44 protein-coding genes (1 of these 44 only partly in view) are annotated in these 57671 nt (G+C 64.4%); 14 read left to right on the top strand and 30 right to left on the bottom strand.

Annotation, left to right across the window (positions count from 1 at the left end; all coding sequences use genetic code 11):
• Positions 1–748 precede the first annotated feature (748 nt).
• Genes AAF481_14485 through AAF481_14475 form a run of 3 tightly spaced genes read right to left on the bottom strand, consistent with a single transcriptional unit; the run spans position 749 to position 1952 of the window.
• Complete coding sequence (locus tag AAF481_14485) at positions 749–1165, bottom strand: hypothetical protein (protein ID MEM7482381.1); 417 nt, start codon at positions 1163–1165, stop codon at positions 749–751.
• Between the two features lie 59 nt (positions 1166–1224).
• A complete protein-coding gene (locus AAF481_14480; protein ID MEM7482380.1) occupies positions 1225–1581 on the bottom strand; it encodes a hypothetical protein in 357 nt (118 codons plus the stop codon).
• 20 nt (positions 1582–1601) lie between these two features.
• The gene (locus tag AAF481_14475) at positions 1602–1952 is read right to left on the bottom strand and encodes a polymorphic toxin type 44 domain-containing protein (GenBank protein ID MEM7482379.1); all 351 of its coding nucleotides are present in this window, start codon (positions 1950–1952) and stop codon (positions 1602–1604) included.
• Between the two features lie 298 nt (positions 1953–2250).
• Between AAF481_14475 and AAF481_14470 the strand changes: the two genes are divergently transcribed.
• The gene (locus AAF481_14470) at positions 2251–2523 is read left to right on the top strand and encodes a hypothetical protein (GenBank protein MEM7482378.1); all 273 of its coding nucleotides are present in this window, start codon (positions 2251–2253) and stop codon (positions 2521–2523) included.
• A 125-nt stretch (positions 2524–2648) separates the two neighbouring features.
• Entirely contained in the window at positions 2649–4223 is a 1575-nt protein-coding gene (locus AAF481_14465; protein ID MEM7482377.1) for a hypothetical protein, read from the top strand.
• Here AAF481_14465 and AAF481_14460 read toward each other — a convergent pair.
• From AAF481_14460 to AAF481_14450, 3 genes are all read right to left on the bottom strand, one after another.
• Positions 4165–4617 (bottom strand): helix-turn-helix transcriptional regulator, encoded by a 453-nt coding sequence (locus AAF481_14460; protein MEM7482376.1) that lies wholly within the window; start codon positions 4615–4617, stop codon positions 4165–4167. The two genes, AAF481_14465 and AAF481_14460, sit on opposite strands and share 59 nt — an antisense overlap.
• Positions 4618–4626: 9 nt before the next feature.
• Positions 4627–4851 (bottom strand): hypothetical protein, encoded by a 225-nt coding sequence (locus AAF481_14455; protein MEM7482375.1) that lies wholly within the window; start codon positions 4849–4851, stop codon positions 4627–4629.
• A 292-nt stretch (positions 4852–5143) separates the two neighbouring features.
• The gene (locus tag AAF481_14450) at positions 5144–5452 is read right to left on the bottom strand and encodes a hypothetical protein (GenBank protein MEM7482374.1); all 309 of its coding nucleotides are present in this window, start codon (positions 5450–5452) and stop codon (positions 5144–5146) included.
• A 201-nt stretch (positions 5453–5653) separates the two neighbouring features.
• On the opposite strand from AAF481_14450, the gene AAF481_14445 reads away from it, so the two are divergent.
• From AAF481_14445 to AAF481_14415, 7 genes are all read left to right on the top strand, one after another.
• Positions 5654–6859: an ABC transporter substrate-binding protein gene (locus tag AAF481_14445; protein ID MEM7482373.1), complete on the top strand. Its 1206-nt coding sequence runs from the start codon at positions 5654–5656 to the stop codon at positions 6857–6859.
• A 277-nt stretch (positions 6860–7136) separates the two neighbouring features.
• The gene (locus AAF481_14440) at positions 7137–7940 is read left to right on the top strand and encodes an ABC transporter permease (GenBank protein ID MEM7482372.1); all 804 of its coding nucleotides are present in this window, start codon (positions 7137–7139) and stop codon (positions 7938–7940) included.
• On the top strand, positions 7937–9235 hold the full coding sequence (locus AAF481_14435) for an ABC transporter ATP-binding protein (GenBank protein MEM7482371.1): 1299 nt from the start codon (positions 7937–7939) through the stop codon (positions 9233–9235). The genes AAF481_14440 and AAF481_14435 overlap by 4 nt, the downstream gene beginning before the upstream one ends.
• Positions 9236–9305: 70 nt before the next feature.
• A complete protein-coding gene (locus AAF481_14430) occupies positions 9306–9584 on the top strand; it encodes a DUF3467 domain-containing protein (protein MEM7482370.1) in 279 nt (92 codons plus the stop codon).
• A gap of 79 nt (positions 9585–9663) precedes the next feature.
• Positions 9664–10287 carry a GWxTD domain-containing protein gene (locus tag AAF481_14425; GenBank protein MEM7482369.1) on the top strand — a complete coding sequence of 208 codons (624 nt, stop codon included), beginning with the start codon at positions 9664–9666 and terminating at the stop codon, positions 10285–10287.
• Positions 10288–10486: 199 nt separating this feature from the next.
• Positions 10487–12592, top strand: a complete 2106-nt coding sequence (locus tag AAF481_14420; protein MEM7482368.1) for a M1 family aminopeptidase — start codon at positions 10487–10489, stop codon at positions 12590–12592.
• Between the two features lie 107 nt (positions 12593–12699).
• A complete protein-coding gene (locus tag AAF481_14415; GenBank protein MEM7482367.1) occupies positions 12700–13401 on the top strand; it encodes an SDR family NAD(P)-dependent oxidoreductase in 702 nt (233 codons plus the stop codon).
• 60 nt (positions 13402–13461) lie between these two features.
• On the opposite strand, the gene AAF481_14410 is transcribed toward AAF481_14415, so the two are convergent.
• The 6 genes from AAF481_14410 to AAF481_14385 form a co-directional block, all read right to left on the bottom strand.
• Positions 13462–13656: a molecular chaperone DnaJ gene (locus AAF481_14410; protein ID MEM7482366.1), complete on the bottom strand. Its 195-nt coding sequence runs from the start codon at positions 13654–13656 to the stop codon at positions 13462–13464.
• 101 nt (positions 13657–13757) lie between these two features.
• The gene (ettA, locus tag AAF481_14405; GenBank protein MEM7482365.1) at positions 13758–15443 is read right to left on the bottom strand and encodes an energy-dependent translational throttle protein EttA; all 1686 of its coding nucleotides are present in this window, start codon (positions 15441–15443) and stop codon (positions 13758–13760) included.
• A 119-nt stretch (positions 15444–15562) separates the two neighbouring features.
• Positions 15563–17272 carry a hypothetical protein gene (locus AAF481_14400; protein ID MEM7482364.1) on the bottom strand — a complete coding sequence of 570 codons (1710 nt, stop codon included), beginning with the start codon at positions 17270–17272 and terminating at the stop codon, positions 15563–15565.
• A 304-nt stretch (positions 17273–17576) separates the two neighbouring features.
• Positions 17577–19019 (bottom strand): PQQ-binding-like beta-propeller repeat protein, encoded by a 1443-nt coding sequence (locus AAF481_14395; GenBank protein ID MEM7482363.1) that lies wholly within the window; start codon positions 19017–19019, stop codon positions 17577–17579.
• 309 nt (positions 19020–19328) lie between these two features.
• On the bottom strand, positions 19329–19583 hold the full coding sequence (locus AAF481_14390; GenBank protein MEM7482362.1) for a hypothetical protein: 255 nt from the start codon (positions 19581–19583) through the stop codon (positions 19329–19331).
• 65 nt (positions 19584–19648) lie between these two features.
• A complete protein-coding gene (locus tag AAF481_14385) occupies positions 19649–20587 on the bottom strand; it encodes a hypothetical protein (GenBank protein MEM7482361.1) in 939 nt (312 codons plus the stop codon).
• A gap of 260 nt (positions 20588–20847) precedes the next feature.
• On the opposite strand from AAF481_14385, the gene AAF481_14380 reads away from it, so the two are divergent.
• Positions 20848–21561, top strand: a complete 714-nt coding sequence (locus tag AAF481_14380; GenBank protein MEM7482360.1) for a hypothetical protein — start codon at positions 20848–20850, stop codon at positions 21559–21561.
• Between the two features lie 3 nt (positions 21562–21564).
• Here the strand turns inward: AAF481_14380 and AAF481_14375 are convergent, their stop codons facing one another.
• From AAF481_14375 to AAF481_14325, 11 genes are all read right to left on the bottom strand, one after another.
• The gene (locus AAF481_14375) at positions 21565–21924 is read right to left on the bottom strand and encodes a response regulator (GenBank protein MEM7482359.1); all 360 of its coding nucleotides are present in this window, start codon (positions 21922–21924) and stop codon (positions 21565–21567) included.
• 216 nt (positions 21925–22140) lie between these two features.
• Positions 22141–24573: a response regulator gene (locus AAF481_14370; protein MEM7482358.1), complete on the bottom strand. Its 2433-nt coding sequence runs from the start codon at positions 24571–24573 to the stop codon at positions 22141–22143.
• On the bottom strand, positions 24573–26033 hold the full coding sequence (locus AAF481_14365) for a protein kinase (protein ID MEM7482357.1): 1461 nt from the start codon (positions 26031–26033) through the stop codon (positions 24573–24575). Before AAF481_14365 ends, AAF481_14370 begins: the two co-directional genes overlap by 1 nt.
• A 213-nt stretch (positions 26034–26246) precedes the next feature.
• Positions 26247–28523 (bottom strand): FAD-dependent oxidoreductase, encoded by a 2277-nt coding sequence (locus AAF481_14360; GenBank protein MEM7482356.1) that lies wholly within the window; start codon positions 28521–28523, stop codon positions 26247–26249.
• Positions 28524–28530: 7 nt separating this feature from the next.
• A complete protein-coding gene (locus tag AAF481_14355; GenBank protein ID MEM7482355.1) occupies positions 28531–29379 on the bottom strand; it encodes an FHA domain-containing protein in 849 nt (282 codons plus the stop codon).
• Positions 29369–30976 carry a cytochrome c3 family protein gene (locus AAF481_14350; protein MEM7482354.1) on the bottom strand — a complete coding sequence of 536 codons (1608 nt, stop codon included), beginning with the start codon at positions 30974–30976 and terminating at the stop codon, positions 29369–29371. The genes AAF481_14355 and AAF481_14350 overlap by 11 nt, the downstream gene beginning before the upstream one ends.
• A 25-nt stretch (positions 30977–31001) precedes the next feature.
• A complete protein-coding gene (locus tag AAF481_14345; protein ID MEM7482353.1) occupies positions 31002–31850 on the bottom strand; it encodes a hypothetical protein in 849 nt (282 codons plus the stop codon).
• On the bottom strand, positions 31847–33529 hold the full coding sequence (locus AAF481_14340; protein ID MEM7482352.1) for a cyclic nucleotide-binding domain-containing protein: 1683 nt from the start codon (positions 33527–33529) through the stop codon (positions 31847–31849). Before AAF481_14340 ends, AAF481_14345 begins: the two co-directional genes overlap by 4 nt.
• A gap of 60 nt (positions 33530–33589) precedes the next feature.
• Positions 33590–35656, bottom strand: a complete 2067-nt coding sequence (locus AAF481_14335) for a multiheme c-type cytochrome (protein MEM7482351.1) — start codon at positions 35654–35656, stop codon at positions 33590–33592.
• Between the two features lie 62 nt (positions 35657–35718).
• Entirely contained in the window at positions 35719–37314 is a 1596-nt protein-coding gene (locus tag AAF481_14330) for a hypothetical protein (protein MEM7482350.1), read from the bottom strand.
• Between the two features lie 5 nt (positions 37315–37319).
• Positions 37320–39167 carry a multiheme c-type cytochrome gene (locus tag AAF481_14325; protein ID MEM7482349.1) on the bottom strand — a complete coding sequence of 616 codons (1848 nt, stop codon included), beginning with the start codon at positions 39165–39167 and terminating at the stop codon, positions 37320–37322.
• A 738-nt stretch (positions 39168–39905) separates the two neighbouring features.
• Between AAF481_14325 and AAF481_14320 the strand changes: the two genes are divergently transcribed.
• Positions 39906–43850 carry an NB-ARC domain-containing protein gene (locus AAF481_14320; GenBank protein MEM7482348.1) on the top strand — a complete coding sequence of 1315 codons (3945 nt, stop codon included), beginning with the start codon at positions 39906–39908 and terminating at the stop codon, positions 43848–43850.
• A 1-nt stretch (position 43851) separates the two neighbouring features.
• Here AAF481_14320 and AAF481_14315 read toward each other — a convergent pair whose 3' ends face one another.
• From AAF481_14315 to AAF481_14290, 6 genes are all read right to left on the bottom strand, one after another.
• A complete protein-coding gene (locus AAF481_14315; GenBank protein ID MEM7482347.1) occupies positions 43852–44817 on the bottom strand; it encodes a TauD/TfdA family dioxygenase in 966 nt (321 codons plus the stop codon).
• A 1-nt stretch (position 44818) separates the two neighbouring features.
• Positions 44819–45646 (bottom strand): methyltransferase domain-containing protein, encoded by an 828-nt coding sequence (locus AAF481_14310; GenBank protein MEM7482346.1) that lies wholly within the window; start codon positions 45644–45646, stop codon positions 44819–44821.
• An 80-nt stretch (positions 45647–45726) separates the two neighbouring features.
• Positions 45727–46689: a tyrosine-type recombinase/integrase gene (locus tag AAF481_14305; protein MEM7482345.1), complete on the bottom strand. Its 963-nt coding sequence runs from the start codon at positions 46687–46689 to the stop codon at positions 45727–45729.
• Between the two features lie 323 nt (positions 46690–47012).
• The gene (asnB, locus tag AAF481_14300) at positions 47013–48701 is read right to left on the bottom strand and encodes an asparagine synthase B (protein ID MEM7482344.1); all 1689 of its coding nucleotides are present in this window, start codon (positions 48699–48701) and stop codon (positions 47013–47015) included.
• 256 nt (positions 48702–48957) lie between these two features.
• Positions 48958–50232: an amidohydrolase family protein gene (locus AAF481_14295; GenBank protein ID MEM7482343.1), complete on the bottom strand. Its 1275-nt coding sequence runs from the start codon at positions 50230–50232 to the stop codon at positions 48958–48960.
• Between the two features lie 52 nt (positions 50233–50284).
• The gene (locus AAF481_14290; GenBank protein MEM7482342.1) at positions 50285–51355 is read right to left on the bottom strand and encodes an AraC family transcriptional regulator; all 1071 of its coding nucleotides are present in this window, start codon (positions 51353–51355) and stop codon (positions 50285–50287) included.
• A gap of 223 nt (positions 51356–51578) precedes the next feature.
• Here AAF481_14290 and AAF481_14285 point away from each other — a divergent pair, with 223 nt between their 5' ends.
• From AAF481_14285 to AAF481_14275, 3 genes are all read left to right on the top strand, one after another.
• Complete coding sequence (locus tag AAF481_14285) at positions 51579–53522, top strand: DUF1800 domain-containing protein (protein MEM7482341.1); 1944 nt, start codon at positions 51579–51581, stop codon at positions 53520–53522.
• A 6-nt stretch (positions 53523–53528) separates the two neighbouring features.
• Entirely contained in the window at positions 53529–54833 is a 1305-nt protein-coding gene (locus tag AAF481_14280; GenBank protein ID MEM7482340.1) for a DUF1501 domain-containing protein, read from the top strand.
• 1120 nt (positions 54834–55953) lie between these two features.
• On the top strand, positions 55954–56544 hold the full coding sequence (locus AAF481_14275) for a hypothetical protein (GenBank protein MEM7482339.1): 591 nt from the start codon (positions 55954–55956) through the stop codon (positions 56542–56544).
• Positions 56545–56886: 342 nt separating this feature from the next.
• On the opposite strand, the gene AAF481_14270 is transcribed toward AAF481_14275, so the two are convergent.
• Positions 56887–57671 carry the 3' portion of a cyclase family protein gene (locus AAF481_14270; GenBank protein MEM7482338.1) on the bottom strand. Its footprint extends 4 nt past the window's final position, so 785 of the gene's 789 nt are visible here — the last part of the coding sequence; its start codon lies beyond the right edge, outside the window — the gene reads right to left on this strand; it ends in the stop codon at positions 56887–56889.

Here is a 57671-nt window from a genome sequence, read left to right as displayed (position 1 = left end):
ATGAAAGGACAGGGTGAGCACACCTGTGAACTTGCCCTCTGGCGCCTCCGCTGAGAGCGTGGCGCCTCCAACATCGCCGGAACCTACGACCAGCTCCCCGGGAGAAGGATCAATCGCAGCGCTACGGCTGGAAGCCCTGGCGAGTTGCACATATTCATCTACCGCTCCCTTGCTGAGGTGACGGTCTAGCGTGAATAAGTCACCGTTCAACAGCAGACCACTTCCTCCCTCACGAACAACGCGAGCTGAGATCTCGGTAGGAGGTTTCGGGGGAGCATTAGGTGGCAGGGAGCGGTAGACTTCGCGAAAAGTCACATCCAAGTTGCCCCTCGCAGTCAATTTCCATCGCCCTAGATACACAACCTGACCATCCCCGCGGCTGATCGCTTGCTTGTCCTTCACCTCCAAAATCTGGCAAGCCAGGATTGCAAGCTCACCATTCGGGTCGAATGAGAGTAGGCGCGCGTAGGCTGATCGGTAGTTCTCATCCAGTTCACTCGGTCCTGGAATCGACTCAGAGTCCCAATGTACCCAGAGTTTCTCTGTGAACGATTCAGGGGCTTCCTGTTTGGCGGTTAGGCAGCCGCCGGCCGCGAAGAGTAGAAGCAGGCTTATCCGCAAGTGGTTCATTCTAGGGCGCCTCGGTGGCAGTGCCGATTGCTACAGGTACACGTTTTCCTAGCGACTGTAGGTGTGGAAGGTGCCGCACCCCCTGGGAGGGCGGCCCAGATGAGGTTTTTTCGCAGGGCTACTCCGGTGCCTGGGGCAGCTCCAGTTCCAGGTGGCCACTGGCTGAGATTTCGGACGCCGGCGCCGGCGCCGAGTAAGGTTTGAGGTCACCCGTCGCATCGAATTCGATGGACAGCGCCTCACTCTGGATCTGGAAGGAGGACCACCCGTGGCCGTGTCTCCAATAGCTTGAAAGGAAGTACCCGGCTTCTTCCTCGACTGGAGGAAGTCTCCAGCCTCGGACGCACTGCCACACCGCGTCATCGTCCACAAATTTTGAGCGCACCTTCTCGACGGCCAAAGGCACCCCCTGGCTATCCACGCGGACTCGATAGACGAGGTGAAAACTGGCGTTCATCGTCTTTTCCTGAGGCGACAGTTCGAAGGCGCAGTAGGTCAACCGCCAGCTCGCCTTGCTCTCTTCTGCATCAGTCATGCTCGAAACGCCGAGAGCGACCGCGACAAAGAGAGCGAACCGCTCCGCTGTACGCTTCATCATTGCTCTTTGACGCTGACCTGCACATCCCTCCACCTGCCGTTGTGACGAACAACTTCGCTATCGCCAGGATCGATCCAGAGCGATCGGCGGGATGTCCATTGCATTTGAATGTCAGATCGACCGTCTATAGCCACCACGATCTCGACGTCTTCCGTATCGAAATCTTTGTTCGATTCGCGCAGGCTAATGAGTGAGCTGTAGTCTGTTGTGGCGCCGCAGTCGCGCTCGAAGAAGGTCGCCGAATACTGGCCGTCAGGGGACTTCGACTCCGCGATGACGGTGTTTGAACAGCCGCCGGTAATGGAAGGTTGACAGGCCAGGAACATCAGTGCAGCCAAGAGAAGTTTGTACATCGATTCCCTTTCTTTTTCTTCTAAGGCCCAGCGAGACGCCATCCCTGTCGGCGTGCATACTCGTAGCCCAAACGAATCCAATGGTAGTCCTTCGGATCGTCACCAAAGAATCCCGAGCCCCCGAAAGGATTGACGCGCAGTCCTGGCTCGCCCCAATCTTGCAGTGAGGTTCCGGCAGCTTGCTGCGCCCTGCCGGCCTCCCTGAGAAGGAGCCGTTCCGGGAGACCGAGTGCCCTTCCTGTGGCTCCATAGTTGAAGTTTCCGAAGTCTTCGTACTGACGCCCTTGCTGCTTGTAGTCCCAAGGACCCTTGTTGCGCACTTGATCGCGAAACCAGAATACGTTGAGGCGATGAAGTGCAGCTTGCTCCATATTCTCAAAAACATCTACCCCAGGCGGCACAAAGATAGCCGTTTCACCCGGTGGGATCGGGCCCACGAAATCACCGGGGCCGTTTTCTCTGGGCGGCGGGGGGTGAGCCCTGCCAGCGAACGCCTAGCGGAAACGGACAAGCGCTAGACTTTGGAGTCCTCCGAACTAGACGCTGGCGTCTAGTCGACCCGTCGCGAAAAGGGACCCCTCGGGGCACTCTTCCTGATGTGAAGGACCGGGCGGCCCGGCGCTCGGCATGCAGCCGGATGCGGTGGCCACCCGCTGAAAGGAGTCCACCATGCATCGTGTCTGTTTCGGTCATCGAATGGTAATCGCCGCTGTGCTGGCCCTGGCGCTGGCCTGGTGTTCTGCTGGCATCTCCCTCGCCGAGCCGGTGCGCGAAGCCGAGACCCCCGCCGCTTCCTGGAGCCTCGAAACTCTTTGGGACAACGTGCGTGCCTTGTGGTGCGAAGGTAGCTGCTCCACTGACCCCAACGGCGCCACGGCGCCGGCGTCGCCTAGTTCGGACGACGACGCCGGGGCCGGTGCCTCCATCGACCCCAACGGCTAGAGGCGACGGCCGCCGGCGTTTTCTACTTATCGAAACAGCGTCGGCGGCCGCTCCATGTCTCGCAATCCAGTGTATGCTACAAAAGCGCAATAAAACACTCTCTTGTTAGTAGAATTGTGCCTGTGATGAGACATCTGACCCCGCAACAACTCGACGACCTCCTCGATCCTCGAACCATCAAGGGGCAGGTCAAGGGACTCTTGGTCCACCTTCGGGAGGTTTGCCCGCAATGCGCTCACGGCTATCGCGCCTGGGCGGCGCATCGCGAGGCCCTCGGGCTGAGCCTGGAACCCGGCCTGGGCGTTCTCCTGGCGCTGTCTGGGGTCCCGGCTGCGGGAGCCCTTGAGGAACCCGACTCTGGGAGCGTGCCCTCCCGGGTGGACGACCACCTCACGCCGGAGCTGCTGGATCGGCTCGCCGGCGTCCAAAGCACCGGCACCACCCTGCCGCGGCTCGTGACGCACCTGATGAAGCACTGCGCCACCTGCGAAATGGTCTATGACGCTTGGAACGACAAGCGCATCGCGGAGCCCGCGGCGAGCTACCGGGAAGCCGTCGAGCGCGCTGTCGCCGCGGCCGATGCAATGACCGACCGGGTGAAAGCCCAGGAAGCCGCCGCCGCGGACCGGCTCCGGGTGCTGCTCGCCCTGCCACCCCGCCGCCGCCTGGCGGCCGTGCGCGACGTGCGCTCCGGCTTCGCCGGGCCGGCCCTGGCGGATCTCTTGATCGCCAAGAGCCGCGAGTGCCTGCCGGGCCAGCCGCAGGAGTCGTTCGACTTCGCCTGCCTGGCCGCCGCGGCGCTTCGCCACGCGGAGCCCTCGTCTCATGCGGTCGACCTCTATGCCCTGGCCAACGCCCGGATTGCCAACGCCATCCGCGTCCAGGGACGGCTCCCGGAAGCGGCGGAGATCTTTTCCCCCTCCCGCTACCTGCTCGATCTCGGCGGCTCCGGCGACCCACTCCTCGCCGCCGAGCTGGACGAACTCGAAGGTTCTCTGTTCCGCGATCAGAGACGCTTCGAAGAAGCCGAGGAGAGGTTTCGCTGTGCAGAGCGGGCCTACCAGAAAGAGCAGAGCCGTGAGGCGGCTGCCCGCGTTCTCGTGACGCTGGAAAGCGTCTACCGCGAGCTGGGCGAATTTGACCGTGCGATTCGTTCGTGTACTAGCGCGCTCCATCTCCTTGAGGACGAAGAGGCGCCCCACCTCGCGTTCTATGCCCGCCACAACCTCGCCCATGCTTTGTGCGCTGGGGGCCGATACTCGGAAGCGCAGGATCTCCTCGCCGAGAATCGAGACCTGGCGCAGCGATACGGAGATGCGCTCACCCAACTGCGCATCACCTGGGCCGAGGGAAAAGTCGCCCGCGGCCTCGGCGACCTGGAGACGGCGGAGGCTTTGTTCTCAACCGCACAGCAGGGTTTCCGTAGGCGCGAAGTCCCTTATGACACGGCTCTGGTTACGCTGGAGCTCGCCGACCTCTACCTCCAACAAGGGCGCACCCGCGAGGTGCGTCCGCTGGCGGCCGAGCTGGTCCAGGTCTTCGAGGAACAGCAGGTAAATCGCGAGGCGATGGCGGCCTTGCTCCTGTTCCGCGATGCGGTGGAGCTGGAGCGCGTCAGTACGGTCCTGGTGCGCCAGATGGCTACTTACCTGCGTCGCGTCCAGCGGGATCCTTCTTACGCATTCCAGGATGCCTCCTGAGGGCTACTTCTTGCGACGGCTCCTCGGGTCGCGAGGAGCGGATCAGCTTGCGCAGCACCACCGCCGTTGTCCGCAGCGCTTCGACCTCTGCGGCCGGCAGCTCCGCCGACAGCCGCAGCGGCTCGTTCTCCCCCGGCTCCCCGCGTACCACCCGGAGGGCGTGGCCCAGCAAGATCAACGAAGCCTCCATGCCTTCGAGCAACCGGCCGAGGGTAGCGAGCTGCGGCATGGCTTCGCCGCGCTCGTACCGGCTCACCATCGCGGCGTCGATTCCCGCCGACCGGGCGACCTCGCCCTGCGTTAGCCCTTGACAACGACGCAGCCAGCGCAGCGCCGCCGGCAACCCTTCGAAGGCCGACCGGCGGTCCTCTCCTATCCCGTCCTTGACGCTCACGCTCCGCCCTCAGTCACGCAAAGTCTCGACCGCCGTCGCGAAACGCTCCACCGCCTCTCGCTTCTTGCCATCCAGATCACGTTCCCACCAGCACCAGAAGGCGCGCTCCAGGATCGCGTAGGCCGTCTCGCCCTCGAGCTGTGAGATCGCCATCAGCCGCTCTTTGGCGGCCGGCGTCAGCCGCATCGTGAACTGCTCCAGCTTCGGGCCGTCACTCTTCTTGCGTGCCGCCATTCTTTGCTCCTTCGTCCGTTTTCAGCGGCCCCTCGGGCGAGTCGTCCAGCCGCATCACCAACTCCTCCGCGTCGCTCGGTTTTCGTCCCCGCCGCCGTAGGCGAACGCTGCCGCCGCATCTGTCACCAATCATAGATTTTAGAATTATAGAATCTATGAGTCAAGAAACTCTTCTGTCTTGTAGTTGGTGGCTGGACCTAGTGGCTTACCCCTGGGGGGGCAGTCAAAATCGAAGGGGCTCTTCGGGGACGCTGCCGCTCCCCTTTCGACTGCTGCGCGAATCTAGGGGGGTTCAGTCGAAATCGAAGGGGCTCTTCGGGGGGGTGTCGTCGGGGTCTTCTTCGGCCCGCTTGAGGGCTTCTTTGAACTTCTCTTCCAGCAGCCGGTCGCGGTCCTTCATCGCCGCTTGTTCGCGCTCGAAGACCTGTTCGGCCCGCTCCTTGCCCTTGTCGATGCCGGCCAGTAGATCGTCGAAGGAGGCGCCGCCGGCGATCGGTTTGGCGGCGGATCGGTGGGAGAGGATCTCTCCGGTGGCGGCGTCGATCACCAGGTCACATCCACATTCGGGGCAGGACACGGAGAGTTTTTTCGTTTCGCCCATGGGCACTATTCTAGAGGTGAGCGGGTCTAATCCGTCAGCAGACGGGTCCGATTGCGGTGGATTTGCCGCCGCCGAGACCGGTTTCGGCGCCGATTTGGAGGCCGTTCAGTAGACTAGGGCTTCCTTGACACTCGTCGGAGGCCTGGGTTAGAACTCCGGGGCGTCCGATCACGAACTCGAGAGACTGGGGTGTATCGAGCTATGACTCGCAATTACAAGGCTTTTCTCGCAGTGGGCATCCTCGCACTGGCCGCCGGCGCGTGCGATCCGGATCGGCCGGTGCAGGTGGGCGTCGTCCTGCCGTTGACCGGCCAGTGGGACGTCTACGGTGTTCCCATCAAACAGGGCATCGAATTGGCGGCGACCCATCTGGCGGAAGACTCCGACCGGCGGTTCGACATCGCTCTCGACATCCGCGATTCCGAGAGCAATGCCGAGCGCGCCGCCGAGCTGCTGGAGGCGACCTACGATGAAGGCTCCCTCGTCGCCATCGGCGGCGTCACCTCTGCCGAGGCAGAGGAGATGGTTCCGGTGCTCGATCGGGAAGACCGCATCATGATCTCGCCGTCGGCCACCAGTCCACGGCTGACCGGCATTTCCTCGAACTTCTTCCGGGTCGCGCCGTCGGACTTCCGCGAGGGGGCGAAGATGGGCAACTACGCGGCCCAGGGGCTCGAGCTCGGAACCGTGGTGATCTTGGCGGCGGAATCCCCCTATGCGAACGGCATTCAGGACGTCTTCAAGACCGAATTCGAGCGCTATGGCGGCGAGGTTCTGGGAGTGATCGAGTACCCCACCGGTACGACGGACTTCGAGCCCTTCATCGACCAGGTGCTGGAGCTGGAGCCGAACGGGGTCTACGTGGCGGACTACGCCTTCGAGATCGCCGGCATCATCGATACCCTGCGCGAACGCGACTACGATGGCCGCATTCTGACCACCCATGCCTTCAACGCCGCCGACGTCATCGAGCGTCTCGGCGAGAATGCCGAGGGCGTGCTGTTGACCCAGAGTTTGTTCGATCCGAACAGCGACGATCCCCACGTCAAGAAGTTCGTCGAGGCCTACCGGGAAACCTATGGCGAGGAGCCCAATCTCTTCGCGGCCCAGGCCTATGACGCCTTCGGTGTGATCGGCGTCGCCCTCAAGGAGGCGGACAGCCGCTTGCCGAACGATTTCCGCAAAGGAATTCGAGCCTTCCAGGACTACATCGGGGCGAGCGGCCCGATCCAGTTCGACGAGAAGGGCGACGTGGGCAAGTTCCCGCGGGTCTACGGCGTCGAGGAAGGCGTCATGGTGGACTTCGAGAAGCGCATGGAGGAGAAGAAGAAGGAGCTGATGGAGCGGATGGAAGAACTCAAACGTCGTCAGCGCGAAGCGGCCCGCGCCGCCGCTCAGGGCGGCTGACGGCCCTTCTTTCCCGCCCACCGACCGATCCCGGCCCGCGATTTTCATCGCGGGCCTTTCCTTTGCTTGCCATCGCCTCGAATCCCGAGCCTGCCTTTCTCACCGTCCACCTACTGCGAGTCCGTATGCCACTGAATCTGCTGCGTTATCCGCGGAACCTGCTTCTCGACGTACCGAAAGGACGCCTTCGGCGCAGAACCCACAGATGCCTTGCATCTCCAGCGACCTACGGCCTCTCGCTACGGTCGCCGGTGAGAAATCCAGGCTAGCCCCCTAAATGTTGCGCCCGGCCCTCCAGCTTTTTCGCCATCGCAGCCTCCTCGGCACCCTGACGGTGCGTGATCTCAAGGCCCGCTACCGGGGTTCCCTGCTGGGATTCTTCTGGTCGCTGGTCAACCCGCTCCTGTTGCTGGCGGTCTACAGCTTCGTTTTCGGCTACGTTTTCCGGCGGCCCCTCGGCAGCAGCATCGAGCCCTATGCGCTGTTCCTGGTGACCGGCCTGTTTCCCTGGATCTGGGCCTCCGGTTCCATGCTCGAAGGCACCCTGTCGCTGGCCTCGAACTCCGGTCTGTTGCGCAAGGCGGTCTTTCCGATCGAGATCCTGCCGATGGTCTCGGTGTTCGCTAACCTCGCTCACTTCCTTTTCGCTCTCCCCATTCTGCTGGGCGCCCTGGCCGTCGGGGTGGCGATGGGCTACCCGATCGGTGGCTGGAGCATGCTGCTGGCGCCGCTGGTGATCCTGCTGCAGATTCCGATGGTGGCCGGCCTGGCGCTGGCGTTGGCGTCCCTCAATGTGCACTTCAAGGACGTCCGGGACCTGCTCTCCAATCTGCTGACGCTCCTGTTCTTCCTGGCGCCGATCCTCTATCCCCTGGAAGCGGTGACCATCCGCCCGCTCGCCTGGGTGGTGTGGGCGAACCCCTTTTCGCCCTTCACCCTCGCCTACCAGCAGACCTTGTTCGCCGGCACCGTGCCGGGCTGGAGCCTGTGGTTGCACATGGCGGTGATCAGTTGGCTCTGCTGGGTGGTCGGCGCCTGGATCTTCGATCGTCTGCGCAACACCCTGGTGGAGGCGGTGTGAGCGACGCGATCCGAGTCGAAGGGCTCTCCAAGCTCTATCGCCGGGTGGCCCCCGGCGCCCAGTTCAAGACCCTGAAAAGCGCCCTGTTGGACGGCAGCTTGATCGGCGGGCTGCGGCCGGAGGAAGCCATCGCCGCCCTCGACGAGGTGTCCTTTTCGGTGCCCAAGGGCCAGGCCTTCGGCATCATCGGCGGCAACGGCTCCGGTAAGTCCACCTTACTCAAGATCGTCGCCGGCATCCTCCAGCCGTCCGCCGGCAACGTCGAGGTGAACGGCCGCGTCGCCGCCCTGATCGAGCTGGGCGCCGGTTTCCATCCGGAGATCTCGGGGCGCGAAAACATCTACATCAACGGCGCCGTACTCGGTCTCTCGCGGCGGCAGATCGAGGAGCGTTTCGACGACATCGTCGAGTTCTCCGGCCTGGCGAACTTCATCGAAGAGCCGGTCAAGAACTACTCGTCGGGCATGTATGTGCGGCTGGGGTTCGCCGTCGCCATCCACACGGATCCGGAGATCCTGCTGGTGGACGAAGTGCTGTCCGTTGGCGACGAGGCCTTCTCCCACCGCTGCTTGCGGCGGATCGAAGAGTTCCTGGCGGAGGGCCGCACGCTGCTCTTCGTCAGCCACTCGCTGGACCTGATGGAGCAGCTCTGCGACCGCATCCTGTGGCTCGATGGCGGCCGGCCGCGGGGCACCGGCGAACCGCGCCGGATGATCGATGCCTATCGTCAGTCCGTCGCCGAGGGAGAGGCGGAGGAGCACCGCCGTGAACAGCAGGAGCAGGAAGATGAGGCCTCGGAAGCGTCGGAGGTGGAGGGCACCGAACGGTCGGCCGACAGCCCGCGACGCTGGGGCTCCCGGGAGGCGGAGATCCCACGGGTACGGTTGCGCAACGCGAGCGGCGAGGAGACCCACCTTCTCCGCTCCGGCGAGGCGGCGGCCTTCGAGCTGGAAGTGCACGCGCCCAAGGCCTTGGACGACTTTGCTTTCGGCATCGCCATCTCCACTCCGCGAGGAGTGGAAGTGTGGGGCACTAACACCGATCTCGCCGGCTTCGAGGCGGACCGGCTGGAGGGCGACGGGGTGGTGCGCATCGCCTGCCCGGCGCTCTCCCTGGCGCCCGGCGAATATCTGGTCGACGTTGCCCTCCACACCCGCGACGGCGTGCCCTACGACTACCGCCGCCGGGTGTTGGCGTTCACCGTGACCGCCGGCGAACGCGGCGTCGGGGTGTATTTTCCCGAACACCGTTGGGAGTTTCCGCCTGCCGTTTCCTGGGACAAGGGGCCGGAGTAGCGAGCTACATCGGTGCGATAGCATGCATCTCGGCTCACCCGCCACGACAGCGAGATCAGAAGGAGGTCGGATGGCCAAGCCCGCCGCCGGAGTCAACGTCAAGATCGACGATGAGGAGCTCAAAGGACGCTACTCGAATCTGCTCCGCATCACCCACACGCGCGAAGAGTTCTACCTGGACTTCATCAATCTGGTGCCGCCTCAGGGCATCGTCACCGCTCGGGTGGTGGCGAATCCCGGCCACGTCAAGCGCATTCTGAGTGCCATCCAGAAGAACCTGGAGCTGTACGAAGAGAAGCACGGCCCCATCCGCGAGGCTCCGGCGCCGGACGACGGGAGCGTCAACTGAGTGCCCCGCAGCGCATCTTCCCTGGCCTGCCGCTGGTGTTGCGATGGGTACCGACAGGGCTACGCGAGGTCCGTGGATGATGAGACGTTCGCCCGTCTGGATCGCCGTCGCGCTGCTGGTCGGGGGGAGCCTCTCGCTCCCCGCCAGCTCGTCGGCCAATCCCCGGAAGACCCTCCGCGAGTGGGCCCGGGGCCCGGCACACTGGCTGATGCTGCCGGAGGAGAAGCGCGCCCTGCGGGCGGTGCGAACGGACGAGGAGGCGGCGCAATTTCTGATCGACTTCTGGCAGCGTCGGGATCCCGATCCGTCGGATTCCATCAACCCCGCCCAGGAGCAGTTCTGGGAACGCCTCGAGGCGGCCGACCGGCTCTACGGGCAGGGTAGGAAGCGCGGCAGCATGACCCCCCGTGGGGGTGCTCTGATCCTCTTCGGCGCTGCCTCGGTTCTGCGCTTGAGCCAACATACGGCGCCCTCCTGGTCGCCCCGCTCCCCGGCCCGCTCGCCGACCTTCGACGTCACCCAGGTGACGGTCGAAGAATGGGAATACCCGGCCGATGAACTGCACCCCCGGTTGGCGACTCTCATTCGCCACGAAGGCTACGAGCGCGCGGTGCTCAAGTTCCTGATCGAAGCCGACCGCACCACCTTCATGGAGGGAGAACGGCTGCTCGAACTGGCGGCCCAGGCGGCGGTCGAGAGGTAGCCGTCCCGGCGGGTTGGGGAATCTTCGGGCACTCCGGGGCGTACCCACGGCCTGACGCTTCCGGTGAAGGATTTTGCCGGGGCGTGATAGAAATCCACGGATCCAGCAAGCTGGCAGGGTTGAATGGAAGGTTGGATTTTCCATGAGGCGCCGCCGACGAGCATTCGGCTCGACATTCATTCACCACGGAGAAGAACGTATGCCCCGACCCCAGCGGGTACCGTCCGCAGCCCTTTCCTTTCTCTGCGCCATCTTCGTTGTCGCCGGCTTCTGCCTGGGCGCAGCTTCGGCACAGGGCGCGACCTTGAGGGCTTCGCTGCGGGCCTTCGAAGCGCCGCTGGTGGGCGAGGCGATGCCGTTGGAGGCACCGCTCGCTATCGGCCGCGGTGTGCTGCAACCGTCCTCCGGTGGTTCGGCCCACCTACTGTGGGCGAACGGTCAACCGGCGGGCTTGTGGGTGCGGGGCGGCGCGACCTTCAGCTATCGGGTGGACGATCCGATCAGCCGACCCGTCGCCGAGCGCAACTTCAAGACCGCCTCGTCGGTCAAGCTCACCGCCGGACCGAACGGCGCCACCGCCAGCCAGCGGGTGACCTCGGCGGTGATCTGGGCGCGGGACTTGGCGGCGGCGAAGGCCGCCGAAATCGGCGCCACCGGGCCGCCGGAGGGCGCGGCGGCGCTCTCCTCGGATTGGTTCACCGAACTCCTCGACCGAGCGCTCTTCTCGTCGCCGGGCCTGCGCGCCTTGACCTTCGACCTCATGAAGCTGGACGGCACTCGGGTCGCCCTGCTGGAGGGCGACGAGAAGTGGTTCCTGGACGTTGATCCGGAGGTCTTGCGGGAGGAGACCCTGCTGCGTCTCGACGACCTGAGCGGCAGCGAGGGTGGGCGCGAGTACAAGGGCGACTACATTGCCTACGAGCTGGTCACCCAGCCGATCGGCCGAAACTGGTGGGATCGCCCGGCCGCGGAATGCGTCACCACCCATACGGCCTTCACCGTGAACAACCCGCGGGATCAGTATGTCGAAATTACCGCGCGCTCCACCGTGCGCTCCCAGCGGGACGACCTGGGGGTGTGGAGGGTCTCGCTGCGTGACCGGGTTTCCGACGGCGACAAGTTTTTCCCGATCGAGGTCGACCATGTGAAGGTAGATGGCAAAGAGGTGGACTTCTTGCACGATCGAAACGATCTGCTGGTCATCCTCGATCCGCCGATGACGAAGGGCGAGAACCGCGTCATCGAGGTGAAGCACCACGGCGAGATCGCCATCCGCCCGAACAAGGACAGCTTCTGGTCCCTCGGAACCTGGGCTTGGTACCCGAGGCCCGCCCTCAACGGCCAGTTCTCGACCTTCGAATTCGAAGTGCGGGTACCCGAGCCGTTGACTCCCTATGCCTCCGGCAAGACCGTCGAGCGCAGTTCCGGCGACGGATTCAATCGCGTCAAGACCCGCCTGGACCAGCCGATGCAGTTCCCGGTAGTGGTGGCGGGCAAGTACTCGGAGGTGAAGGACTCGATGAACGACATCTCCGGCACCGTGGCGGCCTACGCCGGCGGCAAGGAGCGAGCCGCCAAACAACTTCTCAGCAACTTCTTTGCGTCGGCGGACTACTACGGCCAGCTCTTCGGCGTGCCGTATCCGCTCGACGAGATGAACGTCGTCGAGATCAACTCCTGGGGTTTCGGTCAGGCGCCGCCGGGCATCATCTTCATCACCCGCGAGGCCTACAACCCGATCGGCGACGTCGTCAACCGCTTTTTCTCGCAAGGGGTCAACGCCCGCTTCGTCCATGAGGTGGCCCACACCTGGTGGGGGCACGTGATCAAGATGGACTCCTATGAGGAACAGTGGCTCACCGAAAGCTTCGCCGACTACTCGGCGGCGCTGGCGCTCCAGGCCATGCGCGGCGGCGGCAAGAAAGGCCAGCGGGAGTTCGACCGCGAGCTTCGCCAGTGGAAGCGGCTCACCCAGGACATCAGCGACACCGGGTCGATCTACTTGGCCAATCGCCTGGCGGGGAAAGACGACAAGGACTTCCGCGACCGGGTCTACCTGCTCTATGCGAAGGGGCCGCTGGTGCTCCACGCCCTGCGACAAGAACTCGGTCGCCAGTTCGGCGGCGCGCAACAGGGCGACCGCTACTTTTTCGCCCTGCTGCGCACCTTCACCACCAACTTTTCCGTGCAGTACGGCGCGACCCATCACCTGGTGGGTATCCTCAACCAGATGACCAACAAAGACTGGCAGCCCTGGTTCGAGCGCTACGTCTACGGCACCGAGACGCCGTCCATTGACGACTGACGAAGTGCCGCGCCAAGTTCGGGCCGGCTGCGTCGTGGTGGGGTAGGCTCATCCTCCCATGGGAGGCGGCTCGGAATGTGCCGTCACCAATCCAGGAGGCAACGAGTATGAAAATCGAAGGTTCGAAGGCCCTCGTCACGGGCGGCAGTGGAGGTATCGGCAAGGCGATCGCGGCGGCGTTGATCGCCAAAGGCGGCGCGGTCACCATCACCGGGCGGGACGAACACAAGCTGCGCGCGACGGCCGAGGAGATCGGTGCCCACGCCATCACCGCGGATGTCGGCGCGGAGGAAGATGCCGTTCGCTCCGTCGAAGAGTTCGTCGACCACCACGGCCGCATCGACCTGCTGGTCAATAACGCCGGCTTCGGCACCTTCCAGTCGCTGGTGGAGATGTCCTTGGAGACGCTGGAGTCGGTCTACCGTACCAACGTCTTCGGCGCCTTCGTGATGGGCCGCGAGGCGGCCAAGCGGATGATCGCGCAGGGCTCCGGCAACATCGTCAACATCTCGTCCACCTCGGGCTTGAAGGGCGGTCGGGGCTCCACCGCCTACAGCTCCTCGAAGTTCGCTCTGCGCGGCATGACCGAGTGCTGGCGCGACGAACTCCGTCGCCACGACATTCGGGTGATCCTGGTCAACCCGAGCGAAGTCCTCACCGACTTCGCCACCACCGCCGGCTTCGACCAGCAGGCTTCCCCCAAGAAGCTCCGCCCCCAGGAAATCGCCGACGCCCTGGTCGGCGCTTTGGCGATCGACGACCGGGGGTTCATCCCAGAGTTCTCGGTGTTTGCGACGAATCCTTTCTGAGGGATCTGGGAGTGACCCGCGGGGCGCTGAGTCACCCCACGGGTCCGTCTGTCCCGGTCCTCAGGCCTGGCCCTTGCCGTTGCAGTTCGGGCAGACACCCTTGGCGTTGCAGTGGTCGCAGTTCACCCAGCCCTCGCCCTTGCAGATCAGGCAGCCCGCTCCCTGGCAGTTGTCGCAGTTGGGCGTTCCCTGGCCGCTACAGGCCGGGCAGTCGCCGGTGCCGTCGCAGTCCGCGCAGTGTACGGGTTCGTTCATCGCCGTTCCTCCCAAAGAACATCAGTAGATGCCTGGGAGTGACAGCGAAACGTAAAATGTTTCGCAAGTACTGACTCGGCTCGGTGCGGCGTGGGCCTTCGCTACCGCACCAGCGGCCGATACTTGATCCGGTGCGGCTGGTCCGCTTCGGCACCGAGGCGTTTGCGGCGGTCGGCTTCGTAGTCCTGGTAGTTGCCCTGGAACCACACCACCTGACTGTCGCCCTCGAAGGCGAGGATGTGGGTGGCGATGCGGTCTAAAAACCAGCGGTCGTGGCTGATCACCACCGCGCTGCCGGCGAATTCGAGGAGAGCTTCTTCGAGGGCGCGCAGGGTGTCGACGTCGAGGTCGTTGGTCGGCTCGTCGAGGAGCAGCAGGTTGCCGCCGCTCTTCAAAAGCTTGGCGAGGTGTAGGCGGTTGCGTTCGCCGCCGGAGAGAGCGGCGACCTTTTTCTGCTGGTCCGAGCCGCGGAAACCGAAGGACGAGGCGTAGGCGCGGGAGCTGACCTCCCGGCGGCCGAGCTGGATCATGTCCTTGCCGCCGTCGGAAATCTCTTCCCACACGGTCTGTTCGCCGTCGAGCCCATCGCGTGACTGGTCGACATAGGCGGTGACCACCGTTTCGCCGGTTTCGAGCGTGCCGCGGTCCGGTTCTTCGCGGCCGACGATCATCCGAAAGAGGGTGGTTTTGCCGGCGCCGTTGGCGCCGATCACGCCGACGATGCCGCCCGGTGGCAGCAGGAAATTGACTCCCTCGAACAGCAGCCGGTCGCCGTAGCCCTTGGCGACGTCTTGTGCTTCGACCACCTTGTCGCCCAGGCGCGGTCCCGGCGGGATGGAAATCTCCGCTGGCCCGCTCCGGCGCTCCGCTTGCTGGTCTTTTTGGAGCAGGCTTTCGTACTGGGCGATGCGCGCCTTGCTCTTGGCCTGGCGGCCGCGGGGGGTCATCTGCAGCCATTCGAGTTCCCGCTGCAGGGTGCGGCGGCGGGAGGAGGCCTCTTTTTCTTCCCGCCCGAGGCGCTCTTCTTTCTGCGCCAGCCAGGAGGAGTAGTTGCCCTCCCAGGGAATGCCGGCGCCGCGGTCGAGTTCTAGAATCCAGCCGGCGACGTTGTCCAGGAAGTAGCGGTCGTGGGTGACGGCCACTACCGTGCCCTTGTACTCCTGGAGGTGGCGTTCGAGCCAGGCGACGGATTCGGCGTCGAGGTGGTTGGTGGGCTCGTCGAGGAGCAGCAGGTCCGGCTGCTTGAGCAACACCTGGCAGAGGGCGACGCGGCGGGTTTCGCCGCCGGAGAGAACGTCCACCTGGGCCTCCGCCGGCGGCAGGCGCAGGGCCTCCATCGCCAGCTCCAGGCGGCTGTCCAGCTCCCAGGCGCCGGCGGCTTCAATGGCGTCTTGCAGCTTGCCCTGGTCGGCGAGCACCTTGTCCATCTCGTCGGCGGACATCTCCTCGCCGAGGCGCATCGACAGCTCGTCGAAGCGGGTCAAGAGCGCGCGGGTGGGGGCGACCGCTTGCTCCACGCAGTCGCCGACTCTGGAACCCGGCGGCAGCTTCGGCTCCTGCGGCAGATAGCCGACGGTCATGCCCTCGCCGAGGCGCGCTTCGCCGGCGAACTCCGTGTCCACTCCGGCCATGATGCGCAGCAGCGTGGATTTGCCGGCGCCGTTCGAGCCGAGGACGCCGATCTTGGCGCCGTAGTAGAAGGAGAGGTAGATCCCCTTCAAGATTTCCTTGCCCTGCGGCGTCATCTTCCGCAGGTCCTGCATGGTGTAGATGAACGGTGGTGCCATGGCGCTCGCCCCTCTAGCCTGCGTTGAATGCAGTCTTGGCCGGGGCCTCCATGGCCCCGGCGAGGCGGGATTGTGTCATGGGCGCAAGCCCCTCGCCGAACGGAGGGGCTCCCCGCGGTCTAGATCCGCGAGCCGGTCAGCTCGACATCCGCCCGGGACCATGCCGATTCGAAGCGCTCTCGGGCGGCCTCGGCCTCCTCGGCCTTGCCCTGGGCTTCGAGGCTTTGGACCAAGCCGGAAAGGGACCAGCCGTTGCGCGGGTAGTCCTCCAGGTCGCGCCGGTAGACCGCTTCGGCCTCGGCGTTCTGACCCGCCTTGAGGAGCGCCGCGCCGAGGGACTGGCGGGTGGGGTAGTACCAGAAGGGCGGTTCCATGTAGGGCAGGGTGTCTTGGGTGGCGACCGCCGTTTCGAAGTGCCCGATCGCGCCGTTCAGGTCACCGGCGGCCATGGCGATTTCGCCTTCGACCAGCGAGTGCGCGATGTCGAGGACCATGCTCGCCGGATAGTCGTTGCCGTCGAGGAGGAGAATCTTGTCCGTTTCAAGGAGCGGCACGAGGGCGTCGCGTTCCGCCCGCGCCGCCGCGATGTCGCCCTTGCGCGCCTGGGCCGTCGCCCGCGCGTAGTGCCAGATGGCATTCGAGAAGTGGAGGTCTTCCCGCGGCGCTTCTTCCGCCAGCAGGTCGTCCCACTTGCCGAACTGGGTCAGGGCCAGCAGCGGAATGGTGTGGAAGAACTCCACCTGCGGAAACGCTTCGATCATCTCCAGTCGAACGTTGGCGGCCACCTTGCGGGCGGCTTCGATGGCCACGTCGCTCCGCCCCTCCATGCTCGATGCGGCCCACAGAAAGTGAATGTTGTGCGGGTAGTAGAGGGCCGGGTAGAAGCCCTGGGCGTTGCACTGGGCGATGTACTCCTCGTCCACTGCCGCCGCCCGGACGTTGGCTTCCGAAGCGTCGTTGTAGCGCCCAACCCGCCAGTAGATGTGGGCCGGCATGTGGACGAGGTGGCCGGCGCCGGGCACCAGGTCGGCCAGGCGATCGGCGGCGGCTTCGGCCCGGCCGGGGTTGGACGAGGCTTCCACGGCGTGGATGTAGAGATGGAGGGCGAGGGGATGCTCCGGCGACCGTTCGAGCACCGTCTCCAGGGTGGAGATCACTTCCGCCGCTTCGGGCTTGGGGTTCTCGCCGTCCAACCAGTAGTCCCAGGGCATGGTGTTCATCACCGCCTCGGCGAAGAGGGACTGGGCGTCGTCGTCTTGCGGGTACTTCGCCGCCAGTTGGCGCATGGCGTCGGCATAGGCCAGGTCGAGCGGTTCGCGAGCGGTCGCGGGGTCGCCGTTGTAGCGGGTGGCGAGGGCGTCGATGTAATCGCGCTCGGCGTCGGCGGCCTGGTCGCGCCGGGCGATCGCCTCCTGGAGCGCCGCGAAGGCGGCCGTTCGTTCGTCTTCGGACATCACCGCCTTGCCGTTGCTGGTGACGTTGATGTTCGGCCCGGTCGCCAGCGCTTCGCCCCAGAAGCACATGGCGCAGGTGTCGTCCAGGCGCTGGGCCGCCCGGAAGGCGCGGATCGATTCGGCGTGGTTGAAGGCGAAGGCCAGCACCAGCCCCTGGTTGAAGTAGCGCTGGGCGCCGGGGTGGTCGGTGGCGATGGGGTGGTGGTGCTCCCCCATGCCTTCGAAGAGCGGCGCCTGGGCCTCCTCGACCAGCGCCGCCTTGTCGGCTTCCGAAAGGGGCGGAGGGGGTGCCGAGGCGTCTATCGCGGTCGGCGGTGAGCAGGCAGCGGCCAGCAACAAAAGCGCAGTGGGGAGCGCGAGACGGAGTGCGTTCATGAGAAACCTCCTGGGAGAATCTCTGTGGAACGGCCCAATGCTGGGCAGTCTTCGATCAGGGATATCAAAAGTCAGTATAGACAACCGGTGCCAGGGCGCGCTCGGGCTAGCAGGTTGCTGAAAAAGGCCTTCGGCCTATGATTTCAGCTGCCCTGCCAGCTTTCTTTTCCAGGGGGCTGGGCGCCCCCTCGCCCGAAAACACCAGTGTTTTCCGGCTCACCCCGTCCACGACGCCTACGGCGCCGCCTCGCCTTTCAGGCTCGGAACAGGGTGCTGACGAGTTAATCAGCACCCTGCTAGGGCCCTATTTGGTCTCGGATTCGGCTGAGTCCGTCTCGCCTTCGCCGGTTTCCTCGTCGCCTTCCTCGCCGGCCGCCGGAGGCGGCGCGGCGGCTCCGCGCACCGCCACCAGCTCGTTCAAGGTGCGCAGGTAGAGGGTGCCGTCGGCGATCGCCGGGGAGGCGAGGATGCGCCCGCCGATGTCGTTCTCGGCCAGGATGTTCAGTTCCTTGCCGGCGGCGAGAACGAAGATCACGCCGTCTTCGGAGGAGTAGTAGAGCTTGCCGTCACCGGCCACCGGCGAGGCCACAAAGCTGTAGCTGCCGCCGCCGACGCGGGCTTCGTAGTGCCGCTTGCCGCTCTTGGCGTCGTACACGCCCAATACGCCGTTGTCCCGCCCGACGTAGTAGAGACCGTCGTAGACAATGGTGGTGGGCAGGTAGGAGCCACCGCGTTCGCGGCTCCAGGCGAGCTGTTCCGGCTCGAGGGTCCCGCTGGCGTTCGTTGGGATAACGTAGATCGGGCTGCCGCCGCCGTGAGAGCTGGTGAGGTAGATCAGATCGTCCACCACGAAGGGCGTCGGCGTGGGGATGTCGCCGGTGCCGGCCATCCTCCACAGCTCGGCGCCGGTGTTGAAATCGTAGCCGCCGATGTGGCGGAAGCCGTTGACGATCACCTGCTTGCGGCGACCGTCGTCATGCACCGTGGGGGTGGACCAGGTGGGTACCTCGTCGCGGGAAGTCCGCCAAAGTTCTTTGCCGTCCTTCACGTCGAGTGCGGCGAGGAAGGATCCTTTCTGGACATCTGCCTGCACGATGATCCTCCCAGCTTCGAGCACCGGCGAAGAACCGAAACCCCACTGGGCGCTTGGTACCAAGAAGAAGCCGGAGTCGAGCAGGCCGAGGTTCTTCTTCCACAACAAGTTGCCGTTCAGGTCGTAGACATAGAGTCCTTCGGACCCGAAGAAGGCCACCAGGTGTTTGCCGTCGGTGGCGACGGTCGGGTTGGCATGGGTGGACTTCAGGTGCCTCTTGACCTGCGGCACCGTCTCGACGGCGGTCTTCTGCCACCGCACTTCCCCGGTGTTGCGGTCCAGGCAGTAGACGACGAAGCGATGGCTCGAATCGTCCTTCACCGGGTCGATGTCGCCGTAGAGGCCGGTGCGGATTCCGGCGTCGTCTTTCTCGCTGACGGCGGTGGTGAGGAACACCTTGTCGCCCCAGATCACCGGGCTCGAATGGCCGAGGCCGGGGATGGCGGTACGCCACAGGATGCCCTCGCCGCTCTCACTGTCCCACCGAACGGGCAGGGGAGTGGAGTCGTCGACGCCGCGTGCGCCCTGGCCGCGAAACTGGGGCCATTCCTGCGCCAGTGCTCCGAGAGAGACGAGAATCCCGGCCAGGGAACAGCTTACGAGGCGAGACGGTCGAAAAGACAATTGAACGGTAGGAGTTTGTGGCTCGTTCATGGGACGACTCTATCGTGCCGCAAGGTCGGTCGTCGGGCTCGTTGAGTGCGCCGCCGCTGCCGCCTCGCCGTGTAGGCTCGGAACAGGGTGCTGGCGAGTTTTTCAACACCCTGCCAGGAGTCTTTTCACTCCCTTCGCTCTCTCGATGTTCCCGGTCTTTGCGGCTTCTCCCCTGTGGGGGCAGCCGGATCTGACGGCGACCAGAACCAACGATCGAGTGGGCGACGGGACCATTGGATTTCCTTGCGACGGGAGGCCCGGGAGCCGTGAGGCTCCCGGGCGCTGCGCGCCGGAACGCGGGGCCGACCGTCAGTCCCTCATGTCGAAGATCTCGCGGTCGTCCTCGCCTTGGCAGTTGACCCGCACGGTGTACTCGCGGGGCTCTAGGTTCGGAAACTCCTTGAACCAGTTGTCTCCCAAGGCCTCGGCCATTCCCTGACCGTGGTTGGGATCCAGCTCGACGAAGATGCCGGCCTCGACGCTGCCGCCTTCGCCGTTGATGACGGCGGTGCCGGAGGCCTTGTCGGTGCGGACTGAAGTGATGCGAAGGGGGGGCCTGGACATGATGTTGCTCCTTTTGAGTGAGGTGACTCGCCTGGTGATCGGTTCGGGTGAATTGAACGGAATGACTACAGGCCGAGCAGGCGGCTCAGCGAGCCCTTGGTGATGAGCTTTCCTTCGCTGCCGAAGGCTCGGAGATCCTTGTTGGAGATCAACCGGCTGAGTTCCTCGTCGGTGATCGCCAGCAGGGTTTTGATGTCGTCCCGCGGAATGACGATCGGCAGGGATCGCATGTCGGTGACGTCGGTGAGCTGCGGGGTCTTCGGGATCGGCGGATGGTGCACTCCGAGGTCGATGGTGAAGTCCTCGATTTGATTGGGGACTCCGTTGGTCCAGTCGGACGCCAGCCCCACCTTTACCCGCAGCCGCTTGACCTTGCGGCTGAGCTGCAGGAAGGCGGTACCGTAGTGCAGCCCCTCCTTCTGTTCCGCGCCGGAAGAGCGCAGGTACCAGCCGAATTCGTCCGGCGCGGCCAGAGTCGCCTTCTCGAGTTGGATCGTTCGGCGGCGGGGTACGTAGGTGTAGCTCAGGTTGTAGCTTCGCCCCTTGCTGGAGTAGCCCAAGGAGGTGCTGGACGGCCGGAAGCCGTCCTCCGGGCGTTCCTCGATGACCCTGGCCAGCGTCTCCGAGGGCTCCAGTCCCAGGATCTTGATCAGCGGTTCGCCATCCGGCGGCGCCGGCCCGTCCGTCTGCTCCAGGGCTTCGAGGATCACTCGAAGCTCCATCTCTTGCAGCTTGGTGCCGGTCACCATCGAGGTACTGCTCCTCGGTCGCAGGCGGGCACTGGCGGCGAAGGCCAGGTTGAGGGATGGGAATGAGAAGTTCTTGAGAACGGCCGACAGGGCCTCGGTGGTCTTGTCTCCGAGGGCCGCCCCGGAGAAACCGTTCGGCTGAACGAAACCGAAGATTCCCAGGTTGGCGGTGACGAAGACGTCGACCCGTTGGCTGCCGAGCCGTTCCGGACGGCTCTCCGGCGGCGGCATCGAAGGGCTGCTGACAACTTGCATGTGGATCCTCCCTATAGTCCGTTGACGGTGTGAATCGTGCCGGGGGTCGGCGTCACATGAAAACCTGCAATCCATGGGCGTAGCCTAGGAATTCGCCGTTCGGTCCACTACTTGAGAAGGTCCGGATTTCACCCTGCGGATGGTTGGCCTCGGGAGCCCACTTCCGGACTGCGAAGGGCTGCTAAAGTCTGGGGTGGACGGCGGTGGTGAAACGGATTGCGCCGCGTCACCACCTGTTAGGGGTAAAGGGAGGAAGGTCTATGGCTGGCTGGCGAATTCAATCGGTGTTGGCGCGGTTTTCGAAGCGCGCGCTCGTCCTCTGTCTACTGCCGGGTTTGGCGCTCTCGGAGCCCGCCGCCGGGGTGGCGGCTCAGCCTTCCGAAGGGGCATCCGCTGCCGCTGGCGAAGCACCGGCACCGCTCAATCGGCGCGATGTGAAGCGGGTCCAGAGGGAAGCCGCCGGCGCCCTCGCCGCCGGCGATTTTTCTACCGCGATTACCCAGTTCGAGCGCCTGGTGGCGACCTTTCCGGCCCAGGATCCGCGCCGCGCCGGTGCCCTCTACTCGCTGGCCGTCGCCTCGTTGTTCCGGCCCGCCGTTGCCGGTAACTTGGAGCGCGCCACCCAGGCCTTGGAGGAACTCGAAGATTCGTACCCCAAGTTCGAGCGCCTTGCCGAGGTGAAGCTACTGGCCGCTGGCCTGCGGGCGCAGGCTGCGTCGCGCGCGGCGGCCGCCGGCCACGCTCAGGAGGTGGCGGATCTGCAGGCGCAGGTCGCCCTTCACCAGGGCGAGGCGGAAGCCTGTAGCACTGAGCTGGCGAACCTTGCCGAACAGCAGGAGACGGGCTCCGAGGAGAGCGCGGCGATGCAGGCCGAGGTGAGGCAACTGCGCGCGCGGCTGGCCGCGGCGGAAGCGGAACTCAAGAAGAAAGAAGAGGCGTTGGAGAAGGTCAAAGCCACCCTGGTCGGTGGTTAGCCTCTACAACAAGGCCGAGATTTTCCCCAGCAAGCGTTTGAATTCCACCGGCTTGGTGTCGTAGTCGTCGCAGCCGGCGGCGAGGGCCTTTTCACGGTCTTCGGCCATGGCGTGGGCGGTGAGGGCGACCACCGGGATGGTTTGGGTCTCGGGGTTCGCTTTGAGCCGCCGGGTCGCTTCCCAGCCATCGATCACCGGCAGGCTCATGTCCATCAGAATCAGGTCCGGCGCCTCGCCGCGGGCAGCGTCGAGGGCTTCCTGGCCGTCGACCGCCACCGCCACGACATACCCCTTTCGGCTCAGTCGCCGGGTGAGCATGTCGCGGTTCATCTCGTTGTCCTCGACGAGCAGGATCTTAGGCATTTTTTGGAGCCTCCTAGCAGGGCACCGACAAACTCAGCATGGCCGTTCAGTGCCCTGCTCCGAGCCTGAAAGGCGAGGCGGCGCCGTAGGCGCCGAGGATGGGGTGAACCTGAAAAGACGTTTCATTTCAGGTGAGGGGGCGCCAAGCCCCCTCAAAGAGAGAAAGGCTAGCAGGGCAGCTGAAATCATAAGGCGAAGCCTTTGTTCGGCAACCTGCTAGCGATTCTGGCGCACGCAGGCCTGAACCAGCTCGCCGAGTTCTTCGAGGAAGGCGGCCTGGGGCATCGCTCCCTTATGTACGATCGTTTCGACGTAGCCATTGAGGCGCAGACGGTCCTCGGCGGTCAGCTCCTTGGCGGTGACCACCACCACCGGGATGCGTTCTTTGCGTCCCCGGCGCCGCATCGCCTCCAGAAAATCGAAGCCGTCCATCTCGGGCATCATCAGGTCGAGCAGGATGAGGTCCGGCGCCGCCTCGGCCACCCGTTCGAGTCCGATTCGGCCGTTGGCGGCCTCGTCTACGGCCCAGCCGTCGGAGTCGAGCATGCGGCGCATCAAGCTGCGTGTTTCGGTGTCGTCTTCGACGATCAGGATCCTTCCGGCGGCACCGTTGCCGGACAGCTTGTGGAGGAGCGGGATCAGTTGGTCCCGGTTGACCGGCTTGGTGAGGTATTCCGTCGCGCCGAGGGTCATCCCCATGTCGTGGTTGTCCATCATTGACAGCATAATCACCGGGATCGCGGCCGTCGCCGCGTCGCTCTTGAGTTCCGCCAGGACGGTCCAGCCGTCCATCTCCGGCATCAGCACGTCGAGGGTGATCGCCATCGGTTGGCGGGTGCGGGCGAGTTCGATGCCGTTGGCGCCGTCCGCCGCGGTGATCACCTCGAAGCCCTCGCGCACCAGGAATCGGCGCACCAGGTCAAGGGCGGCGGGCTCGTCGTCGATCACCAGCACTTCCTTGCGCTCACCGGTCGCGTGGGCGTCCTCCGGCGGCGGGCTCGGTGCCGGTTGGGGTGCGGGCTCGGCGGCGGCTGCCGGTTCGACCGCCGGTGGCGGGGCTTCGGGTTCCTCTTCCTTTGCCTTCACCACCACCGCGAGCGGCAGATCGACGACGAAGGTCGTGCCCTGGCCGCGATCGCTCTCGACGATGATCTCGCCGCCCATCAGGTGGCAAAAGCGCTTGCTGATGGTCAAGCCGAGGCCGGTGCCGCCGTACTCGCGGGTGGTGGACGAATCGGCCTGGGTGAAGGCTTCGAATACCCGCGTGACCTGGTCTTCGTCCATCCCGATGCCGGTGTCGCTGACCCGGAATCGCACGCCGGCGGCTTCTCCCACCCGGTGGCTTTCGGCGGTCACCGAGATGGTGCCCTGGTCGGTGAATTTGCAGGCGTTCGAGAGCAGGTTGAACAGAATCTGGCGCACCTTGATCTGATCGGCCTTCATCGTGCCCAGCTCCGGTGCGACCTTCACTTCCAGCCGGTTCGAGTTCTTTTCCACCAGCGGCTGGATGGTGGAAACCACGTCGTCGAGTAGCGCGCCAATCTCGAAGTTCTCCAGGTGGAGAGTCATCTTGCCGGCCTCGATTTTCGACAGATCGAGGATGTCGTTGATCAGAGCGAGCAGGTGCTTGCTGGCGGCGACGATACGCTTCAAATCCGGGACGGTTTCTTCCTGCCCCATGTCCTCGGCGTCTTCGAGCAGCATCTCGCTGTAGCCGATGATGGCGTTCATCGGCGTGCGCAGCTCGTGGCTCATGTTGGCGAGAAAGCGGCTCTTGGCGCGGTTGGCCCGCTCGGCGCTCGCTCGCGCGTCCTCCACCGTCGAGCGCGCGGCGGTCAGATTCTCGGCCATCTCATTGAAGCTGTCGGCAAGGTCTGAGAGTTCGTCGCTCGACCGCACCTGGATGCGATGGCTCAGGTTGCCGCGGCCAATCTCCCGGGCGCCGCCCTGCAGCTTCTTGAGGCGGCGCACCAGCTTGCCGCCGGTGACCCACGCCACCACCAGTGCCAGCAGCGCGGACAGACCGAAGATCGAGAGCGTCGTGCGTTTGGTGACCTGGGCAACTTCGAAGAAGTTGTCGGTGGCCTGCTGCACCAGCAGGCGTTCGTTCTCCTGTAGGCCCTGGAGCAACCAGGAGACCCGCTGATAGAGATCGGTCGGGGATTCGCCGTCCGCGCTGTCGAGCACCGCGTCGCTCCCGCCTTCATCGCCGGTGCCCTCGACGGGCGCCTCTTCGGCCGGCGCCTGGCCCGCACGGTCGAAGAAGTCGAGCCACTCCTTCTGCAGTTGTTGGAAGGCGGATTCGAAGCGTTCGAAGCCGGCTCGTTGATCCGGGCGTACCAGGCCGTTCAGCTTTTGGACCTCGGCGCTGGTGCCGAGAATGCGTTCGCGCACTTCCGCCACCTGCGCCGGTTGGAGCAGGGCGTCCTCGGCGTCGATCAGCAAGGTGCTGAACACCGCCACCTCCTGCCGGCGGTCGGCGAGGTCCTGCTCGATGGCCACCAGGGCGAGCTGCCGGTCTACTGCGCCGCGAAGTTCGAGAATGCTGGCGTCGCGCTTGAAGTTGCCCCAAAAGTAGATCGCGATGTTGAGGGCGAAGAGCACCAGAATCACCAGCAGCGACAGGCTGAGTTTTTCTCGAATGGTCATCAGTCTTTCGATCCCCGGGAAGAGAAGAAGCGACGGAACCAACCCCCTCGACCCCCTCGGGGCGGTTGGTCGATGGCCACCGTGGGCGCCAGGTCGGCGAGCAACTCGTCGGTGTTCTGCGGCTCTCCCAGGGGCGACTTGCCGGTGGCTTTGCGGCGCGGTGCCTCGGGCTCCGGAGGGCTCTGTACGATGCCGACGGCGCTCGCTAGTTCGCGGGCCAGGCCGGCGGCGTCCGGCCGCTCGGCGGCAGCCTTGGCAAGGCTGCGCGACACTAGCTCGGCCAGCTCTTCGGAGAGGTCCGGTCGGTGCTCCCGGATGGACGGAATCGGTGCCTTGATGTGGAGCATCATCAGCGCCATCAAGTCGCCCTTCTTGGCGACGAAGGGCAGCTTCCCGGTGAGCATCTGGAACAACATGACGCCCAGGCTGTAGACGTCCGATCGGCCGTCGTAGTCCTGATTTTCGAGACGCTCCGGGGCCATGTAGGTGGGGGTGCCGAGCAACATGCCGTCCTGGGTGAGTTGCTGCGAGGTCACCGTTTCGCCCATCAGCTTGGCGATTCCGAAGTCCAGCACCTTGACCACCTCACGGCCCTTCTCAAGGTGCAAAAAGATGTTGGCGGGCTTGATATCGCGGTGCACCATACCGGCTTCGTGGGCTTCCGCCAGGGCGTGGCAGATCGGCACCATCAGCTCGGCGCAGCGGCGCGGCGATAGGGCTCGGCCGGCGCCGATCTCACGGTCGAGGGAACAGCCTTCGAGCAGCTCCATCACCAGGTAAGCGACCCCCGTTTCGGTGACGGCGAAATCGTGCACCGCCACCGCGTTGGGGTGCTTGAGGCGGCAGGCGGCGGCCCCCTCCTGGCGGAAGCGGCGGAGGGATTCGGTGTCCGATGCGAGGCCGGTGCGCAACACCTTCAAGGCCACGTCGGTATCGAGATCGAGGTGCCGGGCGCGGAACACGCTGCCGAAGGTGCCGGAGCCGAGGAGCGACTCCAGCCGGTACTTTCCGGCCACTACCACCCCCGGTTCGATCTCGCCGGCGGTCGGCTCGTCGCTCGCCGGGGTCCCCTGGGAGGCGCTGTCCTTGGTGCGGAGTTGAGCCTGCACCCGAGCCAGCACGATGGGGAAGTCGAGCGGCTTGACCACGTAGTCGTTGGCTCCCAGTTCGAGCGCCTGCACGACGTCTTCGCTGTCGCCCTTGGCGGTCGCCATGATGATCGGCAACTGTGTCTGGGAATGGCTCTGGCGCAGTCTCTTGAGCACCTCGATACCGTCGATGCCCGGCATCATAATGTCGAGCAGGATGAGGTCGATGTCCTGTGCGGCGACCGCGTCGAGGGCTTCCTGCCCGCCCTTGGCGACCGCCACCCGGTAGCCTTTGCGCTCCAGTCGGCGCGACAGGAGATCGCGGTTCATCTCCTCGTCGTCGACGACGAGAAGGGTGTGTTCGGAACTCATCTAGGTCTCCGAGAAATACATGCTGTGGCGATGGGAGGCAACGAATGGTACCACCCGGGTTCCGAGCCCACAGGGCGAGGCGGCAGCGAAGCTGCCGAGGATGGGGTGAAGTCGAGAAGGCTGGCCTTCTCGACTGAGGGGGCGCCGAGCCCCCTGAAAATGAGCTCTAGCCGGCGTGCTGAAATCATGGCGACGTGCTCTTTCGGCCGCCTGCTAGAGGAGCTTGACGGTGACCGGTCCCGTCACCCGCAGTTTGCAGGCCAGCCGGCAAGGGCCGGGCTCGACTTCGCACAGTTCTTCGAGGGTCTCGATCTCCTGGTCGTCCGGTTCCGCGTCGAGGTTCTCCCGGCCGGTGACGATGCGAATCGGGTCACTGCCGCAGATCCCCGAGTGGCACTCGGCGACGATCGGGATGCCGGCCGCTTCGGCTGCCTCGCAGAGGGTCTGGCCGGCCGCCACGGCGATGGTCTTGCCGAGGCCTTCAAAGGTGACCGACGGGCCGTTCCCGGCGCCTGCGGCCGGTGCGACAGCGGCCACCTCGGCCGGCCGCAGCGAGGCATGGGTCGAATTCGCCGGATCGACTCCGGCGGACAGCGCCGGGTCGTCCCGCAGGCTGACCAGGAAACGCTGCTGCCCGGCGCGGAAGCGGTCGCCGTGGTCGATCGCTACCGCGTCGCGCACTCGCAGGAAGGAGCCGTTGGCGCTCTTCAGGTCCTTGATCTGGATGCGGCCGCCGGTGACCGTGAGGGCGAGCTGCCGGCGCGACAGGGTGCGGTCCTTGCGGTCGAGGGTGACGTCCGGCGCCCGCCGGCCGATGATGGAGGTGCCTTCCGCCAGCCGGTGGCGACCGACCACCTGACCGCGGGCGTCGAAGTGGGTGAAGCCGGGCCCCGTCCCCTCGCCGCCTTCGCCCTCGACATCGTCGAGGCGCAGGAATTGCTGGCCGCAGCGGATCAGGTCGCCGGGGCGGACGTCTCGCTTGTCCGCCGCCTGGAGCTCGAGGAACAGGCCGGTGGCGCTGCCGTCGTCGCGCAGGGAGAAGCCATTCTCGCCGTGGACGATCGAGGCGTGCTGCGGGGACAGGGCGGAGTCGTCCGGGAAGTTGGCGTCACAGCCGGCGCGGCCGAGGGTGGTCACCTGGCCTTCCGGCAGCGGAAACTCCTCCCCTTCGACGCCGCCGGGCAGGATCCGAATCAGCATGGCGCCTCCCTCGGCGGCGGCGCGGTCCGCCCCGAGACTGGCTTCCGGCGGGCCGTCATCCAGGCTATCCCTTTGGCTGGCGACGGCGACGGCGATTCTCGCCGCCTCGCCGCCGGCCGCCGGCGCCGCATCTTCGACGGCGATCCCAGCGGGATCCTCGCCGGCGAGCCTCGCCCGCAGCACGTCCGCCACCAGCACGCCGTCGCGCAGGGCGGACTTGATGTTGCCGCGGTGTTTGACCTCCCGGAAGCCGGCGGGATCGGCGTCGAAGTCATCGGTCTCGAAGTAGGCTTGGCTGAGCAAGTCGCCGACCACGTAGACGCCGGACAAACGGGTTTCGAGATAGCGGTTGACGACCACTCTTTTCCGCCCCTTCGGTCCGCCACAGATCAACGGGCAGCCGATGCCTGCGAGCAGCGGTTCCGGAATGTCCTCGCCGATGCAGGCGACGCAGGACTCCTTGGGGAATTCGAGGTGGGTGGTCTCGTTGGGCCGGCCGTCGATCACCCGCCGGTCGGTGCGGATCGCCAGGTACTCCCGGCGGTCGGCGGCGGTCACCACCCCGGCCGGCTCGCTCTGCGGGAAGTAGCGGATGTTGCCGTTGCCGATGTAGGCCGAGAAGAACACCTCCGCCAGAGCTTTGGACACCCGCGGCATCCGGTCGCCGCGGTAGGACCAGTACACCCCCGTCGGGTCGCCGGCCGCCGCCTTGGCGTTGGACAGGGCGATCACCGCCTCCGCCGCCGAGGTGCCGCCGCCGATCACGCAGGCGGAGCGGTCCACGAAGTCGTTGGGGTCGTCCAGGCGGAAGGCGATGCCGTCGGTGTTGCCGGGAATGTCGAAGCGCCGCGGTACCCCACGACCGAGGGCGAGAACGACATTCCGGGCGGTGAAGGTGGCGTCGCAGCGACCGCGATGGTCCCACCCCTGCGCCAGCCAACTGCCGTCGTCGCGCCGTTCGAGGCCGGTCAGTTCGACGCCGGTGCGGGCGGTCACGCCGTGCTCCTGGTAGAGGCCCTTCCAGCGGGCACACATCTCGTCTTTGTCGATCGGCTCGAAGGCGAGGGACGAGATCAGCCGGCCGCCCTTGGGAAAGGCCATCGTGTCGCCGCCGCCGAAGCCCGGCAGGATCAACTTGTCCTTCGAGTAATCGCGGATGCGTTTCATCAGATCGTCGTAGTCGACGACCACCACCTTGAGGCCGTGTTCAGCGGCGCGGAAGGCGGCGGCGGTGCCGCCGGGGCCGCCACCCACTACCAGCAGATCGAGCACTTCGGGGGACGGGTTCATTGCGGATCTACTCCGAATTCGTTGGGCCGGAATCATTGGGAAGGTCCACCAGGGGAATCGCCGAGACCTCGCCGAACCGCAGGGCGGCACCGGCGGAGACTTCGACGTCCCCGGTCACTCTCTGGTCGTCGAGCCAAGTGCCGTTGCGGCTGCCGTCGTCGCGCACCCGCAGGCGTCCGCGATGCACTGTGAGTACCGCGTGCAGCCGGGAGATGGTGGCGCCGTCGATCATGATCTCGCAGCTCGGCAGCCGCCCGACCCGGTTCGCTCCCGGCTGGAGGACGAAACCGTCCTGCGGACCTTGCTCGGGGATGCGCAGCCGCCAGGTCGGCTCCGGTACCGCGTGCTCGATCGGTGGTGCGGTGCCGAAGGCCGAGGGCAGCGGCGCCATCTGGCTTTCGATGCGGGTGCCCATTCCGGTGTCGTCGCCGTCGAAGCTTCCCGGCAGCACCAGCGGCTCAGCGCTGATCACCGTGTGGCTGTCGGTAGTGTCGCCGAGCGGCCCTGAGTCCTCTGAGGGAGCCGTCGGCGGCGCGGCGGCCACCAGCTCCGGACCCTGGTAGATGACCTCGACGGCCCCGCCTAGGGTGATCACGTGCATGCGGGATAGGGTCTCGCCGCCGCTCACCGGTTCGCCGTCGAGTTCGGTGCCGTTGAGACTGCCGAGATCTTCGAGCAGGTAGCGCCCGGCTTCCTCGTCCCAGGAGATACGAGCATGACGGCTGGAGATCTCGCTGGCCTCCAGCACCACCGTGCACTCCGGGGCGCGACCGAGGGTCGCCTGGCCGGTGAAGTCGAAGCGAGTGCCACCGGCAGCTCCTCGCTGACAGAGCAGGCGGGCGGGCCTAGCCTGCATTGGCGGTCTCCGGGTTGACGAATTGGATCAGCTCCGAGCGGCGGTCGGTGTCCGGGTGGAAGAGATGACAGGTGACACAGGTCTGGGAGGCGAGGTTCTCGTTGTGGCACTCGCCACAGACGGCGATCTTGGGCAGGTTCTGGATCTCCGCCCGGTCCAGTTCGGCGGGCACCACTGCTCCATCCGAATTCAGGAACTCGGCGAAGGGGATTTCCGTGTGGCAGTCGAGGCAGCCGCGCTGCAGCATGTGGGCACGGTGGTTGAACTCCGCCCGCTTGAGGGTACCGAGATCGTTTTCCACCCGCACGATGGTGGCGTCTTCCACCGTGTGGCAATTGCGGCACGGTTCGGTGAGCGCCTCGGCGACGGTGCGGATGCGTTCCGCATCGGCGGATTCCGGATCTGCCGGCGGGGTCAGGGCGAGGAGGAAGCCGGTTTCGTCGAGCGGCGCGTGGGGATCCTCCAACCGTCGCTTGAGGGCGGCGAGGACCGTGTCGATCTGTTCGAGTTCCCGCTGCACCGCCCGGTCGGGAATCGAGCGCAGGTCGAGGGCCTGGGCTTCGAGGGTGGCGATGGCCTCTTCGTAGAGCGAGCGCAGCTCGGCCGGCCGCACGTCCGGTGAGGCGGTCAACAAGTCCGCCAGGCCGCCGTCGCCCAGCAGTTGCTGGCGCAGCCGCCGCAGGTTGTGGAGCACCCACGGGTCGCGGTGGTAGAGCGGGCTCTTGACGATGCGCTCGCCCTGCTGCCGGAACTCACCGGGGTTGACGTAGTCCGCCCAACGGCTGCCCGGCAAACCGGCGAGCTGGATCGCCTGCAGCGTTTGCACCCCAGGGGATTCGCCGGCCACCGGCAGCGGCGGCGTGCGGTCGGTGGCGGCGAGGTGGCAGGCGTCGCAGTGGCGGTCGAAGTCGATCGGCTGGAAGGAACGGCCGGCCGGTTCGGGGTTGTGGCAGGCGAGGCAGGTTCGCTCCACCTCGTCGGGATTCGAGGCGTCGAGGCTCTGCCGGATAATCAGCTCTTTGACGTGCTGGATGTGCGCGAAGGCGAGGGCACGGTCGCCGGGGTTCGAGTCCGGCTCCGTCGCTTGGGCGAAGGCGAATTCCGGATGGTGGTCACTGAACGGGGAGAACTCGTGGCAGGCTTGGCACCGGGCGTCCGCCACCCGGGTGATCTCGGCGGTGCGGCCCTGGTGCTCCGTGTGGCAGGCGATGCAGGGCTCTTCGTCCGGCGAGGGCACCACCCGCTGGAAGTCGTCGGACCGGTAGAGATAGTGCGAGGCAAAGGTGTAGACGCCAAGTTCGTCGCCGTGCTTCTCGTGGCAGGTGGAGCAGGCCTCGTTGCTCACCGGAGCGAAGCCCGAGTGGCAGGCGGCGCAGTTGTTCTCTAGATTGGCGTGGTTCGATGACAGCGGACCGTTCGAAACCATCCGACCGTCGCGGCGGAGCAGGCTCCAGGCGGCCAACAGCGCCACGATCACGAGAGCCGCCGCTCCAACCCACAGGAGTTCACGCCGATGCGGCGGCTGAACATACTTGCTGGCAACCGGTAGACCGGAGTCCCCCAAAGTGCCTTTGCCCGTTCTGTCCTTCCTCGTCAAATCCCTCTCCCCACGAGATCAGCGATCAGTAGTACCAAACAGCGAACAGGTGCACCGCCAGCAGCACCAGCACCGCCGTCGACACCGGCACGTGCGCCCACAGCCACAACCGCAGGCCCCGCTGCAGGGTGAACTGGGCGTCGAGCTGGGTTTTGGTGCGGTACATCTTGGACAGCCCGGCCAGCTTCGCCTGCTCTTCCGGCGGCAATAGCGGGTGCAGCACTTCGACCTCCTTGAGCGCCGTGTCGCGGCCGCCGGTGGCGTCGAAGTAGAAGCGCAAACGCGGCTGCGGCGACGCCAGGGCCGGCGCTAGGCGGCGGCTGTAGAGGGTTTGCACCGGTTCCACACAGGTGGTGGCGAGGGCGTCGGCCTCGGCGCTCAGCTCGTGGACCAACTCGGGAATGCGCTCGTAGATCGCCTCCACTTCGAGGGACGAGCCGAGCACCCGGGGGATCCACTGCTGGAGGGCGAGGCCGGCGAGGCCGCTCGCCACGGTCCACAGGCTGAGCAGCCAGAGCCACCAGGTCACCGCTCCGGTGGGTACTGAAAAACCGCTGTGCATCAGCATCAACAAAGCGAACAGGGCGCCGCCGTAGAGGTGGAGGTAGAGCCAGGTGCGGGCGCTCCCCAGGCGCCGGCGGGTGGCCCAGCGGGGGAAGCGCCGGCGGAGCGAATAGAGCGCCGTCACCAGCAGCAGCAGCGCCGCGGCGATGCCGTAGCCCAGGCCCCAAGGGTTGCCGGGGTTCACCTCGAAGAACTGAGCGTTGACGGCGAAGACCAGCAGGCACAGTCCCGCCACCACCGCGAACGCGCGACGCCAGCGACGGCCGGCGGCGCGCCTGGGCGCCAGGGAACTGCGGTTGGCGGCGGTCACCGATCATCCTCCGCCAGCAGCGTTTCCAACTCCGCCACGGAACCCACCCGGAAGGCGCAGCCCTGGGGGCAATTGCTGACGCAGGCCGGGTCGTGGCCGGTGTCGACGCACAGGTCGCACTTGCTCGCTACGTCCCGTGGCTGGCCGCGCAGGCCGGTGGGCACCATGTCTTCCGGCCAGGTCTCGCCGGTCTCGTGCATCACGATGGCGTCGTAGGGGCAGTTGTTGGCACAGGTCGAGCAGCCGATGCACAGCTCGTCGCCGATCGCCACCACGTCGCCCACTCCGGCCCGGTGGATGGCGCCGGTGGGACAGCCCACCAGGCACACCGGGTCGCGGCAGTGATAGCAGGAGCGGGCGATCAGCAGATTCTTCTGCTTGCTGCCTTCGCGCACGAAGCGCGGCCGGCCGCCGTGGGTGTCGGCGCAGGCGCGCACGCAGTCGTCGCAGCGGGTGCAGGTGTCGAGATCGATCACCAGGATGCTCGAACCCTGCACCAGGCCGCTGTCCAGCGCCGCCTCGGTAAAAGAAGACCGGCCGATGTGCCGGCGCGCCCGTCCGGCTTCTTTGATCCGTTCCGTGGCGCTGCGCCAGAGATCGTCCTGCAATCCCGGATGGGCCGCGAGCAACTCGTCGAAGGTGGCACGGGGGATCTTCACCAGCTCCGCAAACTCGACGGACGAGGCCGTCACCTCCCAGCCTTCGATGCCCTCCGTCAGCAGTTCCACCTCGCCCAGGGTCATGCCCTTCGAGAGATAGGAGACCACGATGTCCCCTTCCCCCAGGCGCTGCGACAGGCGCAGGAACCCGGAGCGCACCAGGAAGAGTGCATCCACCCCCTGGCCCTGTCGGACGACCACCTCGTCCGGGTTGCAGGAGACCAGCTCGACGCTCTGCTCTAGCTGCTGGAGAAAGCTCCGGCTGCAGTGGCGAAAGAGCGGTGTGGTCTCCAGTTGCGACGACAGCGAGCGCTCCCGGTACAGGCGGTCCAGGCGCGCCGCCAGGGCCTTCGACTTGCGCTTCATCAGACGCAGCGCCGGCACTCGGATCTGGATCAATCGACAATCGCTGGCGCAGCGGGCGGTGACCGACTGCGGCCAGCCGCTCATCGCGCCGATCTCCCCGAAGAGTTCTCCCGTCCCGAGGCCGGCGCCGGTGCCGGTGGGCAGATCGAAGTCCATGCTGGCGAGGAACGTGATCTCGCTCTTGGTGGGTGCCGAGGTGCCGGGCTCGCGGTCTTCCGTCGCCGGTCGGAAGACGGTGGTGCCGTCGGCCGGCGGCAGCGGGCTCGGCAAATCGCCGATCACCGTCCGCGACAGGTCGAAGATCGGCATCGATTGGGAGGCGCCGGCGACCAGCTCCTCGACCGCTACCTCCACCCGGCCGTCGAGGATGAAGAACGCCAGGTCGATGTAGGCGCCGGCCTCGAACAGCACCGAACCCGCCTTCCACTGGGCGATCGAGATATCCGGGCTGATGCGCTCGAGGAAACGGTCGTCGTAGTCGGCGAAGAGTTCGAGTTGCCGCAGTTCTCTCGCCGTGAGCTTGTCCGACAGCGACTCGAGACCGGTGTTGGCGCCGCGCGAGGTCCAGCGGTCGCGGTACTGCTCCATGCGCTTGAGCATGGTCTTGCCGAAGTCGCCCGGGGGCAGATCGGGGGTGCGGTCGGCGTCGCTCATCTCTCGATCCTCATCGCTGCCTGGGTCCTCTCACGGCTCGAGTCTTCTCCCTGCGTTTTCTTATTGGGGCCGCACCGCGTCGTAGACCAGCTCCAGCCGCTGCTTGATCAGCAGCAGAGTGTCTTCGATCGTCGTCGACGCATCGATGGTGGGGAAGGGCGGCAGTTCCACGGGAGTACCGGGGGCACGGCTCCGGCTGGTGATCGGGGGGACAACGGTGGCGCCGCGGGCGGCAGGGCCGGCCGGCCGCGGGCGGTTCCAGCTGCCACCGGTGGGGCGGCTGTTGACGGTGGAAGCGGCCGCGGCGGTGGCCTCCGCCAGCACCGTTTCCGGCAGCTCGCCCAAGGGCACCTCCGGCACCGGCCCGCGCTTCGCCAAGACGCTGTTGAAGGCCGGACGGATGGTGCCGGCGCCGGCGGGGTCCGGCCAGTGTCGAATCTTGTTCATGGCGGCGACGTAGTCGAAACCCTCGCCGGAAGGATGGCCCGACGAGAGCAGCCTGCGATCGGTGATGTAGTGGCAGCTCGTACACGTTTCAGCGCGGGTGGTGAGGTTCTGGAGCTCCGTCATCCCGAGCCGCAGTGCGTTGCGGTAGCCGGGCCGCGCGGTGCCGAGCGCCTTGTCGCCCTCCTTGTGGGCTTCGATGTAGTCTGCCGCCGGTCCATGGCAGCTCTCGCAGCTCGCTCCGTCGAACACCTCGAAACTCTCGCTGCCGGAGACCACCGTGCCGTGACAGTTCATGCACAGGGCGGTGCCGGTGACCATACGGTTCAAGGGAACACCGTAGAGGGTGGCGATGCGTACCGCCTCCGGCGAGCGGCTGAAGAAAGGTTCGGCCGAGCGGTAGTGGGCGTCGCCGGCCCACCAGTCGTTGGCCTCGCCGTGGCAGCCGCTACAAGCGCCGGGGCCGAGGGTGCGGTGGCGCGCCGACGGGCGGATGGTACGCCGCGCCTCGCCCACCACCGGCCGGCCGGGGTTGACGGTGACGGTGTTGGCGGTGGCGGTTGTGGATGTAGCGCCGCCGGAGCCATCGCCCGGGTCCGAAGTCGCCGTGGCCACCGTGCCGGGATCGCCTTCCCCCGACGTGGTCGCCGCCGCCACTTGCACCTCGGGCTCCGGAAGCGCGATCGCCTCGCCCCGGATCAGCGGATCGAGACTCGCCAACTGGACCGCCGGCTCGCGGTCGTCGGCGAAGCGCCGGGCGATGGCGCCCAGTTCGTCCGCCGCCGCCCGCAGCGCCGTGCCGTTGCCGGGCACTACCTGGACTCCGCGCACCACCGCCACCGCCGCGCCGATCTCCGGGATCTCGGCGATCTGGCCGATCTTCCGCAGCTCGAGAGTCGAGGTCTTGACCCGTCGGCCGACGGCGCGGGCGTAGGTGCCGGGCTCCGACGCTTCCGCTGCGGCGCGCAGTGCGTATTCGAGTTCGACCAGCCGGCCTAGGACATACATCGGCCGCTTCTCCGGCGCCGTGTGCTCGCGGTTCTCGGTGCCGTCGCCAGTCAAGAAGGACTGCAAGAAATTGTGGCGGATGTCGCCCTGGGACCACTCAACCAGCTCAAAGCCGGAGCTGCCGGTGGTGTGGCCGCCGATGTTCACCAGCTTTTCGTTCGGCACCGTGTGGCAGCCCATGCAGCTCGTTGCGACGCCGTAGAGATCCGACGGTCGGCGCATGCCGGCGGCGCGGCTGGCGGCGATGCGCTCTAGGCGGTGTTCGGCCGGTTCCGTGGCGTGGTCGAACCCCGAACCGTAGTCGTTGTGGAGGTCAATCCAGTCGCGGCCGGCGCCGTGGCAGGACTCACAGGACACTCCGGAGACGGCCCGCAGTTGATCGTTCCGCACCTCTGGCGTGTAGTGGCACTGGAGGCACAGGCTGTCGCGCTTCATCAGTCGGAATCCCATCTTCTGGGCGATCGCCTCGGCGGCTTCGGTGCGGTGCAGGGTCTTGAAGCCGGTGGCGTGGGGGGTCTTCTTCCACACCTCGAACTCCGAGATGTGGCATTCGCCGCAGGCCTCGGCGGTGACGATCTTCTCCGGCGGTTCGCGGGTGAACTCCTCGTCGCCGGTGACCTGGCCCCACAGCGCAATGGGCGTCCCAAGGGCGACTAAAACGCCTGCACCTCGCAACCACGGAGATCCCCGCCGGTGGGATTTCCGGCGGGCTGAAGGGGGCACGAGCGCCTGGCTGATCAAAACTTGAGAAGCACCTCGAAGCGACCGCCGAAGAGTTCCTCGTCGGAGCCGCCGGGGTCGCGGCGCAGGCCGGCGAAAGCCTCCGTCCGCAGGACGAAACGGCGACCGACGGCGGCTTGGTAGCGGCCGGTGGCGGCGATCGCATCGGCGATGGAGGAATCCGTCCCCACTCGTGCCCCGACCTCGACGATGAGCTGCTTGCGGGTGTGGTCGAAGAAGCGTTGATAGCCCACGGCGCCGCCGGCCACGTCCTGGGCCTGGCTCGATAGGGCGGCGCCGTAGCGCCCCAGGCCGACGGCGGCGAAGTTAATGCCGGCGCGCCCCAACGGCCCGCCGGTGGCCGGCCCGCGGGCGGCGGAGGTGAAGCGGTCCACCGCCAGAAAGGTGTTGAAGTACAAAAGGTCGTGGGTGTGATGGGGCGTGCGGGAAACCTCCGAGAACAGCAGCAAGCCCTCACCGGCGCTCACCGTCTCTTCGTCGGCGAGGGACCCGAGGAGGCGAAAAGACGTGTTGAACAGGCCGATGCGCTGGGTGAAGCTGACGCCGCCGGCGATCAGATCGCCGCCGGAGCGCAGAGCCCCGTTGCCCCGGGTGTCCGACAGCACCCAGGCGAGATCCGCGTCGATGGTCGAACGGCGTAGGTCGGCGGAGGTCAGCAGGGCGACGAGCTGCGCGTCGTCGTCCTCCGGATTGCCGCCCACCCCAGGGCGCCCGACATCGTTCCAGCCCCAGAAAAGCGTCGCCCGGAAGTTCGAGGACCTGGCCGGCTGCAGGGTGTTGCGGGTGACGCCCACGCCGTCGATGGCGTCGTTGATCAACAGCCCCTCCTGGAACAGCAGCGGCTGGCGGCCGACGGAGAAGCCGACGTCCGTCGGCGAAAAGTCGTCGCGCGACAGGTTGGGAAAGATCTCGCCGAAGTCGCCCTCGAAGAACAAGCTGGTGATCTCGCCGTTGAATTCGTCCGAGAAGTCGCTCTCGTCGACCCCCGGCAGATCCGATTCGAAGACGTAGGAGGTGAATCGGCCGTCCTGGTCCAAAGGCCGGAAGCCCACCACCAGCCGCTCCGTGCCGGAGAGCTGGAGGTTGGCGAAGAGATCGAGCCGGGTGGCGACCTCGCTCACCCGACCGGCCGGGTTCTCGAAGGTCTGGGCGGCGGTGCGCAAGGTTCCGAACACCAGCAGCGAAGGCTGCCAAACGGCGCCGGTGGGCAAGCGGAAGCCCGGCTTCAAGGTGCCGGAGCCGAGGAACGGCTCGCCCAGTTCGAGCAGCGGTTTGGGCCGCTCCGGCACATTCTCGACCCGCAGAGGAATGCGCTCGTCGGTCAGCCGACTACTGTGGTGTCCGCCTTTCTTGCCGTGATGGGCATCTTCTCCGTGCGCTTCGGCACCATGCCCGTCCTCGCCATGGGCGTCTTCCCCATGGCTGCCTTCCTCGCTGCCTTCCATCTCGGAGGGATGCTCCGCGGCGGAGTCTTCCTTCGGGGGATCGGTTTTCCTCTCGCCGCCGGCCGCACCCACGCCGTCCGCCGCCATGGGGACCGCAAGGAGCAGCGCCGCAAGCGCTGGGAGAAACAGGGGGCGCAGCGCTTTCAAGTGCGTCAGCCGCCCGGTCGGTCGAGTTCGATGGTGTGTTCGCGCTCCCACAGGGTGAGATGCCCGTCGACCACCCGCTCGGCCACTTCCCGGGCGCTCAAGCCGTAGTCGAAGCCCACGTCCTTGATCTCGTGGATCAGATTCACCGGGATCATGCCGGCCTTGATCTCGACGTGGACGGTGTATGGACCGCGACCGTCGAGGGCTGACGCCGGCACCTTGTACTCGGCCCAGCGGCTACCCAAGGGTTCGATGTTCTGCTTGTGCTTGCGGGCGCCCCGCGGCCGGCCGGTGAGAATGGTGGAGGAGGTGGAAGGGCGCAGGAAGGGCAGCGGATCCGGCGAATAGTTGACCGCCAGCACCTGCTCCCGTTCGCCCCCCCGCACCATGCGGGTGATGAACTTCGACTGCAGGCTGAACAGCTGCCGATCGAGCGGCAGCTCTCCGTTGTGGACGTACAGCGAGTGACTGTCGCGCACGTCGCCGTTGGGGTCGAGGTCGCCGGACTCGAAGACCACCCGGCCGTCGGCGTCGCGCACGGTGGTGTGCAGGAACACCAGTCGTTCGGCGTCGAATCCGGTGGGCACGCCGTGGCCGTCGGTGCCGTTCTTCACTTCCACCCGGAAAGCCAGGCCCTTCGCGTCGGCCCTGTCGACCACCAGCTTGCCGAGCTGGTAGCCGGCGCGCAAGATCTCGCGACGTTGTTCGTGGGCCTCGGCCAACAGCGCCTGGTTGTCGTTCAAGATGTCGCGGGCGTCATAGCGGTCGTCGGCGGCCCGCCAGCGGTCCGGGAACTCGTAGGCCTCCGGCAGTTCCGCTTCGAAGGCATCGGTGCCCCAACCGGCTTCGTGATCGAAGGTCAGCCACTCGCGCAACGTCGCCAGCTCCGAAGCCTGTGGGTTGTGCGGGAAGATCCCCGGGTGGACCACCGAATAGTCCGGGCCGATGAACATATGATCGGTCCGCTTGCGGATCGCCGTCGCCTTGCCGCCAACCACCGCCGCCGGTCCCTGGGCATAGCCCGAATCGACTCCCGGTACGGTGCTCATGTGGCAGTCCTGGCAGGAGGTGCCGTTCTCCGCCGCCGGCGAGGTCTTGAATTCGCTGAACGCCTCCTCCAGGCGGAATCCGTTGACCAGATTCACATCGTGGCAGGTGGCGCATAGGCCGGAAGTCGAAATTTGGAAGAACTTCTCCGACCGGGTGTGGATCGCCCGCCCGGCGCGCCCCCGTTCGGTGTTGACCCGGAACTGGTCGCTCTCGATCACCCGCTGGAGCTCGTCGTTGCCGCTCGGGCCGTAGACCGGTTCGAAAAGATCGCCCTCGACGATCGCCAGCCGGCCGGAGAGCTTGCCGTAGGGCTGGTTGATGCGATGGCACACCACGCAGGTCACTCCCTCGCGGGAGGTTGGGTGGCGGTCCAGGTTGCTGATGAACTCCGGTTCGCCCAAATTCATGCCCACCGGCGTGTGGCAGCGGATGCAGAAGTCGCCGTTGGTGCCGTTGGTGAGCTTCAGGATGGTGCCGTGCATGGCGTTGAACACCGGGCTCATCTGGGCATAGGCATGTGGCGAAACGGACCACTCGCGGTAGTGATCCGGGTGGCACGTTGCGCAGGTGGTGGCTGCCGGAAAGCGGTTCTCCAGGAACAGCGCCGCGTGCTCCTCATCGGCGCTCAAGGAGGCAGCCTCGCCGGATTCCGGCGGGACCTCCCCTACGGTTGGGGACTCAATCTCGGAGCTGGGTTCCTGCGGGGTGGCGCGGGCGCTCACCTGCGGACTGCCGAAGGCGATCAAGATCCCTGGCATGGCCAGGGCGGCGACCATCCATAGGCGCGGCGAACGAAGAGACATCGGGTCCCTCTCTTTCAGGCGGTCCGCCAAGCCGCTGCTTCGGAAACCGTCGTCGACTTCGAGGAAACGGTGCGAGGCAGACTTAAAGTAATTACTCCCAGCAACTTAGCAGATCTCGTCAGCCGAGGCAAGGCGCCTGTAGAGGATCCTGGCGTCGAGTTTTTGTCGGCCGAACACCCAGCTCAGCCTGCTAACCCAGCGGACTCAAATAGATAGGCGCAGCGGAGCGGGAGAGCCGTGGGTCGAAGCGGAAGTGAATGGGCGGATGCGAGAAGTCCAGGGGGGAGGGGTTACGGTCAGGTCGGCGTCACGACGCAGGGACGCCGGGATGGATGCATCGGCTGCCCCTCCGGCCTTCAGGTGGACGATTGCCCCCAGGAGCGCGAACTCGCCGGAGCGAGGGCGGTATGCGAGCAGTTCGCCGAGTACCAGTCAGTGGGAAGACAATCTCCTCGCAGATTGATCCATATAATATATTTCACAGAATATCTGTAGTTTATCAATATAAGGCAATCCACTCGAGTGGGATTGAGGCCGTCGGAAGGGCGGTGTTCAACGATCGGGGAAGGTGATTCCTGGCGAAGGTCCTGAGCTTTGAGAATCTGTATCTTGACGAGGTGGCCACCGAGGCTGCATAATCTTTAGTGCGCTCCTAATTCTTCAATTCAATTAAGACGATAAGTGTGCGGCGCGCATAGGGCTCCTCACGCGTCACACCGATAACTAGAGATTATCAGTATGTCTTCGTCGTACGAAGAACGACCTACCATTCTGTACGTCGCAGCGAATCCGACGGGTCCAGAGAGCCTGCGTTTGGATGTAGAATTTCGAGAAATCCAAGAGAGTCTGACTCGCACAAGAAGCCGATTGCGCCTCCAACAGAGATGGGCTACTCGAACGATGGATCTAAGGCGCGCGCTTCTGGAGCATCAACCCGAGTACTTGCACATCTCCGCGCATGGCAATGACGACGGCCTTGTGTTGGAGGACGACGATGGAGTTGCGAAACTCGTCGATCGTGACGCGCTCGCTGATCTCTTTTCTCTCTTCTCGCCAGGTCTCAGGTGCGTTCTACTGAACTCGTGTTACTCGGCAGACCAAGCGTCTGCCATAGCTCAATCGATAAAATATGTCATCGGGACGACCAGCGCTGTCCGAGATCGAACAGCCAGTGCATTCTCGGTGGCATTTTACGATGCGATCGCTAACAACAAAGACATTGGATTTGCTTTTGAACTAGGAAGAACCGCTGTCGCTCTTGAAGGAGCGGGGAACGCCGACCTATTCACTCTGCACCGACAACGAACAACGGGCCAGTACCAAGACTGGCCCAGTATCCCGGAGAATGGACAGTTATTCGGTCGCGACCAAGAACTGAGAATTCTTGAGCGTTGGGTTCATGAAGACGACGTACGACTCCTGCTGGTTCTGGGGTTCGGGGGAATAGGCAAAACAAGGCTATCGGCCCGATTCGGTAGGGGAGGACTGGGCAAGACAAGTCTTGCAAGAACCTACGCGAAAAACGCCCAGTATAGTTTCGACAAGGTCATCTGGCGGTCCTTGGTCGGCGCACCCACAGTAGAGGAATTAGTGGAGAGCATCCTGGCCGGTGTAAACCACTGGAGTCCGGAAGCCGACGAGACTTCAAGGAGTCGCAGCTCTGTGGAAGACCTTGCCGACTGCTTGAAGTCCGAAAAAATACTGCTGATCCTCGACAACTTTGAATCCGTCATGTCTTCCGGTGACGTTGAGACTACCGGGGCCTCGTCCAGCTCCTTCTCTCGTCTGATTCTAACCCTGGGCCAACTTGAGCATAGGGGCTGCGTGATTCTCACCAGCAGGGAGAAGCCCAGGCAGATTGAGAAGTTGGAGGGAGATAACAGACCGGTGCGGACGCTATTGCTCAGGGGGTTGGATGTCTATAACGGAAAGAAAATCTTCGAAGAGATCGGAAAGTTCTCCGCCAGCGACCAAGAGTGGAGGAAGTTGATTGAGTTCTATGATGGAAACCCCCTTGCTTTGGAGCTCGCCGCGCGTCATATCCAGTCTGTCTATCGGGGCGACATACGAGAGTTTCTCAACCAAGCAGAGTTGACCATACTGGACCTGGAGTCACTCTTGAATTGGCATGTATCGCGCCTTTCGAAGATGGAGCTGGAGGTTCTTTATTGGCTTGCGATTGATCGTGAGCCGGTTGCTCTGCCAGAGCTTCGAGATGATCTTCTCTCATCGGATGCAAGGAAGCAACTGGCGAGCACGGTTCATACCCTTCAACGACTCATGCCCCTGGAAAGAAAGCGGCTTCGGATTGGGCTCCAGCCGGTTCTACTCGACTATCTCACGCGTAGGTTTGTCCAGCAGATTGGCGATGAAATTCGGCTCAGTCCATCTTGGGTAGGTCGCTTCATCGGCCGGAAGTTGGCCAGTGAAGTCAAGAGAGAATTTGCCGACGACTCATCATTCGACTTGCTCCGAAGGTTTGCCTTGATCAAATCGACTAGTAAGAGCTATGTTCGACGAAGTCAGCGCCGGCTCATTCTGCGCCCCATTGTTGAGTGGTTCGAGGAGCAAGGTCTTCTCCGCGATGAATTGTCCAGCCTGCTTGTAGACTTGTTGGGTCAATGCCGAGAAGAAACGAGAGAGGATTATGTGGCCGGGAATCTGATCTCTCTCTTAATCGAGATTCTTGGCGACCTGTCGAATCTTGATCTGTCCCATCTGGTGGTGCGGCAGGTTGACTTCCAATCGGTTGACCTGCGGAATACCTCTCTTGCTTACTCAACGCTGAGACAGGTTCGCTTTCGGAGCCAGTTTGGACACATTCACTGCGTCGCAATGACATTGGACGGTCAGACTCTAGCCTGCGGCGACACGAAGGGCGTGATCCATCTCTGGAAGGTCGAAGACCAAGAGCCACTGGCGATGCTCGAAGGCCATGTCGGCTGGATCCGGTCGGTAGAGTTTTCGCCTGATGGTCGATTCCTAGTCAGCGCCAGTGAGGATCAAACCGTCCGAGTCTGGGCACTGAGGGACTATTTCTGCGAAGCCACTCTGATTGGGCATCAGAGCTGGGTCAACTCCGCTGTCTTCGATACGAGCGGAAGACATGTTGTCAGTGGAGGAGAGGATGGAACGGTTCGAGTTTGGGAGTGGCGAACGGGTACATGTTTAAAGGAGTTCGGCCCCTTCGGAAGTAGGACCAGGGCGGTCCAGGTAATCCCCGGAGCGTCTAAAGTGATTTCAGGAAGCAGTGACGGCACGATACGGGTGATCGACCTTCAAACCGGGCAGGTTGAGCGCCATATTGAGGGTCATTCTGACTGGATCTCTTCCATAGATCTGGATAAGGAGGGCGCCACTCTTGCCACTGCAGGTTTTGATTGCTGTGCTCGCCTCTGGGAACTTAGCTCGTCCCGATTGGTTTGCGAGTTTAGGGGGCATTCGAGTTGGATCTGGGACGTGACTCTTAGCCCTGATCGAGATCTCTTGGCGACTGCTAGTAGAGACAGAACCGTCAAAATCTGGTCCACGAGTAGCGGCGACTGCGTGAACACCATTGGCAATGCGCACGACGGAACGGTACGCGCCCTGAAATTCTTCCCCAATGGAGATAGGCTCGCATCCGTCGGCCAAGATCAGGCCCTTAAGATCTGGGATGTGCACGACGGTTCCAAGATTGGCTCACTGCGCGGGTACTCCAACTCTATTTGGTCTATCGTGCCTGGAACAGAGAGCGGTTGCATCCTGAGCGGAGGTGACGATGGGATCGTGCGAAAGTGGAATATTGATACTGGGGCCTGCCTAGAGAGTCGAGGATCGCACCGTGGACGCATTTGGGCTCTTTCAGCAACTCACGGCCTTGTTGTCAGCGGCGGTAGCGACAAGCGCTTGAAGATCTGGACCGAAACTGATGTCGTCGAGGTCGCTCGAATAAGGGCACACGACGACTGGATTCTATCGGTCGATCTGAGCACCAGCGGAAAGTTGCTGGCCACCGGGAGTTCCAACAGAGATCCCGTTGTCAAACTGTGGAGCACTCACACCGGGAAGCTCGTTAGCGCCTTTCATGGTCACGAAGACAGAGTGCATGGTGTCGCTGTTTTCGAGAAGGAAGGCCTCTTGGTCAGCTCCGGTGACGACTCATCCGTTCGCTTCTGGTCTATGGACGAGCGATCCGAGGTTTTCAGAGTTGAACTCGACTTTGACGGCGTTAGGGGAAAGCTCTCGCCATTCGCAGTGGCTAAGAGCAGCAGACTCTTTGCGGTCGCGACTTCGTCAGGGCTCGCGATCTGGGATGTCGTTCGGCGCATTGAAAGCCTTACGATTTCTCCGGTTTCCGGAGTCCCAACTGCCGTCATGTTCGATGCCCTGGGGAAGAAGCTTTTTCTTTGCACCTCCTCGGGCACCCTTGAGGCGTGGGATCTGACAAGTGGCGAGGTGGATCTTGTGATTCGATCCCCACGGAACGTCTATCAAGCAGTCTGCCCAGTCGGAAATGGCGATTCGCTGTGCGCGAGTACGGCGACAGGGGAACTCGACATTTTCGAACTAGAGACCGGCAACCTAGTTAAGACGATGATCGCTCCAAGGCCTTACGAGGGACTGAGGCTCAAGGGCAGCAAGGGCCTCACGAGAGGGCAACAATCTGTGCTCTATGCGCTCGGCGCGACGAGCGAGGAGTAGATCAACTGGCGAGGATGACTCGGCTCAAGGAACTGGCTCTCAACCCCCTTGATGAGCGAAGAGAACCGGTTAGAAAGACCCTCTTTAGCCAGCGGTCAGTCCCATCAAATCTAGGTTTGAATCGGGGGCGGCCATGCGCCACTCGGTAGTTGTCAATGAATAGAGCGTCACCGGATTCGAGTGCTATCCCAATCTGGGCATTACAGAGGCTAGCTTCAAGCTTCTTCAAGGCCTCAGCGGCCGCTTGATCACCTGGTACCGCTGATTGTCGGTTGGCATTGAATCTGAAGTAGGGCTGCTTTCGGTCTCCGAAAAGGATGCTCGTCGGGGCAGACGGTTGTGGAGCATCGTGCGCGACATTGACGCCCACGATGAAGCGGTGTTCGAATAGAATATCTTTCTCGTGCTCGTTAAGTTCTACATCCAGTATGGTGGAGACAACGGTGGGTACCAAGCCATGGTTGCGTAGACAGATGAGCCCGAGGTACTCAGGTGCATTGGGGTGAAAGGCGTCCTCGGTATGTAAGCTAAAGTCGATTCCAGAGCCCGATCCTGACGCCTCCGACAGCTTGTCCTTTTGGGGGAGGATGTCTGTGATGACAGATCCCCCCTGGTGACTGCTCCAACCAAATAGTTCTCCAACGAGACAAGCCAGTAGGCACTGGATCACTTCGACGGCTCTCACCTCTTTGGATTGTGGCTTGGCCGGGATTTCGACCGGAGTCGGCGGTATCTGGCCTGGCTCGTAGGGAAGGTTGCGCAACCGAATCCAGGGCGCGGTTTCTTCACGCTTGAACCGACGCAAGGCTCTCCGGATCCTCTCGGGTAGACTTCCGGAAGCGACCGCGACTTCATCCATCCAGTCATCTCTTTTCCATTGAGTTATTCTTGACGTTATCTCCTTTACTTTCGTCTCAATTTCCTTTCTTTCCTCAGGAGTTAGAACCAGATCGAATTTCCTGCTCACTCTATGTTCTCCCTGTTGTCTGGATCTCGATGGTGCAGAAATAGAAGTCATCCCGATCAAGGATGAAGTTGGGCGAACCTTCCTGGAAATAGGAGAGCCAGCGGGAGTGATTTCCACTGGACATCAAGGGTCGGGCTCGGCGTCCCATCCATTCAGCTTTTTCTGTTAGGTAGTTTCTGGCATCAGAACTCAAGGGTGCCAGGAACTGGACGGCGCTCGTCTTGGTCGAGATCCTTTGAAAGTCAGCAGCAAGAAAGAGGCCGTGAAGCCTTTGGCCAAAAAAATTTCGAAGGGGCGTGCCGACCTGAGACTCGAGTGATCGGGCAACCCCTAGTTGAACCTCGAAAAGCAAGTCTACGGGCACTGGGTGAAAGATCGTCACTGAGTTGTTCCAATGCCTCGCTACGACCCTTCCTCCCGGTCGGGCGACTCGCTTCTGTTCGTAGAGGGCCTTCAAGGGGTTGGCGGCGTAGGCGAGTCCATTGCTAAAGAATATGCAATCGAACGATGCTGATGGAAACGGCAGTTCTTGAAAATTGGCCCTGACAACAGTCGTTGGCGCTCGAGGTGGCCTCTCGCGAAGCCTTCCCTTTCCGTAGGCGAGCAACTCCATGCTTAGGTCCAAGGAGTAGAGACGTCCTGAAGGTCCGATCTTGTCGGCTAGTAAATTCGTCCATAGACAGGGACCACAAGCGACGTCGAGGACATCACTGTCTGGTGCAATTCCTAGGTCATTGACAACTCCAATGCGGTCAAGTTCCTTGGCACCGTGATGGGCAAGCAACCATTCGAGAGAGGCCAGCTCTAGGGGCTTTGGGACCGGAATCATGGATTGCTGTTGCTCGATAATCTCTAGTTATGTTTTTCACAGCAATCTGGTTGAGACCTTCTCTCCATGGGTGGGGCGAGCTACGGGTTCGCTTCGGACTTCTTCCAGGCGCAGAGTCCGGTACGAGGATGAAACCGAAGTAGTGCGGCTTTCAGGTGTGACGGGCTGACATGCGTGTATCGCTGGGTGGTCGTGATGGAGGCGTGGCCGAGGAACTCCTGCACGATGCGGAGGTCGGCGCCGTTGTGGAGGAGGAAGGTCGCGGCGGTGTGGCGCAGCATGTGCGGTGTCACCCGGCGGGTGATGCCGGTCTCGCGGCACAGGGCGCTGAGCATTCCCGCGACTCCCTGGGTGGAGAGCGGATTGCGGCGGCGGTTGAGGAAGAGCGCCTCGGTGCTGGCGCTTTGCGCCACACGCTGTCGGTGGTAGGCGGTGATGGCCCGATAGCTGGTTTTCTCGGTCAGGAGTGCGAGGCGCTGGCGCCCTCCTTTGCCGCGGATGAGGATGGTTCGCTGGTCGAGGATCAGGTCGCCGAGGAGGATGCTGGTGGCCTCGCCGACGCGGATTCCGGTGGCGAAGAGGAGTTCCACGATGGCCCAGTTCCTCAGGGCGAGGAATCGCTTGTCGATTTCAGGCAGGAGACGCTGCGGGATGGGCTCGGCTCTGGCGCGCGCCTGGTGGAGGAGAGAGGACATTTCCCGCACCGTCAGAGTTCGGGTCAAGGGCTTCACCTTGCCGATGTCGAAACGCACCAGCCAGAGGGGCGAGCGCTCCAGCTCGCCTCGCCGGACCCAGTAGTTGAAAAACACTTTGAGCACCGCGAGTTTGCGGCGAATCGATGCCGGGGCCAGTCCCAGGGACTTGAGATCGCTCGCCCACGATTCCGCGTCGACCGGGCCGATGGAGTGCAGGGGGCGGACCGGTTCGACGTGAGCTGCGAATTGGTCGAGATCGCTGCTGTAGGCCGCGATGGTCCTCGGACTGCGGGCGTGAGTCGAAAAGTACCCTGCGAGGAATTGGTTTACCGCTTCCTGTAGATGCATTGAGCGCCCTCCGCAAGTTTCAGTAAGATATAGGTATGTAGCGATGAATCTTGCAAGGATAACCGCGCCCCGGTTGGATGGGGCTGGATCTCCGTTTGGCTTGCGAGAAGTCTGGAAGCGATAGGCGGGATGTTCGGCAGGCTCCGCACGGCCTGACGGTGGAAGAGCTACCCAGAGCGGAGGGAGGCTCGGGGAGTGGGTACACTCTTGCCCGTCCGTTGGCTTACGTTCATCTCCAGGACTGGAAGTCCGCCGCCAATGAGGGTGACTTGTGAGGGAAGGTCGCCGAGGACCAGCCAGCCGGCGTACTGACGCGTCCCGCGTCAGCTCGCCTTCGGCCCGCCATAGGACGCCTTGTGCACCCCATCGACCGCGCGACCGGAAGGGTCGGCGGCAGCGGCGAAGGAGGCGTCCCATTCCAATGCCGCCGGCGTCGAGCAGGCGATCGATTTACCTCCTGGGACCGTTGCGGCCGGTGCTGGGCCGGGGAAGAGCTCTTCGAAGGTCGAGCGGTACAGGTATCCCTCGGCGGTGGTCGGCGGTGCATGGTTGAAGCGCTCGGCTGCTGCGGCGAGATCTCTCTCGTCCACCACCCGCGCGGCATGGTCCCGCAGCCCGTCGATCCAGCCATAGCCCACGCCGTCGGAAAACTGCTCTTTTTGTCGCCAGAGGATCGATTCTGGCAGGACCCCATCGAAGGCGGCGCGAAGGAGGTGCTTTTCCATCCGTCCCGTGCGAACCATCTTCTCGATCGGGTCGAAGGCCATGGCCATATCGAGAAACTTGCGATCGAGATAGGGCACCCGTGCCTCCACTCCCCAAGCGGCCATCGCTTTGTTGGCGCGAAGACAATCGAACATGTGGAGGGCATCGAGCTTGCGCACGGTCTCTTCGTGGAAGGCGCGGGCGTCCGGCGCTTTGTGGAAGTAGAGATAGCCGCCGAAGATCTCGTCGGCCCCCTCTCCCGACAGGACCATCTTGATTCCCATGGCCTTGATGCGCCGCGCCAGCAGGAACATCGGAGTCGAGGCACGCACCGTCGTGACGTCGAAGGTCTCCAGGTGGTAGATGACCGAGCGCAACGCATCGAGGCCTTCCTGAAGGGTGAAGGTGAATGGATGATGGACCGTTTCGATCGCATCCGCCGCGAGCTGGGCGGCTTCGAGATCCGGAGACCCTGCGAGGCCGATGGCGAAGGAGTGGAGTTGCGGCCACCAGGCTTCCTCCCGTCCACCCGTCTCGATCCGGTGCCGAGCATGGCGCGCTGCTAAGGCGGCGATGAGCGATGAATCGAGCCCTCCGGAGAGGAGGACGCCGTAGGGAACGTCGCACATCATCTGCCGCTCCACCGCGGCATCGAGGGCCGAACGGAGCGAGGCTGCCTCGTAGGGCCGGCCTTCGACCGCAGTGAACTCACGCCACGAGGGTGCGTAGTACCGGGTCGGCGCGGCCATCTCGCGGGTCTGAAAGGAGCCCGGTGGAAACTGCTCGATGTGGTGGCAGACGCCGGTCAGGGCCTTCATCTCCGACGCAAAGAAACGCTGACCGTCCGCATCCTGGCCCGTGTAAAGCGGTACCACACCCACCGGATCCCTGGCGGCCAGCCAGCGACCCGACTCGCGATCGTGAAGCACGAAAGCGAAGATCCCGTTGAGGGTCTCCAGCCAGCGCACTGGATCCGCCGGCGATGCGGCGTGCAGAGCCAGAATCGGCTCGCAGTCCGAAGCCGTTTGGAACTCGTGGTGGGGCAGGTCGCGACGCAATTCCTGGTGGTTGTAGATTTCGCCGTTGACCGCTAGCACGTAGCGCCCGTCTGGCGACAACAGGGGCTGGGCGCCGCCGAGTGGGTCTACGATCGCCAACCGTTCGTGGGCCAGCACGGCGCGGTCGTCGGCGTAGATGCCGCTCCAATCGGGGCCGCGGTGCCGCTGCCGAAGGGACAGCTCGAGGGCGAGTCTGCGCAGAGACTCTGGGTCTTTGCGAATGTCGAGGATGCCGAGGATGGAGCACATGTTCGAACCTCCGTGTCCGACCCTTCGCCCGCGGACCCTAGAAACGGCAACGGCCCGCGGTAATGCGCGGGCCGTTTGGACTGTTTTCGCTACTCAGCGATCAGGAGCGGCCGCGCGCCCTCTTGAAAGTGGCGTTCGGATGGACCGTGGTCGCGTTCTCCTGGATGTAGCGCTGCATGGCGACCCCAGTATGGACCGACGGCCTGCGGTAGGTCAACGATGGGGACCGCTTGTTGGAGTCGACGTTGAGAGTGCTCTAGCCGGTGGTGGTCAGCGGCATCCAGTCCCCGTTGATCAGCACTCCGTGGATCGCCCGCGTGTGGCGGATGTCCGCCAGCGGATTGGCGTCGAGCAGCACCAGGTTGGCGCGGCGGCCGACCGCTACGGTTCCGAAATCGTCCGCTGCCGCGAAGTAGGTGGCGGCATTGACGGTGGCGGCGCGGAGGGTCTCGTAGGGGGTGAGTCCCGCTTCGACAAACAGCGCCAGTTCTTCGTGGATCACTTCGGCGCGGTCGTCGGTGCCGGTGAGGAGGCCGGCGCCGGCATCGTGCAGGGCCTTGACCAGGGCGAGACGGTTGGCCTCCCCCAGGGCTCGCAGGGCGGGGTCGTTCCAGGCTTCTTGGGCGACCGGCGCGGTCAAATAGTGGTTCTTGCGCCACAGGGTGGGGCAGTTCCAAACCCCGGCTTCGGCGGTCAGCTCGGCCAGCTCCCTGAGCTTGGCCGGATCGATCTCGACGGCGTGGAACAGCGGTTGTGGCGCCCACTCACCGGCGAGGCTCGAGGTCTCCGATTCGAGTTCCCAGAAGTAACCGTAGAAGTGTTCGACCGAGGACATGCCCCGCTCGATGGAGTGGTGCAGACGGACCAGGTCGCTGACATGGCCGATGACCGGCATGCCGAGAGCCGCGGCCTCGGCGGCGATCCCGTCGAAGGCGTCCTTGGAGAGCAGGCTATAGACCTTCACGTAGTCAAATCCCGCGGCCGACTGTTCGCGGACCGCGGCCCGGCCTTCGGCGGCGGTTTCGACCAAGCGGTGGGAGGGGAACAGGTCGCTGCTGGTGAGGGGCCGTCCGGTGGTGTAGAAGAGCGGCCCGGAGTGCTCCCCGGCCTCGAGCGCCTCGCGCAGTCTCAGATGGTCTGGGTCGCCCGCCATGTTGCGGATGACGGTGATGCCCTGGTGCAGGTAGTCCTGCGGCAGGTGGCCGTCCTTCCGCCGCAGGTGGGCATGCATGTCGGACAACCCAGGCATCAGGAAGCGGCCGCTGCCGTCGATCTGCAGGGCGTCTTCGGGAATATCGACGGAGTCGCTGGGTCCGAGGGCGGTGATTCGCTGGCCGACGATGAGAACGGTTTGATGGGGCAGCACAACTTCGCGGTCCATCGGCAGCACCGAGACGTCAACGATCGCCACGGTGGAGCCGGATCGCGGCGGAGAGCCGCCGCCCCATGAGCCCGCCTGGTTCTGTTCCGAGAAGTTGGTGCAGGCCGCGAGCGCGGCGAGGACGAGGAGAGTGGACAGTCTGCGGATCATTCGGTGCCTCCCTGAGGTGATTGGGTGATGGCGGCATCGCCTGATCTCGAAGCTACTCCTCCGTCTTGGCCAAGATGTCTCCAAACGTTTTCTGCGACATTTCGCGCCGCGCCTGGCCCGGAGTGATGCCTCTCTGGCCCTTGAAGGCGCTGTGGAAAGCGGACCTCGAACGGAATCCGACCTCATAGGCGATGTCTTCGAGGGTCAGGTGCCGTTTGCCGGGATCGGTGAACAGCCGCTCGGCCTCGACCAGCCGGTACTGGGTCAGGAGTTCCGGGAAATTGCTGCCCAGCTTGTCGTTGACGACCTGCGAGAGGTGCGCCCGCGGCACCTTCAGGCGGGCGGCCAGGTCAGCGAGGGTCAGGTTCTCGTTGAGGTAGGGCCGGTCTCGCTCCATGGTTCCCAGGAGTCGTTCCTGAATCTCCTCGGCACTTTGCGGGGTCAGGGTCGAGGTCGCGTATTTGGTGCGGGTCGAGCGGGGTTCATAGCCAGCGAACAGCCTCGACTGACGGAAGGCGACCACGGAAAAGACGCAGAGCAACAGCGTCGCGGTGAGCGGCACGAGATCGACCAGCCACGGAACGTCGCGGAACAGAAAACGGATGACCTGGGCGATGTGGATGACCATGAGAGCCAGGACGAGAGCCTTCAGAACGCGGCGGTGGAAGACCAGCGCCCGGCCCTCGCTTCGTCGGCTCCACACCCTCAAGGCGACCGCCGTGGTGTAGGCCGCACCGTAGATCATCAGGCTCAAGATGGGTGGTAGCCATCGCCAGGAGGTCCAGCCTAGAGTGAAGGCCAGCAGGTAGGCCACCCAGGCGGACACCGGCAGGAAGTGGATCCACCAGGGAACTCGCCGTTTGGCTCCGAGCACCGTCGTCGCGTACTTCCAGAGAACCGGAGGGAGCAAGAGGGTGGCTGTGTACTCCACCAGGATGGGGAAGATCGAATCTCCGAACAGGCCGCCGTGTTGGCCGGTGATGGTGAGAACGGCCGTCGAGAGAATGAGAAGTCCCAAGCCGATCAGTCGGTTGGGCGATTGCCGGGCTCCCCGCAGCGACAGGATTGCGCCCGCCAAGATGAAGCCCTGGAGAGCGCCAAGGAGACCGAGGATGGTGATCATCGGCGGAAGGTTCCGCCGTCGAGATGCTCCGCGGCGGGCAGGAGGTAGCACGAATCGCTGCGATCCATGACCCTGATTCTCGCCGTCCCCGTGGCGGCGGGCAACCGTGGGTACCACCCAGGCTGTCGTCCCGCCGGCGACTGTCGCTCGATTCGAGAAAGTGCTCGACCGAGCGCAAGTATTTGTCGCGTGCCGTGTTTCTCCGGGTAGAAAGGCAATCCGAATGGCACTGAAACTCGACAAGCTCCGGGCTCTTTCTCTCTCGCTAGTTCTCCTGTTGGCGCTACCGCTCACGGCTGAGTCGCAGGTTCGGGCTTTTCCCTGGCAGGAAGCCGGGCTGACCGAACGACAGGCGGCGGCGCATCTGCTGGACCGATTCGCTTTTGGCGCGCGCCCCGGCGATATTGACCGGCTGGTGGAAATGGGGCTCGAACGCTGGTTCGAGCAACAGCTTGCGGGAACCGTCTCGGAAACCAAGCTGCCGTCGCTGCTCGCCGATTTGGAAAGTCTGTCCCTGGCCCAAGGCGAGATCCTCGAGCGCTATCCGAACCCCGGTTCTTTGCTGCGTCAGCGCCTGCGCGACGGCAAGATGGATGAGGACTCCCCGGATGCCGGTGAACGGGAGATCCTTCGGCGCGAGTACCGCAACGCCCTGCGTGAGGAGGGGTTGCGTTCCCAGCGTGAATTGGTGGCAGATCTGTATCGCCAGAAGCTCTACCGCGCGGTCTATGGCGAGAACCAATTGCACGAGGTGTTGACCGAATTTTGGTTCAACCATTTCAATGTTTCGCTGGCCGACAATGACGTTCGCTCCTTTGTCATGACCTACGAACGCGACGCCATCCGGCCTCATGTGGTGGGTGAATTCCGCGATATGTTGGAAGCGACCGCCAAACATCCCGCGATGCTGCTGTACCTCGACAATGCGCGTTCGGTGGCGCCGGAAGGGGCGCGCACGACTTTCAGTGCCGAGCGCTATCGCCATCGGCTTCGCGGCGGGCGCCGAGGGGCCGGCGGCGGGCGGCGCGGAGCCGGTCGTCTTCGGTCCGGTGGACCGGCGGCCGCCATGCGCCAGGATCCGGAGCTTGCAGCCCGCAGGCCGCGAGGGCTCAACGAGAACTACGCGCGCGAACTCTTGGAGCTTCACACGCTGGGGGTCGATGGCGGCTACGACCAGGACGATGTGGTCGAGGTCGCTCGCGCCTTCACCGGTTGGACCCTTCTACCCCAGGGAAGGCTGGCCGACGATCGTGTCCGTCAACGCATTGCCCAGGCGCGGCGCCTGCCGCCCGATGCCGGTTTTGTCTTCGAGGGCGAGTTCCTTTTCCGGGCCGACGCTCACGATGCCGGTAGCAAGCGAGTGCTGGGTCAGAAGCTCCCGGCCGGGCGCGGTATCGAGGATGGGCTCGCCGTTCTGGACCTGCTCGTCGCGCACCCGGCGACGGCGCGCCACCTGGCCCACAAGGTCGCGGTCCGGTTCGTCGCCGACGAGCCTCCGGAAGAACTGGTGGCGGATCTCGCGGCAACCTTTGGCCGCACCGAAGGCGAGCTCGCGGCGGTGATGCGCGACCTGGTCTATCACCCGAGCTTCTGGTCTCCGGAGGCTCGGCAGCGCAAGATCAAGTCTCCCTTCGAGCTGGCGGCGTCGGCCTTGCGAATACTCGACGCCGAGATCGAGGATCCCCGCGGGGCGCTTCAATGGGTGGTCGAGAGCGGTCATCCCATCTATGCCTACCAGGCTCCAACGGGATTCCCGGATCGGGCGGAGCACTGGGTCAACACCGGTTCGCTGCTGGCCCGCATGAGCTTTGGACTGGACTTGGCGGGCGGTCGAATTCCGGGAGTCCAATTCGATCTCGGGGCGCTCCTCGATCATCGTGAGCCGGCGTCCGCGGAGGAGGCGTTGGTGGCCTATCTCCCCCTGCTGCTGCCAGAGCGCGAAGGGGCTTCGACCCTCGATCACCTGCTGCCGGTGGTGCGGGATCCGTCCTTCGCCGACAAGGTGGCGCAGGCGGCCGAAGGCTCGCCGGCCCGTGGAGGCATGACGATGGATTGGGTCGAGCCCCGTTCCTCGTCTTCGCGCCCCCTGGCGACTCCTTCGGCTCCTGATGCCACTTCCTACGTGGTGGGCTTGATTCTTGGCTCACCGGAATTCCAAAGGCGATGAAATTCGATGCGTAAGCTGCCAGACGACAACGTGATGTCCGAGCGTGAAGGCCTGAAGCGGAGGGCCTTCCTGAAGGCCGGCGGATTGGCTTTGGTCTCCCTTGGCGTCGGTCCGAGTTTCTTGCATCGAGCTGCTTGGGGGGCGGCCGGAGCGCAAGCGTTCCGGCGCCGCAAGGTGTTGGTGACCATCTTCCAGCGCGGTGCCATGGATGGCTTGATGGCGGTTCCGCCGGCGGAAGATGCCAATCTGCGCCGGCTACGTCCGCGCCTCGCGATGTCGCTGGCACGGAACGCTGGGCCGGAGGGAGCCCTCGATCTCGGGGTAGGGTTCGGTCTCCATCCGGCGTTGGCTCCGCTCGAGTCCTACTGGAAGGATCGTCGCTTGGCGATCGTCCACGCGGTAGGTTCTCCGGACGCGACCCGCTCCCATTTCGATGCCCAGGACTACATGGAGTCCGGTACGCCGGGCCGCAAAGGAACGCCCGACGGTTGGCTCAATCGGGTGGTCGGACAACTCGGCCATGAGGCTTCCCCTTTCCGCGCCGTGTCGCTGACCAACGCCATGCCGCGTTCCCTCTATGGGGACGAGCCGGCGTTGGCGGTGGCGGATTTGCGCCGCTTTCGGGTCGACTTGCCGGAAACTGCCGGGGTTGGTGAGGTGGCCAGTCGAGGCTTCGAGTCGCTCTACGCGGAAACCTCCCAACGTCTCCTCCAGGACACTGCCCAAGACACCTTTGAGGCGATGGAGACCCTCGACAAACTCGATGTCTCGCGCTACCGGCCGGCCCGCCAGGCGCGATATCCGCGCAGCCCGCTGGGGCGCGCCTTGCAGCAGATCGCCTTCTTGATCAAGTCCGATGTCGGCCTCGAAGTGGCCTTTGCCGAATCAGGCGGTTGGGATACTCACGTCCAACAAGGGACGGCGCAGGGTTCCTTCGCACGCCGAGCCGGGGATCTCGCGCAGTCGATCCACGCCTTTTGGACCGATCTGGGAACCTACCGGGACGACGTCACTCTGATGACCATGACCGAATTTGGGCGTACCGTTGCAGAGAATGGATCCGGCGGCACGGATCACGGCCATGGCTCGTGCCTGTTCATCCTCGGCGGCGAAGTCGACGGTGGCCGGGTGCACGGAACATTCCCGGGACTCGATCGGGATTCCCTCTACGAGGGTCGGGACCTGCCGGTAACAACGGATTTTCGAGCCGTTTTCTCCGAGGTGGCCGGTCACCACCTGCGCATCGCCGATCGCTCGACTCTCTTTCCAGGCTGGTCGGGGAAGGGATTGCCTCTGTTTTTGCGGGGGTAGTTCGGCCGAGGGTGTCGTCGGAACGCACGCTCGCCGGCAGATCCTCTGCCAGCGAGCCTGACGCATCTAACCTAGATCAGGGCTCTTTCGGCTCGAAGCCGTCGCAGATCGCAGCAACCCCCGATGGCTGGGCGGCGATTCCTTGGCGACTGGGGAGGGCTGGGTCTCCGAACTGCTACGTTGTTGCAACGTCCGCTCTCGAGATCTGACAGAGAACCAAAGTAAACAGAACCAACCGCTGGCGTCTCTTCACTGCAATGGACCATGAACAGCTATCCAAGAGGGTGGAGGAGGCGCAGGCAGGCGATCCTGAGGCTTTTGGGGAGCTTGTCCTGGCGACCTGGGAATCCTTGGTGGCCTTGGCGCGAGTGACTCTGGCCGAGCGCTCTGGTGAGGCAGAGGATGTTGTGCAGGACGCCTATCACCAGGCGTGGATTGCCCTACCGCGATTGCGCAACCCTGGCGCTTTTCATGGTTGGTTGCAGCGTATTACGGTGCGACGAGCCTTGCGGTACCTGAGCAAGGAGCCGCCTCGCAATGCGAATGTCGAAGCCCCGGTAGCGTCGCCAAACCAGTGCGATGGAGACTTGGAAAGGGCCCTCGGTGAGCTGGCTCCGCGCCAGCGAGCGGTGCTTTACCTCGGAGAAATTCGAGGGCTATCGGACCGGGCGATTGCAGCCTCTCTCGGGATCGGAGTGAGCACGGTACGAGTTCACCGGCAGCGGGGGAGGCTCCGGTTACGCCAACTGCTGGATGGAGGCCACAAGAATGGTGGACCAGAAACGGTCAGAGGATCCTCTTGAACACCTGCGTCGGTGGAGTGAGGTTGCGCCCTCGATGTCAGCTCAGGAAGCGGCGCAGCGGGTGCTGCAGCGCTTGCCGCCCGGCCGTTCCCCACGCAGGCCGCAACGTCGTTCACTTTGGTGGTGGTCTGCAGCCGCTTTGATCGGAGTTGCCCTCTGGTTGAGCCGACCGGTTGACCGATTGGGCAACGATGTTCCATCGGGTAGGGCGTCGGGCTCGATGCCTTCGGCGCCGGATACCGAAAGCACGGTGGTGGTGATGACTTTGGATTCCGGTACCACCCTTTACTTCAGTCCCCATCTACAAGGAGAGGCGGATGGCCAAGAAACTTTTTAGCTCGTGGATTTTCGTTTTGATGCTGTTGTCGGGGTCGGCCTGGGGACAGGAGCCACTCGCTGCGGTCGAAGGGTCGCCTTCGGTGGGGAAATACATTCTCCGCTGGGCACTGCTGCAGGGCCAAAGAGATCTCGCTGAATCGAACGAGCCTGCCTCCAACCCAGGGGGAGAGGAGCTGCTCGACTGGGACTTTCGGCGAGACGATCGCGAGTTGATCGAGATCTTCCGGTTGGCCTCTGTGGAGACGCTGCAGCAGGGCGTACACAGGATCTCCGGCGCGGAAGACGATTTCTCGATAACGGTTGGCAAGGGAGCGAACCGGATCAGGATTGAAGGCTCTGTCGTGATCGAATCGAGAGAAGATTCTCGGGAGGCCCTCCGGGTGGCTCGATTCGCGTTTAAGTTTTTTCGACAGGAAAATCTTCTCTTCGCGCCGATGGTTCTCGCCCTTCTCGGCGAGCGAGCGATGTTGGTGAACGATGGCGGACCATCGGAAGCACTGATCTGCTTAGTGGTGCAGGTCGATCCCGTGGTTCCCGAGATGCTGCCGGAAAAGGTGCCAGCCGATTGACGGAGGGCCGCTTAACGGAGTCTGAGGCGCGCCATGCAGCAGATCGCCTTTCTGATCAACTCCGATGCCGGCCTCGAATTCGGGCATTCCGCTGCAGAGAAGGGATCCGGCGGCACGGATCACGGCCATGGCTCGTGCCTGTTCGTCCTCGGTGGTGAAGTCGACGGTGGCCGGGTCGACGGAAGATTGCCCGGGCTCGACCGGGATTTCCTTGACCAGGGCCGGGGCCTGCCGGTGACAACGGATTTCGAGCCCTTCTCTTCGAGGTGGTCGGTCACCACCGGCGCATCGCGGATCGCTCGGCCCTCTTCCCAAGATCAACGGGCATTGGGTTGCCGTGGTTCACGACTCCGGGACCAGCGCCACCACTCGCGCCGGACCGCCGGAGCCGCCGCCGATCTTGAGGGGCAAGGCGAGAACCCAGGCGCCGGTGGCGGGTAGCTGATCGAGGGCGGTAAGGTTTTCAAGGCCCCCTACATCGCGGGCGGCGGCGATGCGGTGGACCGGGAAGTCTTTCGAACTACCCACGTCGATGGAGGCGGTGTCCACTCCGAGCAGGGCGACCCTGCGCTCCTCCACCAACAGCCGGGCGGCTTCGGCTCCGTAGCTGGGGAATCGCAGCTTGCTGGCATCTCCTGGTGTGTCGTCGCCGAGGTAGGCCTTGGCTTTCGGCCAGTGGCGGCTCCAGCCGGTACGCAGCAGCACGATGGCTCCCTCCGGTACCTTGCCGTGCGCCTTCTCAAAGGCCTGCACGTCCTTTCGGCTGAGGACGAATTCCGGAGCCTTCGCCGCTTTCTCAGCGACGTCGATCACCACCGCCGGAGCGATGAGCTGCGACAGCGGTATGCGGTCTGTCGGCAGACCGTTCTCGGCGAAATGGAGAGGCGCATCGAGGTGCGTTCCGCCGTGCTCCGGCGTGCACACTTTGAAGGCGGAGTAGAACCAGCCGGCGGCGGTCGGCCCGTAGGCGAGTTCCTGTTTCTCGAAGCGGCTCGGCGAGGTGGGCCAGTAGAGGGTGTCCTCGTCCAAGGTATGGGTCAGGTCGACCATGCGGGCGCTTTCGAGGTCGAAACCGAAGGCCGGTTGGGCTAACAGAACCAGAATTCCGATCAGCAGAATCGTTCGCA

Source organism: Acidobacteriota bacterium (genome assembly GCA_039030395.1).
GTDB lineage: Bacteria > Acidobacteriota > Thermoanaerobaculia > Multivoradales > JBCCEF01 > JBCCEF01.
Note: the sequence above shows the minus strand (reverse complement) of the source record. Positions and strands in the feature narration are given on the sequence as shown.

Excerpts from the sequence above, each read along its gene's own strand:
- AAF481_14380 (MEM7482360.1), top strand. The coding sequence starts at position 20,848 with ATGGCTGGCTGGCGAATTCAATCGGTGTTGGCGCGGTTTTCGAAGCGC.
- AAF481_14290 (MEM7482342.1), bottom strand. The coding sequence starts at position 51,355 with ATGATCACCATCCTCGGTCTCCTTGGCGCTCTCCAGGGCTTCATCTTG.
- AAF481_14310 (MEM7482346.1), bottom strand. The coding sequence starts at position 45,646 with ATGATTCCGGTCCCAAAGCCCCTAGAGCTGGCCTCTCTCGAATGGTTG.
- AAF481_14275 (MEM7482339.1), top strand. The coding sequence starts at position 55,954 with ATGGCCAAGAAACTTTTTAGCTCGTGGATTTTCGTTTTGATGCTGTTG.
- AAF481_14445 (MEM7482373.1), top strand. The coding sequence starts at position 5,654 with ATGACTCGCAATTACAAGGCTTTTCTCGCAGTGGGCATCCTCGCACTG.
- AAF481_14430 (MEM7482370.1), top strand. The coding sequence starts at position 9,306 with ATGGCCAAGCCCGCCGCCGGAGTCAACGTCAAGATCGACGATGAGGAG.
- AAF481_14465 (MEM7482377.1), top strand. The coding sequence starts at position 2,649 with ATGAGACATCTGACCCCGCAACAACTCGACGACCTCCTCGATCCTCGA.
- AAF481_14420 (MEM7482368.1), top strand. The coding sequence starts at position 10,487 with ATGCCCCGACCCCAGCGGGTACCGTCCGCAGCCCTTTCCTTTCTCTGC.
- ettA (MEM7482365.1), bottom strand. The coding sequence starts at position 15,443 with ATGGCACCACCGTTCATCTACACCATGCAGGACCTGCGGAAGATGACG.
- AAF481_14410 (MEM7482366.1), bottom strand. The coding sequence starts at position 13,656 with ATGAACGAACCCGTACACTGCGCGGACTGCGACGGCACCGGCGACTGC.
- AAF481_14470 (MEM7482378.1), top strand. The coding sequence starts at position 2,251 with ATGCATCGTGTCTGTTTCGGTCATCGAATGGTAATCGCCGCTGTGCTG.
- AAF481_14375 (MEM7482359.1), bottom strand. The coding sequence starts at position 21,924 with ATGCCTAAGATCCTGCTCGTCGAGGACAACGAGATGAACCGCGACATG.
- AAF481_14340 (MEM7482352.1), bottom strand. The coding sequence starts at position 33,529 with ATGAGCGACGCCGACCGCACCCCCGATCTGCCCCCGGGCGACTTCGGC.
- AAF481_14475 (MEM7482379.1), bottom strand. The coding sequence starts at position 1,952 with ATGGAGCAAGCTGCACTTCATCGCCTCAACGTATTCTGGTTTCGCGAT.
- AAF481_14440 (MEM7482372.1), top strand. The coding sequence starts at position 7,137 with ATGTTGCGCCCGGCCCTCCAGCTTTTTCGCCATCGCAGCCTCCTCGGC.
- AAF481_14355 (MEM7482355.1), bottom strand. The coding sequence starts at position 29,379 with ATGCAGGCTAGGCCCGCCCGCCTGCTCTGTCAGCGAGGAGCTGCCGGT.
- asnB (MEM7482344.1), bottom strand. The coding sequence starts at position 48,701 with ATGTGCTCCATCCTCGGCATCCTCGACATTCGCAAAGACCCAGAGTCT.
- AAF481_14390 (MEM7482362.1), bottom strand. The coding sequence starts at position 19,583 with ATGTCCAGGCCCCCCCTTCGCATCACTTCAGTCCGCACCGACAAGGCC.
- AAF481_14370 (MEM7482358.1), bottom strand. The coding sequence starts at position 24,573 with ATGACCATTCGAGAAAAACTCAGCCTGTCGCTGCTGGTGATTCTGGTG.
- AAF481_14455 (MEM7482375.1), bottom strand. The coding sequence starts at position 4,851 with ATGGCGGCACGCAAGAAGAGTGACGGCCCGAAGCTGGAGCAGTTCACG.
- AAF481_14480 (MEM7482380.1), bottom strand. The coding sequence starts at position 1,581 with ATGTACAAACTTCTCTTGGCTGCACTGATGTTCCTGGCCTGTCAACCT.
- AAF481_14285 (MEM7482341.1), top strand. The coding sequence starts at position 51,579 with ATGGCACTGAAACTCGACAAGCTCCGGGCTCTTTCTCTCTCGCTAGTT.
- AAF481_14325 (MEM7482349.1), bottom strand. The coding sequence starts at position 39,167 with ATGTCTCTTCGTTCGCCGCGCCTATGGATGGTCGCCGCCCTGGCCATG.
- AAF481_14320 (MEM7482348.1), top strand. The coding sequence starts at position 39,906 with ATGTCTTCGTCGTACGAAGAACGACCTACCATTCTGTACGTCGCAGCG.
- AAF481_14385 (MEM7482361.1), bottom strand. The coding sequence starts at position 20,587 with ATGCAAGTTGTCAGCAGCCCTTCGATGCCGCCGCCGGAGAGCCGTCCG.
- AAF481_14395 (MEM7482363.1), bottom strand. The coding sequence starts at position 19,019 with ATGAACGAGCCACAAACTCCTACCGTTCAATTGTCTTTTCGACCGTCT.
- AAF481_14425 (MEM7482369.1), top strand. The coding sequence starts at position 9,664 with ATGAGACGTTCGCCCGTCTGGATCGCCGTCGCGCTGCTGGTCGGGGGG.
- AAF481_14305 (MEM7482345.1), bottom strand. The coding sequence starts at position 46,689 with ATGCATCTACAGGAAGCGGTAAACCAATTCCTCGCAGGGTACTTTTCG.
- AAF481_14295 (MEM7482343.1), bottom strand. The coding sequence starts at position 50,232 with ATGATCCGCAGACTGTCCACTCTCCTCGTCCTCGCCGCGCTCGCGGCC.
- AAF481_14280 (MEM7482340.1), top strand. The coding sequence starts at position 53,529 with ATGCGTAAGCTGCCAGACGACAACGTGATGTCCGAGCGTGAAGGCCTG.
- AAF481_14485 (MEM7482381.1), bottom strand. The coding sequence starts at position 1,165 with ATGACTGATGCAGAAGAGAGCAAGGCGAGCTGGCGGTTGACCTACTGC.
- AAF481_14360 (MEM7482356.1), bottom strand. The coding sequence starts at position 28,523 with ATGAACCCGTCCCCCGAAGTGCTCGATCTGCTGGTAGTGGGTGGCGGC.
- AAF481_14450 (MEM7482374.1), bottom strand. The coding sequence starts at position 5,452 with ATGGGCGAAACGAAAAAACTCTCCGTGTCCTGCCCCGAATGTGGATGT.
- AAF481_14365 (MEM7482357.1), bottom strand. The coding sequence starts at position 26,033 with ATGAGTTCCGAACACACCCTTCTCGTCGTCGACGACGAGGAGATGAAC.
- AAF481_14415 (MEM7482367.1), top strand. The coding sequence starts at position 12,700 with ATGAAAATCGAAGGTTCGAAGGCCCTCGTCACGGGCGGCAGTGGAGGT.
- AAF481_14400 (MEM7482364.1), bottom strand. The coding sequence starts at position 17,272 with ATGAACGCACTCCGTCTCGCGCTCCCCACTGCGCTTTTGTTGCTGGCC.